The following is a 48,631-nucleotide window of genomic DNA, read 5'->3' on the forward strand; positions in this document are numbered from 1 at the left end:
GCTGTAAAATATAGCTTGGTGGGTACTGCTGTCATCTTGGCACTGTCCGGATGTAACTCAGACAGTGATACTGTTAGCACGACAACACCAGTAACGCTTTCCGTTTCTGATGCACCGATTGATGATGTTTCTGAAGTTGTTGTGACATACAGCAAAGTCGCCTTTCTTCCTGTTGGTGAAGGAGAAAGTGAACCTCAAATCTTCGAAGTTTACAAAACGGATGAAGACGGTAACTACGTGGATGAAAACGGGGATCTATTACCGGAAGGAGAAGATCCACTCCCGCTTAGCGTCAACCTGTTGGACTTCCAAGGAAGTGACGCACAAGAACTGGTTGAAGATGAAGTCATCCCAACGGGTGATTATAAACTGTGTGTTTTTGCAAACGATGGCGATCACCCTGAATACCCTTCTTACGTCATCGATGAAGCAACAGGCAATCAAATCCCGCTCACAGTAAAAGGTGAAGGTAAGTGCCCCCAAGGTGTTGGAGATGAGCCAAATGCTGGCGTGTTGTTCTTCAATGACACATTTACTGTTAACACAGATAACAATGACTACGTGGTTGAGTTTGACCTGCGTCGCGGCTTGAAAGATGCGACAGGCCAAGACGAAGGCTATACGATTCAACGAACGTCCGTCACTTTAATCAATACAGTCACCACTGGTGAGATCGAAGGGAATGTTGCTCTGACAACTTACCAAGGTTGTGAAACCGATACGACTTCTGGCAATGGCTACGCTCATGCAGTGTATCTCTATGAAGGTGATATTCCTCAATCTGAGATGGGTACTTTCGCGCCAAGTGAATCTCAAACGCCTATCGCTTCTGCGAACGTCATCACCGAAGATGAAGGCGCCACCTACCAATACGAGTTTGGTTATGTAGAGCCTGGAACGTACTCTGTTGGGTATACTTGTACAGCAAACGATGATTCAGAAGAAGGGATTGTCGATGGCGAGACATTCAGTATCTATACAGCTACTAGTGGACTGAGTGTTTCTGCAGGCAGCGACACAAACGCAGACCTTTAAGTTTAGAGACTCGTTTAAACGTTAAATCAATAACGGGGCTTCGGCCCTGTTTTTTATCCCCCTCTCGGATTATCAATCATTTCTATAAAGTGTTTCCCTCACTCTCCCAATAGTCGAACGCCAAAGAAGCCACTATGATTGTTGCATATCGAATTCAAAAGGAATCTCAATTATGCAAAAAATCATCCTGATTACCGGCTCTACAGACGGCATTGGTTTAGAAACAGCAAAAATGTTAGTGGCAGATGGTTACCACGTAATTGTTCATGGCCGTAACGAAGCAAAGGTTCAAAACGTAGAGCAAAGCTTGATTGAGATGAACGCTGGCAAAGTAGAAAGCATTGTTGCTGACCTATCTTCAATCAAAGCAGTGGAGCAGATGGTTGCGGAAGTGGCAGAGCGCTTTGGCAAACTAGATGTGATCATTAATAACGCTGGCGTATTCGCGACACCTAACTCAAGAACTCAAGAAGGTCTTGATGTGCGCTTTGCCGTTAACACCATTGCGCCATACATGCTGACAAAAGAGTTGCTTCCACTACTTGGCAACACAGGTCGTGTAGTAAACCTATCTTCTGCAGCGCAAGCGCCAGTGAGCATCGAAGCCTTGATGGGCGACAAACCACTGTCAGACGGTGAAGCTTACGCTCAAAGTAAGCTGGCACTGACTATGTGGTCACGCGTAATGGGATTGCAGTTGAAAAACGTCGGCCCGATGGTGGTTTCCGTCAATCCAAAATCATTCCTTGGCAGCAAAATGGTGAAAGACGCTTACGGTATCGCGGGTAATGACATTAGTTTGGGCGCAGACATTCTAATTCGTGCTGCACTATCGGATGAATTTGCTCAAGCGCATGGTTCGTACTTCGACAACGACATTGAAGCTTTTGCCGCTCCTCATCGTGATGCGTTGAATGACACCAAATCACAACAAGTGGTAGAGGCGATTGAAGCAGTGATTGCTAAACTCGCTTAATTCAACACGGTTGATTCCTGTTAAACACCTAGCTTCGGCTGGGTGTTGTTGTTTTTACGTACTGATTTCTGTGTATTGGTTTCTGTGTACCAGTTTCTAGCGTTTCTGTTTATCACGTTTCCGTCTCTGTGCTTTTGAAACTGCCACTATTGTTCATTTTCAATAAAATCTAAAAACTCATTCGATATAAAGGCCAATTATCAACAAAGCCTTCTCTTGTTAATCTTCAGCCATCGGGAAAAACGCCAGACTCAAACGCGCTCGTTCCCATTATCTTTCGCGAGTGATGACATCGAATCATCCCGCTTTTAACTGGAGATCCAACTATGAACTATGAGGGCAAAGTTTACCGACCATGGCCGGAATACCGCAGCATCTTAATCCAAACCACATTGGGTTGTAGCATCAACACCTGCACGTTTTGCAGCATGTTTGATGACAAACGCTTTAAGGTACGCCCTATTGAAGACGTGATTAAAGACATTGAAAAAGCGCGTCTTATCTACCCACATGTAGAGTCGATCTTTTTGATTGATGGTAACGTTATGGCCGCACGTACGGATTACTTGCTTAAGATCTTCGACAAACTGCGTTCAACGTTTCCTGAATGCAAAAAGATTTCTCTTTACAGTGGACTGAACGATTTCCGCCGTAAAACCATTGCTGAGTTGAAAGAACTGAAAGATGCAGGTTTAGATATGGCCTATTCTGGCCTTGAATCTGGCGACCGCGTTGTTCTAGAACGCATTAAAAAACGCATGTCACCAGAGCAAGCGATCGAAGGCATGGCAATGGCAAAAGAAGCTGGCATTGAAGTATTGCTGTCTTTCATCTTTGGTCTTGGTGGTCGTGAACGTTCAAAAGAACACATTATTGCGACAACAGACATCTTGAACCAAATCAACCCTGAGCAAATTGCTCCTATGGCACTTGCGATTCAACCGGGTACGGTGATGGAACAAGAAGTGAAGAATGGTGAGTTCATTATGCCAACTCAACTTCAAGTGCTTGAGGAAGAGAAATATCTACTCGAAAACTTGAATATTGATACCTTCTACTGGGGCGACCATGGTAACAACATCGTTCCACAAAAAGGTTGGTTGTTGGATTCACGCGAAGATTTTCTGAGAAACATCAATCACGCGATCGCATCTAACCCAATGGCAAAAGACAACGTCATCCAGACTTTCTCTTGGTAGTCGTTCTCTTTCTCGCTAAATGAACACAATAAAAAACGCTTTCCGATTGGAAAGCGTTTTTGTTTATTTCTGATGGGTAGCCAGTTCGGTTTCCCAGTAAGGTGGCTGCCCGTAATACTCGGCAAAGTAATCAATAAAGGCACGAACCTTAGGCGCGATCAAACGTGAGCTCGGATAAACCGCCCAAATGCTGGCGTTCATCACCAACGGATAATCTTCCAAGATTTCGACCAACTCACCAGCTTGAAGCTGTTTGTAGACACTCCAAATAGAGTTAATCGACACACCAAGCCCATCGATACAAGCATCGCGCATCGCATCGCCGTTATCGGTTCTAAAGCTTCCCGAAGCGCGCATCGCATAATGACCATCTGGGGTTTCAAACACCCAATTGTCTAGCCCCATTAGCGTCACGCATTCATGCTCAGCAAGTTCTTGCGGTGTTTTCGGCGTTCCGTGCTTTTCTAAATACTCTGGTGAAGCAACAATGATACGGCGATCCGGTGCTAGTTTACGTGCCACCAGCGTTGAGTCTTTCAACTCTGCAAGACGAATCGCGACATCGAACCCACCTTCAACCATATCAATGATGGAATCAGAAAAGCGAAAATCCACCGTTAGCTCGGGATAAGCCGCCATAAAGCCTTTGAGTGCAGGCACAAGATGCAAACGCCCAAACGACGCTGGCGCTGTAACTCGAAGGGTGCCGGTTGGAGCACTATGACCTACTCCGACCGCACCTCGCGCCGCTTCTACCGTTGCAAGCACTTCTTCAGCGTGTGGCAAAAATGCCTGACCTTCTTCCGTTAATGAGACCTTACGTGTGGTTCGGTGCACAAGGCGAACGCCTAGCCCTTCTTCCAACTTATTGATGTGGGCACTGGCAACGGCTGGCGATAATCCAAGCTCTTGTCCTGCCATGCTAATGTTGTGCGTTGATGCCAAACGAACGAAAAGCTTGAGATGTTCTATATTCATTTCATTTTCAACTTATTCTATAAAGTCCGACGTCAATGTCGGGCATTTTCATCTGATACAATAGTAAAGCATTGAACGTGAAGCAAAGCTTTTTAAAAGAAATTGTTAGAAGAAACTGATAGGCAAGTAGAAATCTAATTCAAACGCTTCTTCATGATTTAAAAAGTGGTTTTGATGATAATACACATACGCAGGAGTCGAGCGTTGTTTGAAGCCCGAGTTTGGCAACCATTTCTCCAACACCATACTGATTTGAGGCAGCAACTCACCATACACACCAGTCAACCTAAACACCGCATGTAAGCCACCCGGAATCGTCATCTGATTCACAACTCCTCGATACTTAAGAGGTTTATCAATCGCCATGCACGCTACATAACGACATTTGTCCAACTCAACCCAAGCCGGATTGGAATGATGCAAACCATATTGGGTAGAGAAGTCTCGGTTCTCTGAATTGGCCCACGCTTTAAGTACCAGCCAAGCATTACGAATAGAGCGGTTGTAGCCTTCATGACGAACATAAGCAGCAAAACGCTGTGGCACTTCAACAATCTTTGGCTCAGGTAAGGTACGCTTCGAGACTCGATGGTAACCCGCCGCTACTTCTGGATCTTTGAGATACGGTTTTTCAGCGACGTGCAAATCATGCTTGCGCCAAGCACCGGGCGACATATCAAACGTAGATTTAAAGGCACGGCTGAACGACGACACTGAACTAAAGCCACACTTGTTGGCAATCTCTAATACCGACGATTTGGTATCGAACATCAACTGATTTGCTGCGTATTCCATTCGCGTGCGACGAATGTATTGATGAATCGACTCCCCCACCACATCTTTAAAAATACGGTGGAAATGCTGCTCAGAATACGCTGCTACATCGGCTAGCTCTTTAGCGGATAATTCTCTGCTAATGTCTTGGTGAATGTAGAACAGTACGTCATTGATTCTGGAAACCTGTTGCTGACTCATAATTTAGCGTTTGATTGAAATAGCATAAATGGACATGTTTAACAGCATAAATGGACACACTTAAGTTAGCAAATCCCATGTACTATCTTCTGAATAAAACCAAAATTAAAAAATACGAGAAACACAACACATGGAAATCGCACAGTCACTACAACAAGTAAAGTCATCGTACATTCGAGAGATCCTCGCTGCCGCTAGCGATAAAAACGTCATCTCGCTTGCTGGCGGTTTGCCAGATGAGAAAACCTTCCCAATCGACTTAATGAAGCCGACTCTTGAGAACTTGGCCAACATGCCAGAGGTGTTCCAATATGGCTCAACCGCAGGCTATGGACCTCTACTTAACTTCCTAAATGGTTACTTCAAGCTTCCTGAAACACACACAGCGATGATCACCACCGGCTCTCAGCAAGGTTTGGATTTGATTGCACGCGCTTATGTGAACCCTGGTGACAAAGTGGTAATGGAGGCCCCAAGCTACCTTGGTGCGATGCAGGTATTTGGTTTGGTTCAAGCAAACATCGTCACTGTTTCTCAAACAGAGTTCGGTCCAAACCTCGAAGAGCTAGAGCAATGCTTCGCTGAGCAAAAGCCGAAGATGTTCTATGCGGTGCCAGATTTCCATAATCCAACAGGCGTATGCTGGGCACTAGAAACGCGTCAAAAGGTTGCAGAACTTTGTATTCAATACAACGTGGCTTTCATCGAAGATGCACCGTACCGCGAGCTGCGTTTCTCTGGTGAAGCTTTGCCTTTGGTTTCTGATTTCTGTCCACAGAATTCTATCGTACTGCGTTCGTTCTCTAAGATTGCTTCGCCAGGTCTTCGTATCGGCGTGGTTACGGGTAAAACTAGCTACCTAGAACCGCTGATTAAAATCAAACAAGGTGCCGATCTGCACTCAAGCGTACCGATGCAAGCCCTATTGCACGGCTTGCTTCAGCATGACAACTTCGAAACCCACATCAGCACTATTTGTGAACTGTACAAGTCTCGCTACGATGTGATGTATGCAGAGCTAGAAAAGCAGCTTCCATCAAGCTGCATCCTCAAGCCTGTTGATGGTGGTATGTTCGTATGGGTAGAGATCCCAGAGTGCGATACGTTTGAGCTGGCAAAATCACTGCTTGCTAACGGTGTGGCGGTTGTACCGAGCCCTGTTTTCTACCCAGAAGGTTCTGAAGTGAAAGCGGCACTGCGTCTTAACTTCACCAATGCAACACCAGAAGAATTGAAAGTGGCGGTAACACGCCTAGCAGACGTACTCAACGCGCTGTAATAAAAATTACACCTTAAAATCCAAATACCTGCCTTTGAGATGCGAATTAAGTCTCAAAGGCAGCGTTTCAAAAAGTTCCCAAAAAAATTTATTTTTTTCTCTCAAAATCAACTCTCTACGTTAAGTGTCTGTTTTCGCTTGATCCTCACACTGTCGCAAAAAATAGATCTCGATCACGGATTTGAAGCCTTGAAAAGTTACGTCTATCTTTCAGAAAAAAGACATCGACCTTGCAGCATCATCTGCGAATTCAAACACTTTTGATCGTGACGGCTTATCACTATCGAAAATCGAGCTGAAACCATCAGCAATGCAGTCTTGTGAAGATGAACGTGGCGAGGACGCAATTACAACCATTCTGAATGTCGCTATACCAATCCGCGATTGGACTTATACACGTCGGCTTAGCGCATCATATTACAGAGGGGTTTATCAGGATGAACAATCGACCATCGAAAGGACTCGTCGTCACTGGCTTGTCCGCCATGCTTTCTCTCGCTGCGATTCAAACCGCACATGCGAGCAACTCACCAAACTGTAGCGACGTATTAGCTGGCAACAAAACTGCTGCGTCGCAAAAAATGACCGTCTTACTGGGTGAAGACATCACCCAATCTAACCTCGTCACGACGGTTGTTCCGGCAAAAAACAATCCGTTTGTGACCGAAGAATTAGTTTCAGTTTCAAACGACGTTTCGCCCAACGGTTTACTGCCGAAAAAATCATTGGAAGAGATCAAACAAGTTCGTGACAACATTGAGAAAGCGGGCATTGAAGTCAGCAAACTCCAAGGTACGTTTGAAGTGGCTTTTGTCAGCCTAATCGACGGACACTGCCAGTTCTCAACTAACAAGCTCACCACTAACGCGAAGATCGACTTCGACCACTTAGAAGGGTTGTCTGCTTATTCTATCCCTGCACTACTCGCGATGGTTGATAAATCTTATGCGATGGCAGAAGCTCGAATTGAAGAAGAAAAAGCGCGTGTTGCGGAAGTTGAGCGCGAGAAAGAACGACAAAGAGAAATGGCAGCTGCAGCGGCGGCCGCTCGTTACCAAGACGCGAACGTACTTGTCAGAGTCGAGAAGTTTGATGGCTCTAACGTCACCTTCTCTGTGACTAACTTAGCCTCTGACGGTGAGTTACAACCGAACTTTAATACCTTCAGAGCGTATCAAACCGACAAGGGCGAGTTGATTTACAAATCTGAATCTTTGTTGAGCTTGGTCGATCAGGAAGGTAATGGCCTAACGACAATTGGTATTGCTGAGCTTGGTCCACAAGCGGGCAAAGATTTGACCATCTCTCCAGGAGAAACTCGTCAGTTCATTACCAGTATCGAATCAGAAGTCGCACCGGAAGCTAAGCTAAGCCTAGAGTTCCCGGCAAAAGTTCTGAACACGGATGACGCTTTCTCTTTGTCCTTTACCGATTCAGTTGCCATGGCGACTGCAGGGCTGAACTAAACAGCTGAGCTGAACTAAGTCGCAGGGCAGAAATAACTAGCAACCACGGCGTGTCCCTTGTCGTTCCTTGCTACGCCTTGGAGGCAAATACCAAAACGAAAAAAGCAGACATTAACGTCTGCTTTTCTTTTAGTTCTGACACTGATACGCGTTAGCGAACATGGTCACTGAGCTTGAGAAACCAAGTGGTTGATACAAGTAAAGGGTATCTGCCCCTAGCTCTGCGGCTTTGATACGCATTTGGTTTAGCGTACCCCAAACCATGTCTTTGTCTGCATGAAGCCAGTAATCGTAAAAGTGGCCTTCTGAGCCCATTACTGTGCCTAGGTGCTGGCAGTTTGCGATTGCATTTACATCATCCCAAATCACTTTCACTTGCTCGGACTCTTGCGTTGGGAAGGTCACGCAGCCAGTTAACAACGTTGCTAATGCTGCAGCAGTCATTAACTTTTTCATAATTTCATCGCCTTAGAATTAAATAGTCTGCGGATTCTATTTATCACCCAGACGATGACCAACAAATTATTTTTATGCTTTACATAACAGCCTGTTTAGGCGCTTTTGTTGGTCGTTTTAACGCTCTTGCATCTCGAATATTCAACGTCATCAAAGTCAAATTAGTGAACCCAGCAACTAACTCCACGATTTGAACCACGTAAAAAGTGGTATCAAAGCGTCCAAGTTCCGCTAAGTGATGAAGGTAAATGGCTGATGGAACAAGAATCAAGATGCCGTTCAACGCAACGAAAGGCATACGCTTTTTCTTTGCAGCTAATGGGCCTTTCTTTACATTAGGAGCCATCTTAGACCCCGTAATACCAGCTACCGCCATTAAAGGTACTACTGCCCAAATCGCATAAGAAATATAGGTTTTGACGAACAAGATAGCTTGGTGATCACCAAATAATTCAACCAACACGGTGCTAATAAAAAAGCTCATGATGAGCAGATAGGCACTGATAGAGCTGAGTCGATGAGCTAGGCTGAGTGACTTTTTCATAGCGATATTCTCTTTTTTGATTTGATGTGAGTAGCGGTACAAAATAAAGATTACACAACAATCATTGCATAAGCAACATTTGCATCAAAAACAAACCGTAAACCTAACTCGATATTTGCGCCTGAAGGTTTTAACTTAATGTTTTTAATGAACATTTACTTTCAAATAAAAACAGAGTTGTGATTGGATTTTGTGACGGAATTGGAGTAAAACTGAAGGGTAGATGAAAAGAGGAACTGAATTTGGCTTCCAAAAATAAACTGATCCGCTATCAATCCACTGAAGTTGCAGATGTTTTCAGTAAAGAAGATGAGCTGATCAAACTCGTGCAGACGGATCAACTCTCTCAAGTCTTATTGTTGTGGCAAGTGAAAAGCCCAACGCTCGTCCTTCCTGCGGGCAAGAAGTGGCCTATTTCAGACGAGCTAGAACAAGGTCTTGAGGACACTAACTGGAAACTATTCTCTAGAAAAACTGGCGGCGCACCCGTCCCCCAAGTTCCTGGAATCATTAATCTATCTCACATCTATCATTGGCCAGAAGGTCAACCATACGACATCAAAAAAGCGTATCTCGACTTATGTTCTGTCCTAGAGGTTTTCTTTGAACAACTCGGAGTGAAGGTTGATGTGCACGCAACCCCAAACTCCTATTGTGACGGGGACTACAACCTAAACATCAATGGACAAAAAGTGGTAGGAACCGCACAACGAGTCTTACTGAAGAAAGGCGGCGGGCAAGTGGTGCTCTCTCAAGCCTGCATTCTTATTGATGCGGACGTAGAAAAGATCGTTGAACCTGTACAGTTGTGTAATCGTCTATGCGGGCATAACGATGATATTCGCGGCGATGTGCACACTCCCCTATTCAATCACATAGAAGAAAGGCCAGATACTGACGCACTGTTCCAACTGCTAACACAAGCCTTTTTGGATCACGCCAAGCACTAGCCTCACTCTTAAGAGCAAGGTATACGCTCTATACCTTGCTCCAGCCTTGATTCAATAAACGCTACTGAGTGTAATCATTTCGTTCGCTGTCTTTGTCTGACAGATACTCGACAAACTCAAACTGCATCCCATGATCTTCCAAGTAATAGACGTTTTTACGAAATGGGTGTTCAGCGCCCCAGTGGTCAAGCTCATAACCCACTTCTTTTAATCGAGCAACGAGCGCATCAACATCTGGAACAACAATCCCGAGGTGCTTCATGCCAGTAAAATGGGTCGTCCAATGCCCAGCATCGCCATCTCCACCATCGGAGATCGCAATGTAAGAATGCTCATCTCCGACATGAAACCATTCGATAGGGCGTCCAAACCAGTCATCAAGCTTACCGCTACCACGGATTGTCCAATCTGGAATAGCGGTGGTTAAAAATTCAATGGTTTTGCGCGCATTTACGACAGAGATATTGGCGTGTTCAACATAGCTTTTCATAACGTTGTTCCTTGTTAATTTGGGTTATCGTTTTAGTTTTCCTTTTGCTTGTTAAACACTCTAAAACCTCAAGCAAACTTGAGGTAAATACTGCATTTTGACGCTGTCGTGAGAAATGAGATCTGCTTCAAAAAATTATCCATGACAGAAATAGTTGAAGCTAACGCCTAAAAGCCTCAGAATGTCGCACTTTTCGCGTCGTACATAAATTCGACGCCTTGTTATCTAACTCGACAATTGAGAATCATACATATGGGTTTTACCTCGTTAGGTCTATCTGCTCCAATCCTTAAAGCTATTCAGGAAAAAGGCTACGACACCCCTTCGCCAATTCAGGCACAAGCAATTCCAGCTGTTTTGGAAGGGAAAGACGTGATGGCAGCAGCGCAGACTGGTACAGGTAAAACGGCAGGCTTTACGCTTCCGATTCTTGAACGTCTGTCGAACGGTCCACGTGTACGCAGCAACCAAGTCCGCGCATTGGTGCTAACGCCAACTCGTGAGCTTGCGGCTCAGGTGCAAGAAAACGTATTCATGTACAGCCGCCACCTACCTCTAACGAGTGCAGTGGTATTTGGTGGTGTGAAGATCAACCCGCAAATGCTTCGCCTACGTAAAGGTGCGGACGTATTGGTTGCAACACCAGGTCGTCTATTGGACCTATACAACCAAAATGCAGTGAAGTTTGACCAACTTGAAATGCTGGTTCTGGACGAAGCAGACCGCATGCTAGACATGGGCTTCATTCGCGATATTCGCAAGATTCTTGATTTACTGCCTAAGCAACGTCAGAACCTGCTATTCTCTGCTACTTTCTCTGATGAAATCCGCGACCTTGCAAAAGGTTTGGTAAACAACCCTGTTGAGATTTCAGTAAACCCTGCCAACTCGACAGCACGCACTGTAGAACAATGCATCTACCCAGCAGACGTGAAGAAGAAAGCGCCAATGCTGGTCAAACTGATCAAAGACGGTGATTGGAAACAAGTATTGGTATTTACCAAAACCAAGCATGGCGCAAACCGCTTAGCGAAGTTCCTAATCGACCAAAAGATTACAGCTGCAGCAATTCACGGTAACAAGAGCCAAGGCGCACGTACTAAAGCACTGGCTGACTTTAAATCTGGCGAAGTTCGAGTGCTGGTTGCAACAGACATCGCTGCGCGTGGTATCGATATTCCTCAGCTTCCGCAAGTGGTTAACTTCGAACTACCTAAAGTGGCAGAAGACTACGTTCACCGTATCGGTCGTACCGGTCGTGCTGGTGAAGTGGGTAAAGCGATTTCTCTAGTGTGCGCACTTGAAGCATCAGAACTGTTTGCGATTGAACGTTTGATTCAACAGCTGCTTCCTCGTAAAGAACTGGAAGGCTACGCACCAACGAACGTATTGCCTGAGTCGAAGCTAGATACTCGCCCTATCAAGCCAAAGAAACCGAAAAAACCTAAGAAGCCAAAGGCAGAAGGTGAAAACGGTCAAACTGCTGAGAAGAAAAACAGCGGCGGTAACAACAAACCAAAGCGTCGTTTCAACAGCGACAACAAAAACGGTAAAGGCGAAAACAAATCTGGCAAAGGCGGCGCTGGCAAGCCAAAAGGCAACCGTGACGGCCAAGCTCGCTCAAACGGCAAGCCAAGCGGTAACAAACCGAATAACAACCAGTCTGGTGCAAACAAACCGGGCGCAAATAAAAACGGTAACAGTGGTAAACCATCAGGTAACCGCAAACCTAACAGCGGTAAACCGTCAGGCAACAAGCCATCAGGACAACGTCGTAAGCCACGTCCGCAAGTAGCTAAATAATAAAAAAACAGCCCCTCACAATGAGGGGCTGTTTTTTTGTGTAGTATGGCGAATAGCAGGCTTAGATTAATGCCACTCCATTTCACCACTTAGCACTTTCGCGCCCAGTTCTAAATCGCCTTCTGTAGCAGCAAATTGTGGGTACTTAGCCTTCATCGCTGCCGAAATCTCGCTTGATGATGGCTTATTTAATTTTTCTAACGTATGCTCAATGTCTGCAATGTAGTTCATGGTGAATTGAATACCTTCCACACCTTTCGGCATATCACCAAGGTAGTGTCCCGGGATCACGGTTTTTGGTTTCAGTGCTTTCATACGCTCCAACGATTGAGACCATTGAGCACGCTCTTGTTTTGACTGAGTGTCCGCCATCCAAACATGAACGCCACTGTAAACCGATACTCCACCAAATACCGTTTTCTCTGAAGGCACCCATAGGTAAGCATCATGAGTATTGATTTCTTTTACTTCAATGCGCTTACCTTCAAGCGTCAGAGTGGTGTCATTGAGTACAGTAGGCACAACAATTTTTGATGGTGCCCCCTCTTTCAAAATCGGTCCCCAGTACGCCAGTTTCGCGTCTTTTGTTCGCTCGATATGTTTAACAACCGCTTCACTCGCAACCACTTTCACATCAGGGAATTCCGCAACAATAGGCTCTAGGCCAAAATAATAGTCTGGGTCACCGCTGCTGATGTAAATCATCGACAGCTCTTTGCCACTCTTTTTAATCTGTTCCACCAACTTTTTTCCGTCTTTGACACTAAATTGTGCGTCAAACAACATCAGCTCTTTTTCACCAGAAACAAGCACAGAGCTTGCAGGAAAGATCGCATTTTCACCGGGGTTGTAGTGGGTAATCGTTAAGTCCGCAGCCGACACATAGTTCGATGCCGCTAGTGCTGTGATCAGTAGAGTAATTGAACGCTTATTCATCATCTTATTCCGTGTTAGAGAACCAACTCATGCGGCTCGTTTAATGTGAGGTCATCTTATTTGATTGGTTTTAGATGAAATAGACAGCAAATTAACTTTCACTGTTGCGAAATCCGGACATATACTGTGACGGCGATTTTCTTAAGGTGAAGCAAAAGAATGGACAGACTTGAGGCAATGAATGTCTTTGTCACGATCGTAGAGCGAGGCAGTTTGAGTGCAGCAGCAGAGCACCTCGACATGTCCCGAACCAAAGTGACACGTTATTTAGGTGAGCTCGAAAAATGGATGGATACTCGTTTACTCCACCGCACAACTCGAAGCCTCAGTTTAACCAGTGCAGGTAAAGAGACGCTTGAGATTGCACGAGAGCTACTTGCACTTGAAGAATCCCTAAGCGGAATCCGAAACCAAAATCGAGTGAATTTAAAAGGTCAATTGCGTATTACCGCAAGCTATTCCATTGTGAGTAGCTTCCTCATTGATGCAATCACAAGCTTTGTTGAACAATGGCCTGATGTGGCGATTGATGTTGTGTCGACAGATGAAACCGTAAACCTCGTGGAATCACGCATTGATCTTGCCATACGCATCACCAATGAGTTGCCTGCTAATGTCGTAGCAAAGCAATTAGGTGAATGCCGCTCGGTGATATGTGCGTCCCCCAAATATATCGAACAAAAAGGGGCACCGTTAAACGCCCAAGACCTAGGACACCACAATTGTCTTTCCTTTAGCTATTTTGGTCGTTCCGAGTGGATATTCTCTGGACCAAACGGTGATGAATCAGTCTCCATCAAAGGCAATATCAGCGCGAATACCCCAGAAGTACTGCTTGCTGCCGCTTTAAATGGTAACGGAATCAGCTTACAGCCTTTCCCAACCGTGAAGGATTTGCTCACTGAGGGTAAGTTGATTCAGCTGTTACCAGAATGGCACCCAAAAACGTTAGGCGTTCATGCCATCTATGGCACACGTAAACAAGTCACACCGTTATTAAGAGCCTTTATCGACCACCTCTCCACTAGCATGTCGGAATCCAAACGCTGGTGAGCACTTTTCTGAGCATTCATGTTACAACGAACCTCCAGTGGTTACTTAAATAGAAAGCCGCTGGATAAACCAGCGGCTTTTTCTTAGAACTTCAATTCACGTTATTGAAGCGGTGTGATGCGGATATCAGCAATCTGCGCTTCATTCATCTCGCCATCTACGCCACCTGAGTAGATGTAGGTTTCATTAGATTTCAAGTAACTCATATTGAAATGGTCTTTGAGAACCAGTCGGTATGATTTGCCTTGTTCCAAGGAAACTTCAATCGGTGTTGAGTAACGCATACCTTTGTTCTCACCAATATGGCCCATTTGAATGTAACCTTTACCAACTGACTGACCAGATTCGTCGAGAACTTCGAGCTCTTTCACTGCGTTAGTAATACCGGTGTTTAGTTGACCTAGGTTATTATTATACCACGCCGCCAACTGGTATCGCCCGCTAGTAGGGACGGTGAAAGCACTCAGACCATTTACATCACCACTATCTTTGCTGACAGTGACTACCGATACATCGTCTTTTAGCGATTGGTAATCACCCTCGAGTTTGACGCGAATATCTTCGCCAACACAAACCGGTTCACTTGGGTTAGAACGGAAGCCTTGTTCATTAATACTCTCTGCCAAATAACACGCATAACCGCTTAAGGTATCGCTGTACTCTTTTCCGTTAACATTGCTTTGGATCAGTTGACCATTGCGGTACAAGTTAATGTTGTAGTCACTAGTTACACCAATCGTCACATTATTGTTAGCGCGAGTGACATCGAGCTTAGGCTCTTTTGGAGAAAAGACTTTTTCACTTTCCGTTGCGTAAGGTTTGACTCCATCAACCACTTTTATACTGCTGTCATCAGCAACAAGACTACCCAAGGTGACTTGGTAGTGACCATTACCATCAACCGTCACCTCTTCCACTGGATAGTAACCGTTTGACTCATCTTGTGCTTCTGGCAGGTGAACCGTCACAGAGTAGTTTTTCCCCTTGAAGTTAAAGTTCTCCAATGTAATCTGATCTGATTGAGCAAAAAGTTGATTGCGAACCCATCCTGTAATGAACGGTTTAACTTCCAATTGCCCTGTTTCAGTGTGAATACCAAAGATAGTTTCGACCACCATATTGAGGTAACCACCTACCGACCATAGCTGGCGCTGAGAGTTAATTACTGGGCCATCAAGAGAAGCATCTGCACCATGATCGCTATGAATAATGAACGATTTGCCAGACAACCACTCCAAGTTTTCCATATTTGATAGGTTCGTTGCGGTACCGCGAACTAGGGATTGAATCGCATTGTTAGCCGCTGTCACGTTTTGGGTATGATGTGCAGCGCGCAAGCTATATGCGGTGACAAATGGCCAAATCGCACGGTTGTGATAAACCGGAACACCTAGCTGTTGAGGGAAGTAAACTGGAACACCAAACTCACTATGAGGGTAGTTTTCCATAATTTGCTTCGCCTGAGCATCACTTGCAATGCCACTTATAATTGCAAGCGCTTCACCTAGCATGTCATATTTGTCGACAGCAATATCTTGCCCGTTATCGAACAAGTAACTCACGTACATACCACGCTCTTCATTCCAAAACTCAGTATTGATTGCCGTTTTTAACTGCTCAGCCCAATCTGCGTATTTCACCGCGTTTTTTGAGTCAAATTGTTCTGCCAACTTCGCCGCTAAGCGCATTGCTCGATAGTGAACCACGTTAGTAGACAACGCTTTGCTACTACCAATCGCATTAACATCATCTGGCGTCCACGTAGAGTATGTCTGCTCGCGCCAGTCCAAGAACGACTGTTCACCAGTGTATAAACCTGAGTCTTGATCAAACGCCGCTAAACGGTCGGCTTCTAGCGTGTTGCTAACTGCGTTGTAAGCGCGCTCTGCGAATTGGTTGTAAGCTTCGCCATCCAATGCCGACAGTAAACGTTCTGCCCCTAACGCCCAAGTTGTTCTATCGGTACTGATCGGCCAACTGCCACCAGTGCCTGTATCTTGGACGATTTGCTCGCCATCGTATTGTTGATCTGTTGAGTCTCGGAAGGCTGATAACTTGAATTCCAAACCGTTTTCAACACGCGTAGGATTCATCAATGCAAGGGAAAGGTCGGCCGCATATGCCAAATCACGCGTCCAAACGTAATGCCACTTGGCACCTGTCTCAAACACTTCTGCCTTTATTGGTTTGTTGTAGTTGTAATTGCCGTCTTTGATTTCAGACACCGCAAGTTGATCAAGCTCTTTCATCGTCAAAGCGAACAGTGCATCAAACGCGAGATCGCCAGATACAACACGCGGCCCTTCTTTCTCCGTAATCACCATGCCTTGATCCAGCGCATCTCGCAGTTCCGTCGTAGTTGAGATGCCAAATTCACGCAGTTCTGCTTTAGGATCCTTGACTGAAAATGTCACTGTTTCATTGCTGTCATCATAGTTTCGGAACAGTTTTAGTTCTTTATTTTGATGCCCCTCATGCACCATTTCAGGATCCAAAATAGCATCTGAGTAATACTTCTCTGCCTCTTCCTGCGTGGCTTTTGTTACGGTCATCGTCGCGCTGCTTTCATCCGCAAAACTCACAGAGAACTTATAGTAACCTTTGTCTTCAAACGTGATTTCCGAATTGCAGTCGTCATTCATACACGCTTCATTCGTTTCTGGTTTTGGTAAGTAGTCCTGAGCCTCATCAAACATCGCAGGCTGTTCAAAATGAGTGTATTGGATTTGCCAGCCAGGATCGGCAATCTTGAATTGGTTACTGCCTCGCGCTACACGCAACACCGTTTCATATTCATTGTTCCCTAAATACTTCAGCTTCGCGTGTTCTGCAGTCCCCCAATCGCCATTCAATCCGCGTAAGTAAAGGTCTTCCGAAATAATCGGTTTATCGACCACCTCTGTGGTATCAGAATCTGAACCACATCCAACTAACCCCATCGTTGCAGCAACAGCAAGCGCGATAAAACTTGGTTTCATGTTCATCCCTTAGATTGTTATTTTGGCGACAGTCTAAGGAAGACGCTCTTCAGAGAAAAATAGGTAAAATCGCAAGCTTTATAGACAATATCTATATGTTGCTCACCAATAGTGATTTAGATCTATGAAACACTAATAAATTCAATTATGTCAGATAGCAGATTTGTGATTTATAAAAGAAATTGTGCACAATACCCCCAAGAAACCTTGCTTCAAAAAGGGGAATAACAATGGACAAATCTCTACAGCAATTTTTACTGATTGCTCGTTGTCAAAGCATAAGTGCCGCCGCAAGGATGGCCGGACTAAGCCAACCGACAATGACGAGTAATTTAAAAAAGCTGGAAGAGTCTCTTGGCGTCACACTCTTTGAACGCCACCAAAGCGGTATGGTTCTGACCGAGTTTGGTCGTATTCTCTATCGTCATAGCGACGCGATGCAGCACGAATACAATCAAATGATGCAAGGCATTGAAGAGAGGAAGCAGTATCAAGTCGGCAAAATAAAAATAGGAACCGGAGACGCGTGGTGGCCTTTGTTCGTAAAGCAAGCCTTAGATGAACATTTGTCTCATCAACCATCCGCATCTACACACGTCGAATTTGGCAATCATTTGGGCTTAATGGATTCTTTGATTAATGAGCAAATTGAATTCTTCATTGGTCATGAAATTGTAGGGTTGTCGTCAAAGTGTGATGTTACTTTTATTCCTTTATTTCAAACTGTTGACGCTTACTTTGTTTCTCCCAATCATCCACTTTTGGGTAAAGTGGTGACGAAACAAATGCTCCATGAATACCCCGCCCTATCCGTCACCTATGATGCAAAAAAGTTTAACCATGTTTTAGACAACCCTATTCCCAAGCAAAACGAAAGGGAACGTCAGCAACTTGATAACCGCCCAACTTACGAAGTCGATTCGTTACTTGCGAGTATTGATGTACTAAAAAGTGGCATAGCCGTGATGTCTTATACCAGCCACCTGAGCGACTACTTACAATCGTTAGGGTTGAAAATCTTAACCGTGGACACACAGCCCAAGCCGGGGACTGTCGGCATCTATCGCCATAGAAGGGAAACCTCGGAATCTCATTTGGCTTTGATTGCACACATCACTAAGTTAGCCCAAAATTTAAGCTAATCACTATTGAGGTAACCCAATGACATACGAAGAATTTAATCAATTTTGTGGCTCATTCGCTGCCACTTCCCATGTTGTTCAATGGGGCGACGCGCACGTTTGGAAAGTCGGTGGAAAGGTATTTGCTATTGGTGGCTGGAGTAAAGACAAGCAGCCTGCCTTTACGTTTAAGACTTCTCCTTTAAACTTCGATTTTTTAAGTGATTATGAGGGTTATATTCCTGCCCCTTATTTCGCAAACCGTGGTATGAAGTGGATTCAGCAAACGGAAACCTCCGGACGCCTAGACGAAGAGCTAAAGTACTATTTATCAGAATCTTATCGATTAGTTGCACTTGGCTTGAGTAAGCGAAAACGCGATGAATTGGGCATTGAACTGCCACCAGCGAAGTAATACCGATGCTTGAAGAAAAACTTGCCCAGTTGTTGGCAGAAGAGCCACTTCGCATTCAAGCCTTGGAGTGTGTTCGAACACTGGCTTTACCGGATTGCTACATTGCTGCAGGCTTTGTGCGAAACCTAGTTTGGGATCACCTTCATCTAAAGCAAAATCCAACACCATTAAACGATCTTGATGTTGTTTATTTCGATCCGAATGAGTTGGACGAACAAACCTACCTCAAATACGAAGCCCAACTAAACGCCTTAATGCCAGAGCTAAATTGGCAAGTTCGCAATCAAGCAAACATGCACCTAAGGAATGGTGATACACCTTACCAAAGTACCTTAGATGCGATGAGTTACTGGCCAGAAAAAGAGACAGCGGTCGCGGTCAGATTGAACGAAAAGAACCACATAGAGTGCATTTCCGCGTTCGGATTTGAGTCTTTGTTTGAAGGCCAGGTTACTTACAATCCCAAGCGAACATTAGTTCTGTTTCAATCTCGGGTAGAATCCAAAAACTGGCTAATCACATGGCCTCAATTGCAGGTTGCTGTCTAAGCCTTGCTTATTCCGGAAACTGGCTATGAAAACGTTCAATCAAGAAGTCCAAAAACAAACGAAGTCGCTTGGGTTGATACTGACGGCTAAGGTAAATCACGTTCAAATCTGCGCCTGCAGAAGAGGTCGATGCGTTGAAGTTCTTCATATAGCCATTTAACACCGTCACTAAACGTTGCTGTTTGATGTCCTCTTGCACATCGAGAATCGATTTCAACGCAATACCTGCCCCATCTAACGCCCATTGACGAATCACTTCGCCATCATCAGAAAACCGCTTCGGTACGACAGTAACTACATTGTGCTGCTCTTCATCTTGAAAGTGCCATGTTTTCAACTCTTCATTGCTGCGAACCATGGCTAAACAATCATGCTGTGCTAAATCTTGTGGCGTGATCGGCGTGCCTTTCTTTGCCAAATACTGAGGAGAAGCGCAAAGCACTCGGCGACTGGACGCCAGTTTGCGAGAGATAAGGTTGCTGTCGGCTAGCTCCCCATATCGGATAACGATGTCCAAACCGGACTCCGCCAAGTTGGATAAGTTATCGTTCAAATACAGATAAGGGATCACATCGGGATAAAGCTGACTAAATTCCGACAGTATTGGCGAAATGTATTGCTTACCAATATCACGAGGAGCCGAGATTTTAAGTGTGCCGCGCACTTCTTTGGTGCCAGTTTGGAGTAAGTTCTCCGTCTCTTTGACGCTGTCGATGATTTCCAAGCATGCCTGATGGTACATAGCGCCAGAGTCCGTCAGTGAGATATGCCTTGTACTGCGATTAAGTAATTTCACCCCATAGCGATCTTCCAGCGACTGCAATCTTGCCGTTACTGTTGCTGGCGATAAGCCGAGCTCTCGGCCAGCCGCCGCCAACCCTTGGTTCTTCACTATGCTGACAAACAGCGTCATATCCGAAAACTTGTCCACATTCCCTCCTTAAACTTCATTATTCATCTGAGCTGAATAATCAATTCAAATATTACTCAATTATCAAATTTATTCCAATCAATATACTGACTCCATCGAAACGAGATTGGAGAAACAAATCATGACAACAGAAAAAACCATTTATGTCGTACTGGGTGGCACATCAGGTATTGGCGCTGAACTTAGCCAACAACTTGCGAGCGACAATGCGGTTGTCCACGTAGCAAGCCGCAAAACAGGGTTAGACATCAGCGATGAACAGTCGGTTTACCACTACTTCGAAACTATTGGTGCTTTTGACCACCTGATCGTCACAGCAGGTTCTTATGCTCCAGCAGGCAAAGTGGTGGATGTAGAAGTTTCCCAAGCAAAATACGCGTTCGATACCAAATTTTGGGGCGCCATCAACGCAGCGAAACATGGAGCACGCTACATCAAGAAAGGCGGATCAATCACGCTAACTTCCGGCATGTTATCGCGCAAAGTTGTTGCTAACACCTACGTAAAAACCGCGATTAACGCTGCCATTGAAGCAACCACAAAAGTACTGGCGAAAGAACTGGCTCCGATCAGAGTGAATGCAGTCAGCCCAGGTTTGACCAAAACTGAGGCGTATCAAGGCATGAACGAAGACGACAGAAATGCCATGTACAAACGCACACAAAATAGCTTACCAGTGGGCAAAGTTGGCGAAGCCAGTGACGTTGCAAAAGCTTACCTGCTTCTGATTGAAAACACCTATATGACCGGTGCCGTGATTGATGTCGATGGTGGCGCACTGCTTGGCTAACAACACACGTTTGGATAACAACAAATAAAAACAAGGTGCCAGAGCAAGAAAAAAGCATGGCACCAATGGGTTAAAACTAATTAAAAAAAGAGACTCCCCCATGAATAAAGAAAAAATGCCGCTGCAGGTATGGATTTTAACGCTTGCAGCTTTTGCTATCGGTACCGCGGAATTTGTTATTGCAGGAATCCTACCTCAAGTCGCCAACTCTTTGTCCATCACGGAAGGGCAAGCGGGTTACCTAATCAGTGCCTACGCACTTGCCATTGTGTTCGGCGGTCCACTGCTTACGATTTACTTAGCACGCTTTAACAAGAAAGCCGTACTGGCTGGGCTAATGGTGCTGTTTATTCTCGGCAACGTATTGTCCGCTTTCGCACCTAACTACTTTGTGTTGATGGTCAGCCGAGTGATCACGGGCTTGGTTCAAGGCCCTTTCTACGGCATCGGAGCCGTGGTCGCGACCAATTTGGTTTCAGAAAAAATGGCAGGTCGTGCGGTCGGACAGATGTTCGCAGGCCTAACACTGGCTAACGTTTTAGGTGTGCCTGGCGGTACTTGGATTGGCTTGCAATTCGGCTGGCACACCACTTTCTTAACCGTTGCTGCTTTTGGTTTAGTGGCTCTGTTCTTCATCACTTCAGTGATCAAATCGACTGGTCATGGCGAAGCAAAAGACGTCAAAGCGCAATTGGCTGCGTTCAAAAACCCAATGCTACTTATCAGCCTTGCGATCACCGTATTTGCTTGGTCGGGGTTTATGACTTTGTATGGCTACATCGCCCCTATCGCCATGCACATCACTGGCTTTGGTGAAAGTGCCGTGACTTGGATTTTGGTTATCGTTGGTGTCGGTCTGATTGTTGGTAACACTATGGGTGGTCGCTCATCGGATAAAAACCTACAAAAAGCGTCCATGTTCTGGGCTATCGCAATGATTGTGTCACTGGTATTGGTCGGCCTAACTGTCGACAGCAAAGTTCTGTTCATTGCCACCGCCTTTGTATTTGGTATTGCGTCATTCGCTAACGTGCCAGCAATGCAGCTTCGAGTAATGAACCATGGTGGTGAAGGTCAAGAGTTAGCAGCGACGGCAAACATCTCAGCGTTCAACTTAGCCAATGCCTTTGGCGGTTTCTTAGGCGGCATGGTGCTCGATAGCCAAATGGGCGCAGGCATGATCCCTTACGCAGCCATCATTGTTCCACTGATTGGTTTGTTATTCATCGCCAAGGCGAACCGCAAAGAAAGCAAACAAACTGAGCTAACACCAAGCTTCAACAACTAATTTCATCCCTACTGGTAGCCCTGACTTAACGCCTCCCGGACAAGCGGGGCTACCCAATACGAATCACCAGGAAAATACTATGAAACTCTACATTTACGAACATTGCCCATTCAGTGCTCGCGTCCGCTATGTTGCTGGCATGCTGAATATCCAACTCGATGTCATCAATATTGCTTATGACGACGACAAAACCACAACAGACCTGATTGGAACCAAACAAGTACCACTTCTTATCAAAGACAACGGTGAAGCGATGGCAGAAAGTCTCGATATCATCGCTTACTTCCTTGAACTGGCTATATCAAGTGAAACAAGCCAACCATCTCAACAAGCGCTAGATTGGCAAAAAATCGCGTTTCTTCCATTGCAGAAAGTGGGTTACCCACGTTGGTCAAACATGGATTTACCAGAGTTTGCCACTCAGTCTGCACAGCTCGCTTGGCGCGCGAAAAAAGAAACTGAAGCATTCAATTTTGACGCACTTCTGCAAGACACACCAAACATTGCCAAAGAGGTAGAAGCGCTCATCGAACGTGCGAAAAGTGTGTTGAATCTCGATTCCTACCAGCATGTGACGTTGGTAGACGAAGCGATCTTATTTTCTATTTTGCGCGGGTTCTTCAGCGCCGCAGAAATCCAATGGGAAAACACCGTGAAAGATTGGATGGAATCGGTAAGCAACAAAACCCAAGTGCCACTACTTAAGTAAGGAATCGATCATGAGCAAACTATTTGAACCAACACAGCTGAAACAACTAACTCTGCAAAACCGCGTAGCCATGGCTCCAATGACCCGAGCGCGCACTAGCCAACCTGGAAACATTCCAAACCAAATGATGGCGACTTACTACAAGCAGCGCGCAACCGCAGGCTTAATCATCTCTGAAGCGACCCAGATTTCAGGCGATTCGCAAGGTTACTCGTTCACACCAGGCGTCTACACTGATGAACAAGTGGCAGGCTGGAAAACCGTCACTCAAGCAGCAAAAGAGCAAGGTGCAGCGATGTTTTGTCAGTTATGGCATGTTGGCCGTGTATCACACCCGACATTTCAAAAAGGCGAACAGCCTATTGCCCCATCAGCACTAAAACCCGTAGAGACCCAAGTGTGGATTGCCGACGAACAAGGCAATGGCAACATGGTCGATTGTGTAGAGCCACGAGCCATGACTCAAGCCGATATTGACCGTGTAGTGAGTGATTTCGCCCATGCCGCGAAACGTGCGATTGAAGCAGGCTTCGATGGCGTCGAAATCCACGGCGGTAATGGTTACCTGATTGACCAGTTCCTACGTACTAATTCAAACCACAGAACCGACAACTACGGCGGTACTCGCGAAAACCGACTTCGCTTTTTATTAGAAGTGGTCGATGCGGTGAGCGAAGCCATCGGTGCCAACAAAGTGGGAGTACGACTCGCACCTTTCATCACTTTCAAGGACATGAACTGCCCAGACATTGTGCCAACCATCCTTGATGCATCGAAACAACTTCAAGCTCGTGATATTGCGTACTTGCACCTGTCTGAAGCGGATTGGGACGACGCACCAGTGATTCCAGAAAGCTTCCGCATCGAACTGCGCGAATACTTCACCAACACGATTATCGTCGCGGGCAGTTACACCCAAGAGCGTGCTGACGAGGTACTTGAGAAAGGCTATGCGGATTTAGTGGCATTTGGACGCCCGTTTGTTTCTAACCCAGACTTGGTGGCACGCTTACAGCACCAACAACCTCTTGCAGAACTGGATGGCTCCACACTCTTTGGTGGTAATGAACACGGCTATACAGACTATCCGGCGCTTGGTTGAGAGGCTTTACCCGCTTCTGATAGCGATTCATAGCGTGCCGTATTTCTCAGATTAATCAGTTGCTATCCCATAAAGGGAAAAGCACAAAGTAGTTCAACGTTTTCTTGTGTTCAGATGTAATAAACTGGCTGCATATTCAGAATGCAAATTTAGGAGAACGCTCGTGTCTGATGAAACTACAAAACAAGAAGTGACGGTTGTTGATATTAAGATGCCATTTATGTCGATGGTGATCTTTATGGTCAAGTTCGCTATCGCTTCAATTCCTGCGATGATCATCCTAGGTATTATTTTCAGTATCTTAGGAGCGCTTTTCGGTGGGATGTTCCACGGTATGGGTCACATGTAACCGACTAATCCACAAAAAACACTCTCCATGTTTTACTTATGGAGAGTGTTTCTCTTTAATCCACCAGCACTAAAGAATCTAAGATGCCTTTACCGCTATGGATACCACCTTCGTTCTCACTGGCTGGTTTACTGCGAATCAAATAACCCGCGTAGCCATCCAATTGCGTTACAGGTTCACCTTGATAGTGCGCCGTGAATAAACCGATTTCACTCACAAGATCCGTCACCACGCTCTGCTTTGCATCACGCACCGCAATCGTCGGTGTTTCTCTTTCATGCGGATACAAACGCTGCATCAAAGCCCAAGCGCTGTATTGCTCTTGCGGCAGTAGACTCAGCTGTTTCGCAATATCGTCACCAAAGATACAGTGACCACCGCCCTCGCCTTGGTTTTTCAATACCCATTCGTCTTTGTTACCAGAAGCAGCAAACCATTTAATCGTGTCAGTGTTAATTGGCTTCATCTCTGCCAATACGCTTTTGACCAACTCGGCTTCTTCAACATTGAGTCCCCAGCGCTGATACTCACATGCCGGCATCATAGTTAACAACATTTGCATTGATTTACTGGTAGCCAACTGTTGACTAATGGTCGCATTCATCGCTACGTAGTGCTTTTCCATGAACAAACGAGTCTGGCTCAAGGTATGGCAACAGATTGGTTCATTCAGTTCTGGCGAGAAGTAATCCATATATTGATAGCCCGCACGCAAGTACACAACGTCAAGACCGCCGATGTTTTCTAGCAAGAGGCGTTGCTTGTCACCGCTCAATAGCTGTGAACTTAACTGCTCAAAGGTACGTCTTACTGTGCGAACGCCAAGCTTCTGCAATTCCACTTCGAGTAAGTGTTGGTCATACACATTGTCTTCGTTTTTCTGCACCACCATCAAAAACGTCGGTGCGCCTTCTTCATTAAAATGCGCTTTGACTTTTCTCGCGGCAGTGGCAATGCCAAGCGCAAGTTGCTGCATGCCTTGGTTATCGGCTGGCGTTGCCGTTTTATCCTCTAACCATTGTTGGTAAACACTGCCCCACTGGGAGCTTAGGAATTGATGCAGCTCTGTTGCACGCTGACCAAAAGGCGCCATCCCAGCCGCAATGCCATTAAATTCGATCACTTTCGCGCCGTGTTGACGATCATCCATAAAGTCGGTTCGCATTAACAACAGGGGTTGGCGTGCTGCTTCATGGTGAACCTCTTTATGCAGTTCCAATAAACGCTCAAAGAAAGTATCCGCTTTGCCTAGCTCGGCTAAAGAGGTTTGCAGGAATTCATAATCCTCAGACACATGACTAATCAGCTTGGCGATCAACGGCGTCACTTTCTTCAAATGTGCGAACACATCACGCTCTATCGTCATTGGCGCAAAGCTAAAAGGACAGTGTCTTGCGGTGTTATCTGCTTGACGAAATGCCACGCCGTGCATGATTGCCCACTCACAAGCTTCTTCAATCACTTGTTGTGGGATAGTTTGTTTGTCTGAGGTACTCATGGTTTTGCTTCAAAATTTTTCGCCTAATGTACTTAAGACGCTGGAAGTTGCAATAAGACGCACACTTTCTCGATTTATTTTTCGTTTTTTTGCTCAACAAAGCGCCGAGTCATATCCCGCCGTATGCTTATACTCAAGTAACCTCGAGGTGCTTGGTTCAGCGAGAATGACTTGGTTTGAAGGCGAGGCAACAATTTGAAGATCTAGTGATTCTAAATCAATAATTGTTAACGAAGCATACGAACCAAGACAACTCGCCCTTCGGGAGCGTGTCACTGAAGCAATTTCTTCGTCAAACAACTTGGAAAGAGCTAACTATTCCGCTTCGTTGTTTTCCTTGAACTTGAATCAGTGACAACGCTCTGAATCCTGCACCTTGAAGTCACTTGAGTATATCCCTCTTTCTTTGCGGCGGATGACTGGTTAAAATGCACAAAATGGCGCACTAACTGGATAGATCATGGCAAAACTTACCCTTCAAGAGCAGATGCTAAAAGCAGGCTTGGTTAACGAGAAAAAACTGAAGAAAGCGAAAAAAGGCTCTAAAAAATCACGCGTTCAAGCTCGCGAAGTAAAAGCGGCGGTTGAAGAGAACAAACGTCAGCAGTTAGAGCGTGACAAGCAATTGAGCGAGCAACAAAACGCAGAGCGCTTGAACAAAGAAATCAAAGCGCAAATCAACCAACTGATTGAAATGAACAAGGTTGATTTGAAAGATGGCGACATCAAATACAACTTCACACACGGCACGCTTGTGAAATCTCTGTACGTTGAGTCAGAGATCCGCGAACAGCTGATCAAAGGCATCTTGGCAATCGCAATTGTTGGTGAAAGCTACGTTGTCATCCCACGTGGTGTAGCAAACAAGATTGCTCAACGCGATGAATCTGTCATCATCGAACAGAAAGAACCAGAAGCGGATATCCCTGCAGAAGATGACCCGTACGCAGATTTCGTCGTACCAGACGATCTGATGTGGTAATGCACCACTTCGTGGAACCCAAAATGAAAAAGCCGCGGTCATCGCGGCTTTTTTGCGTTTGTTTGGAGGGCGTAAATCTTAAACTAACTAAATTATAAGTCTCCCAACCGGATGACGGTTCTGCCAAGCAACAACTCCAGATCTTTTTCTGCTTCAGGCCCTAGTTTGGTAGTTAATACCTGTTCAAGTTTCTTTAACCCATTTAATGAGTCTTTGTGGGTTGACTCTTGGATAAGGCTCGTAATGAACATGTTGAGAACTCTAAGAAACTCCGGCTGAGACAGAGCTTTTGTCCATGAAACTACAAGTTGTTCTCTTGAGTCCAAATTCAGATACGCAAAGAACTTAGGAAAGACTTTTCCTTGAAGGGCTTTTGAGAAGTCCAATCGACTTGGATAGTAATTCTGTAGTGTAGATTTAGTGATAGACAGCTCTTTTGCTAGTCTGTCGTAAGTCACGGCGTTCCAGCCCTCATTCCAGAATAGATTCAAGATGGTTGCGTCATAAACTTCTTTACGTTTGGCTCTTTCTTCTGATGATATTCTTGCCATTTTTTGATCCAAAGAAGGCGGAGCATTCGCACCGCCCTTAATTAGTGCCTAGAGATTGGGTTAATTATAAGCCCCATTTTGTAATTGCAAATTCTAGATCGGTATTAGGTCCATTGCCTTCTTCATTTGCCGGATTCATTCGTAAATAGAAGTTACCCATTGGCAATTCAGAACATAGTTTAACGATTTCACCGCCATTTTCACTTACAAATGCATTCCAATCTGAATATGCTAAGGTTTGCGTTGATTGCTTGTAAACTTCGCCTGTATCAATCATGTAAGTGTACGTTTTAGGGTCAGTGTGCGAACAGGAGTCACCCAGATAGATGTTCACGTACATACCGAGGCCTATTTCCATCTCAATAGGTGCATGAAAGGTGGATCCACGAAGACCTTCTTTTTTAATAGAAAAATCAGCAAGTGTTTTTGTACTGTTTGGTTTAATCGGCATTGTTGCTTTAGCGCCTACAGCGTTAATTCGCAAGTTAGTAATTCCGTCATAACCAAAACTAACGACTTCTGCGCCTACAATGTCAGAGCTGTTGATAACAGGATCTACAATTGGCATTTCAACTGGGACACCAAAGCCGTCACGGATAATCACTGTACCTGTCTCATCAAAATGTACTGAGTATTTTGTTTGTTGAGCAACAACGAAATACACAGTGTCAGTAACAGGTCCAACTCGAGTTTCAAGTGCTAGTTGTGCATTCTTCTTGATATAACCGTACGTATAGCCGTTGCCTTCATACAAGTTCTTTTCATCCAACGTTGCAGAGTAGATATCAAGCGAATCGTCTAGCGTTACATAAGCAAACGTCGTGTTCGACATAGTTACCGTAACTGAACTATCGTGCTTGCCAATATCTGCAGAACCATCAAGATGGTATTCTTTGTAAATTGGGCCAAGTTCTGATTCTGGGTAGTCTATTACTACTCCGCCAGCACCAGCAACATCAACTGTAGCTGTGTAGTTCTCTTGCAGACAAATATTTTCCTTAGTGTGCTCACCACGCTCATCAGAGACGGTCAAATTATATCCACACATGATGGCATCACGATCATAGTCAATTTGCTCCTGTGTTGCGATGCCCATATCAACTAAGTCTTTTTTCAGTACATTAATCGAAACTTCGCGAATTTGTGGATTGATTGGCTGTGAGTCAGATCCGTTGCTCGAGTCATCGCAACCAGTGATTACGATTGTTGATACTAATGCTGTTGCGGTGATGATGTTTGTTTTCATTCCGGTTCTCACAATTAATAGGTACGCAGTACTTGTTAAGGGTATATTTTAGGGTTATTGATGAATTCGGATTACATTATACATACCAAGTACGCATTATAAAGAGAGAACACAAAAAATAATCATAAAGTGGTAGTAGAGCTTTATTCACAAACAAAGCTCTCTAGATATGAATGTACTTACAACTATTTGATGCTGGGTATTCTAATCAATAACTCGATAGCGTTGTCGAATGTAATCGACGATGTGCTTTATCTGGCTCTGCGCGTGTCTTCGTCCTAAATAGTACGCATACATAACACGCTTACGAGGCTCTAAGTTTTCAATTTGTAACGTCACGATGTTTGCATCCTTTACCATCGACGCTGGCAACATACCCATGTATTTGCCTGACTGAATCGCGTGATACGCCAAACCAAGATCATCCACCGTCAAACCTTGCTGTGGCGATACAGCGACTTCTTCAAATTGCTTGTTTACAAACATCCAGTTCATTGCTGGACGAGTTATCACTCCGGGCAGTGATTCCAACTGTTCGATGGAAAGAGTGAGTTCACTCAATTGATGGTTTTCAACGTAATCACGGTGGGCACAAACGACGTATGGAATATCCCATAAATGCAATGCGATTGCAGATGAATCGACAAGTGGACCGACTCGGAATGCTAAATCGATGTCATCTTTAATCAGATGCTTGTTGTCGTTCGACAGAGAAACATCTAGCTGAAGATCGGGGTGCGCTGCTGCAAAATCGATAAGCCACGCCCCAAGAAAATCAATGCCAGCACGAACGGGCATCGACACACTCAACTTCCCCTTGAAGGCAACTTCAGAATCCACCGCGAAATCTATCGACTGTCGAATTGTCCCAAGCAGAGCCGAGCAATTTTGATAAAGCTCTTCACCTCGAGTAGACACTTTGACTTCACGGGTGGTGCGATGAAGCAGCACTAAACCCAAGTTGTTTTCTAGCGCTTCAATACGTCGACTTACCGTACTGTGAGGAATTTCTAACCGCTCAGAAGCGCGCTTTAAGCTGCCCTCTTCTACCACGGTGCAAAATACCTGCAAATCATCCAACACTCGTTTCACGCAGAGCTCCTTTTAGCGAGTATGAATTTCTATTATCCCATTTTTGGAATAGTGATACTCAATATCGCCAATTTTTTCTCTCAGCGCAAGCGTCTAGTATTTGATTCACAGACACGGCAAACGCCCATTAATCGAATCACGAGGATGACATCATGAAAGCAGTATTACTGACTCAAACAGGCGGCAGCGACAAACTGGTATACCAAGAGGTAGCACAACCAACATTGAAAAAAGGACAAGTTTTGGTTCGCATTCACGCCGCACCAGTGAACTTCATTGATACCATCATTCGTGAAGGCAATATGCCTCCGGGTATGATGCCTGAGTTGCCATACATCTCTGGTGTAGAAGGCAGTGGCGTGATTGCCGATTCAAACAACACAAGCTTAAAAGAAGGTACGAAAGTCGCGTTTCTTGGCCCAATTGGCGCATCAACTTACGCAGAGTTTACTGCTGTCGATGCAGATAAGTTAGTCGTGCTACCAGAATCGGTCGACCTTCAAGAAGCCGCTGTTCTACCTGTTAACTACTTTACGGCTTACCACATGCTACATAACGTTGCTCGCGTTGAAGAAGGCAAAACAGCGCTGGTTTACGCAGCGTCCGGTGGCGTGGGTACGGCATTGATTCAATTGGCTAAGCTAGCAGGTCTAAACGTTATTGCTTTAGAGCGACAAGCCCACAAAGCAGAAAACGCATTGAAGATGGGTGCGGACCACGCATTTACCTCTGATAGCGATTGGGTAGAGTCAGTTAAAGAAGTCACCGAAGGTCGCGGAGTGAACTACATCTTTAACCCAGTAGCTGGTGATACCATAGTGCAAGACTTGGAAGTATTAGCGCCACTTGGTCACGTTGTTGTGTTTGGTTTCTTGGCGGGTATGGGTGAGACAAACTTGCAAGCCGAGGCGATTAAGCACTTTAGCAAAGCGCCAACTATTACTTACTCAGAAATCTACGCGACTTACTTCAACGACTACCCATTGGTGAAATCATCCATGGAAGCGCTTTACGAACTCCTAGAGCAAGGCAAAATTAAACCTGTGTTTACCACTCTTCCGTTGTCCGAAGCTGCGCAAGCACACGATAGAATCGAAAGTGGTTCGGTGATGGGCAAAATGTTGTTGCTACCGTAAATCTAAAGATTCCCCCACAATCAAAAAAGGTCGCTGTAATAGCGACCTTTTATCTTATCGGACTTCGCTATTCTGCAAGTAACTTCGGCCAGTTTTTATCCCCGCTCGCGATGTTACCCGGAATGTCTTGTTGCCAAGAGGCTTGAACGGATTTGCTGTAGTTTAGGTAGAGCTTTCCATCGTGAATATTCCACGCATTAGGATCTATCTTGGCGGTATAGCCTTTGCTCACAGCCCAAGCACAATAGCCGCCATATTGCGGTGCAAATTTCTCCGGATTTTTCACGAATACATCTCGATTTTCAGCCGATGAAAAGTACCATTTGGCATCATTCCAACGATAAGTGAAATCGCTGTCACCTTTGACTGGTTTTGATTGAGTGAAGTAGGCGACAGGGTCATAACCACGAATCGCTTTACCGAGAAAGTCGCTATAAACAGGATCAAGAGCGAAAGCAGGAAGCGTCAAACTCCCCCAAATGAAGAATACACTCAACAGTTTCAATATCAGCTTCATAACCTTCCCTCTCTACGTTATCCGATGTTTGATAATCAATCGCTTACCAGTATAGACAGGGAATAAGAGAAGAAACTTTCAGGCTTACAACATCTCAGCGTCGAAACGTGCCGTTCGAGCTTGGGCGATCGTACAGTTGGTTTCCGACATTAGCTCTGCCAAGGTAATGTTTGGCTTCTCCAAGACCAATCGAATCAGCTTGGCCTCTAAAGGTTCAAGCTTATCGCTGTGCTTAGCCAGACCAACTTCCATTTTGTTGATCACAAATCGCATCGGCTCAGATTCTTCTGCCTTGATATGATCGAGAAACGCTTTCAAATCCAAAGCCTCTCCAGCGATTTGCCAATTACGGGAGCGTCGAATGCGCTTCATTTCGCACTTCTTTTCAGCCGCAATTGCTTTAGCTCGCTTAGCATGATCACCACCAATTCGGTGGATCAAAGATGGTAGAGGGATGGATAGATTGCGACTATTCATTTTATGGAGTTCAACGCTGCGAAAACAACGTTAATAGTACTTTCAATATTAAATTAGTCCAACGTTAGAAGTGTTAATTACATTAGCAAGTGATTCGAGCCGAGAATCTCTCAAGCGTTGTTGAAAAATACGCTAGCAAAAACAAATATGGTGATTATTTTCTAATAAAGCGTGGCGTATGCGTAACCACCTACTGTTGCTAGTTTTTTTCACATTTCAAGGAATAGCGAAACCCATGGAGTTTACTTTAAGTCCTATTATTCAAGGCTCTATAAATCAAAACGGAACACCTATCGGAGGATTGAAAGTAGAGAGGACTATAGTTCATAACGGAGTCAAAACAGATGCTGTCGTTACGGATGAAAACGGAGATTTCTCGTTTAGCCCAGTTCTTCTACCACCTGATCACAAACAGCATTCTCTGCAAGATATAAGAGTAAAATTGGATGTTAGTACGATATTTGATGGTAATGAAGTAACCATATGGCAATCCAAACTTCACACGTATCAAGTTTCAGAACCGATCATTAAGTCGTTGCAAAACCTAAATTGTAATCTAGTCGAGCCGCTTAAAGTATTCTCATATCCAGAGTCAAAAAATGAGCCTGTTACAAATGAGGTTTATAGTATTTGTTCTCAAAGTGAGCTCAAGTTTGAGGAGTTATACTAAGTGAAAACACTCTCCCCTAAAGAAGCGCTTACATTTGCAGAGCAAGCTTACGAAATCGAGTTTGATACTAAAACATTCAAACCACACCGCAGATTAGCTAAAAAGTTTTCTTTTGATGTAGACAAAACGACCATCCAAGCACGAACAGGCTCAACTCTAGGGTTAGTTTCAAAAAGAATCTCTAATTTCGTACTTTGTGCAAAGGGGACTGGAGATCAAAATGGGCAATTTGTACTTGCATTCCGAGGTACCAACTTTGACTACACTGCAGATATACTAACCGACCTGAATATTGGAATAAAAGGAAGTAGCAACGGGTCTAGTGCTCATGCAGGGTTTGTTAACACATTTCATAGTTTGAAAGGCCACCTCTCTACCTATATACAAAGCAATGCTAACAGCATAAAAACAATACATTGTGTTGGTCATAGTTTAGGGGGCGCTATAGCCTCATTGTGTGCAGACTGGATTAGAGTTAATTTTAAAATCAATGTGGTACTTTATACCTTTGGAGCACCTCGTGTAGGCTTGCAACCTTACGCTCAAAAATCAACCAACTCAAACTTTGCAATTTTCCGTTGCACAAATGGTGCTGACCCCATACCAATGGTACCTTTGTGGCCATTTGTACATGCACCTATTGATAAACCAGAGTTCAGACTCGACTCATCCGTAGGTATTTTGGGAGATGCTCACAAGTTAGCATCTTCTATCGGGTATCAAAAAACACTTACTTCAGACTCTTGGCAACACATCGGAAGATCTTCGAAAATACATCTCCATAGATCTGTTAGATTAAAGTTTCAGAACAGTCATCAAGTCATGTTCAATGGTCATTGGGCTGACAAAATAGCAGCAGCATTGAGGACTCTATTAAAGGAAGCTGGATACGTTGGTTTAATTGCGATACAGGGAGCATTTGTAGGCAGTTTCACGTTCTATGATCTGGTAGCAAGATCCATAGAAAAAATCGTCCGAATTTCTGATAGGTTTAGGGAGCAAACAGAAGGGTTGTTGGGGCACATGCTCCGATTTGCTGGGAAAGTCGTTCATAAAATTACTGATCTATCATTTAAGTTCATAAAGTATGTATTTAACTTATTGTTGAAGAAGTTAAATAGTTCAGTCTTCAAAGCACTACAGTAACTATTGCCTACCCCACTACAGACACATTCTCAGCTACCCATTTAAGAAGCTGTTTCGCGGCTTTGGACAGCACTTGGTTTTGGCGAACGATGTAGCCAAAATCGGTGTTGGGGAAGCTGGGTAACGGCGTTACTTTTCTTGATAGTTTCAATCTTGGATCGAGTGAGAAGTCCGGCACAATTGCGGTTCCGAATCCGGCTTCTGCCCAATCAATTTGTGCCTCTACACTGCCTACTTCCATGACTCTATGTTTTGGCAGGTTTAGCTCTGGCAAAGACGCGTCAATCAGTTCACGCGTTCGGGTATCGTGACCGAGCAAGATCAGTGTTTGGTTCTCTTCGCTGTTATCTCGCCAATCGAAGATGTTATCGCCGAAAGCACACCAATGAATCTGGGTCAGCGACGTAAAGTGCAGTGGTTGGCTCTCTTTCTGGGCAATAACAAAACCGATGTCAGCACGAGCACTTTTTACCAAATCCACCGCTTGCGATGAGGTGGTGTTGAACAGTGCTAAGTCGATACCAGGGTATTCGTTTTTGAATTGTTGGAATGGCTTGATAAGTAACAGGCGCGAGACAATATCACTCGCCGCAATCGAGAGCGTTCCTTGCGTTAAGTCATTAATGGCATTGAGATCGGATTGGCAGATTTGCAGCTCATTCAACATGTGCTCGGCAGTGTCTAATAATCGCTTACCAGCCTGAGTCAGTTGTACTGGGTTGCGTTCAATCAACTTGGTACGAGTAGCTTGTTCTAGTTGCTTGATGTGAAGGCTGACATTTGGCTGCGTCATGTGCAGTTCAATCGCTGTTTTTCCGAAATGTTTTACTTCTGCCAAGGTGACAAACGTACGTAACCAGTTCAAATCCAACATAGAAAATTACCCGATATGACTTTCTTATCAAGTTAATGAGTATAATTAATTTCTCTTATTCATGCGAGCATCCTAAGATTTTCCGGTCTGTTTTTGGAGAATGAATTATGTCGTCTATCGTTGTTGTGGGTGCAAACTGGGGTGATGAAGGCAAAGGCCGCATCGTTGACTTTTTGGCAGAGCAAGCTTCTGCAAGCATTCGTTTCCAAGGTGGTAACAACGCGGGTCACACCGTAGTTAACGACCTGGGTACGTTCAAGCTACATCAGCTACCAAGTGGCGTTTTCAACCCTGACTGTTTGGCAGTTTTAGGTCCGGGTATGGTTATCAGCCCTGCGTCGCTGTCTGAGGAGATTGCGGAAGTCGCGGAAGCGGGCGTTAAAGTGAACATGTGCATTTCTGATCGCGCAACACTGTGTCTACCTCTACACGCACTAGAAGATACGCTAGAAGAACAACGCTTAGGCGACAAAGCATACGGTTCAACTCGTCAAGGTATTGCACCTGCATACGGTGACCGTGTGATGAAAAAAGGCATCCTAGTTGGTTGGCTGAAACAACCAGAAGTTCTAGTAGAACGCATCAAGTTCTGGATGGACTGGAAACTTCCTCAACTACGTGCACTTTACCCAACATTCGAGTTCGAGCAAACCGCTGAAGAAATGGCGAACTGGTTGCTGGAAGTGTCTGCCCCTTGGCGTGATGCTATTTGCAACGTAACGCTGCCGCTAAAAGAGCTACAAGCAAAAGACCAAACTCTACTGTTCGAAGCACAACTAGGTGCGGGCCGTGACCTTGTTTACGGTGAGTACCCATGGACAACCTCTTCAAACGTTGTGTCTATGTACGCTGGCATCGGTAGTGGTCTTCCTGCTCTGCGTCCAGAGCGTGTTATTGCAGTCGCAAAAGCGTTCAGCTCATCAGTAGGTACTGGTACGTTAATCACTGCAATGGAAGAGCAAGATGCATTCCGTGAACTAGCGGGTGAGTTCGGCGCAACAACAGGTCGCCCACGTGACATGGGTTACTTTGATGCAGTAGCGACTAAGAACGGCGTTGAGCTTCAGGCAGCGACTGAAATCGCACTGACAAAAGTAGACTGTCTGACAGGTCTTAAAGATCTAAAAATCTGTGTTGGTTACGAAGGCGAGCACAGTGAGAACCCAATTTGGCCTCAAACGGCTGCACTAGCACCAATCTACGAGAAGATGGAAAGCTGGAGTGAAGACATTACCGGTTGCCGTAAATTCGAAGAGCTACCAGTTGCGGCACAAAAATACGTTCTACGTATTGAAGAACTAATGGGTGTACCAGTGAAAATGGTATCGGTTGGTCCTGGTCGTGAACAAATGATTATGCGCTAAGACGTAAACAATACGTCTATTGGCAAGCGGCTTTTATCTTTTCCGGGGTAAAGCCGCTTTTTTTATGCACTTTATACTTTGTTAAAACAAGTACTGTTCTATGTTTTAACGAGCGTCAGAACGCTAATTCTTCCATCGGTCTCACCACAGAGCCATGTTGCTGAGACAGCAAGGAGAACTCAACTTCTTGCCCACATCCGCAGTAAAAGTCGTAACCTTCACCGGTTAAAAACGGCGTACTTTTATCGATAAACCAATCTCTAGATTTTTTAGTATGAAGCTCACCACAACTTGGGCAAGTCACTTCAATCGAGAAAGCTTTCGCAATCATATCCCTAACCTCTTGTTTATTGCATCACGTACAACGAAATCGTTTGCTGCAAATAAATTAAACGAAGTCTTGAAACACTTCGTTAAGATATTGTCAGAGGAAAGAGTGGAAAATGCGTGTTTCAACGACACTTTGAACAAGTTTTTGCAGAATTAGATAACCGACAAACTTTGCTCTACACACCCCTTTAGGGTGAATAAATTTTGAACGCTTATTTATCACAATTATGTGATAGTAAGACTCATTTTTTATTTTAAAATAGTAACTTATCGTTATTTTATAAGATCATCTTCACAGTTTGCGCTGAACATTTCCTAAATATGAGACGCTTAATATAGTTTTATGTCATTACTTGCTTGCGCTACTGATATCTGTGACCAATAAATTCTTCAAAAACGCCTCCAAAAGATGGACAAACAACATCAAATTGGGTGTGGTCGGTGTTCTTTCTTTCACGTTCACCATGTTGGCTTTCATCCCTCTTGCGAACCAACATCATAAAAAGCTCACCGAACAAGCGGTGGTGTCTATCGAAAATGAGTTTCGAGACAATGTGAATGATCTCACCTACTTGCTTGATGACGCGTTTTTTCTAAAAGCCTGCAATGATTTGATACATGACCTGAGAGCGAGCATCTTCAGCTTGGGAATGGCTAAAGATATCGCGACGTTCGACAGCGATGGTCAAGTGTTGTGTACCAGTAGCGAGCGCAGCCCATCTTTTTTTATTTACAAAACCATCTTAAAACGTCTTGGCGATAGCGATGTACACGCCACACTCTCCTACACTAAAAGCGCATTAACTCCGGACCAAGCACTGATTCTGTTTTTCACGAAACAAGAAGGCAGAGGCATTAGTGTGGTTTTTCCTAAGGAGTCATTAGAGACCCTCGTTGCTGATATATTTCGCTTTGGGGACATGGACTATCGGATTGATGTCATTGGGAGAACAGTAAGAAGCCCTAGCGATAAACAACCTCTGCGCATGGAAGAAGTCGCCTCAGATGTGCTGCCTTTTACGGTTTACTCTTGCATTGGCTTTGCGTTCTATCTGCAGTTTCTGGTGAGCAAGCTTTGGTTAGGATTGCTAGTGATGGCGTTTGCGCTTGTGGTTCGCCTATTCTTCACTTCGAAGAAGTTTGCTAAGAACAGTTTGGAATTCTCTCTTACACAAGCGATCAAAAGTCGAAATTTGAGTGTGCATTATCAGCCAATTGTGGATCAGCGAGATGGGTCAGTGATTGGTGGAGAATCCCTAGTGCGCTGGAACGATCCGGTTCAAGGCTTTATTTCCCCGGGTATCTTTATCCCTCTTGCAGAGAAAGTCGGCTTGATCGACCAGATCACTTATCTCGTTTTAGATAAAGCGATCAATATGATCGCCTCGAACAAGGTAACGTTCCATGGTCGTTACATCAGCGTGAATGTCAGTCGCTCTTTGATCTTGCAAGAGGATTTCATTAAAGAGGTAGAGTCTCGTTTGAAGTATCGTTACTTCATCAGCGAACGTTTGGTGTTTGAGATCACCGAAGAGGCTATCTTCAGTGGCGGCGAGCTCGCGGTGCTTCGTAAACATCTCGACCGCTTAGCCGTTCTGGGCATTCGTATTGCGGTCGATGACTTCGGCACGGGTTATTCGGGGCTGGACTTCATAAGCCAGTATCCGTTTGACATCATCAAAATCGACCGTGTATTCGTCACCAACTTAGGTAACGGACAAACCATCCAACCTTTGTTAGAAGCCATCCACACGCTTTCCCAAACGCTGAACATGTCCGTAATTGTGGAAGGCGTAGAAGAGCAAGCACAATTACGTGTTTTGCATGATCTCGGTTTCTACAACATACAAGGCTTTTACTTCTCGAAGCCGATACCGAAGCCTGACTTCCTCGAATATTTGGAATCGAAACAGGCAACGACACTACAAACTCTCACGCCCGCTCTAAACTGAGTTTAAAGTTCTCTGGCTCTTGGCTGAGCGATGGATGCTCAGCCAAGTCTTACCTTAAAATCCTCATCATACGTCGTCTTACTTACAAATCAGTAATTTACAATTAACCAATTGTTAAACACACTGCCGAAAGATCTCACTTGTTAATGAAGCAAGCCAATTAGGTTAAACACTTGATTTAATGTTCTTTAAGTGATTAGTTGATCACGATTTTCATCTGTAAATTGGTGAACTTGTGCTCAAAAAATCTACCGCACTGTTTTTAGGATAGATATCGCTTCCCCCAACATCTAACCCAAAAACAGGTGAATCCTATGACTAAAAAGTTTCTCCGCCTAAGTACGATCACGTTCGGTTTGTGCATGAGTTCTTTGGCCTTCGCCAATGCCGACCTACCAAACATTAAGATCTTAGCAACCGGCGGTACTATCGCTGGCGCTGGTCAATCAGCAACGGAATCCAATTACACCGCAGGTAAAGTCGGAGTAGATTCGCTGATCAATGCCGTTCCTAGCATGACCAAGATTGCCGACATTTCTGGCGAGCAAGTGGTCAGCATCGGCTCTCAAGACATGAACGATGAAGTCTGGTTGACGTTAGCCAAACGCGTAAACGAATTACTCGCTCAAGATGATGTTGACGGCATTGTGATTACTCACGGTACCGACACGCTCGAAGAGACCGCCTACTTTCTTGACTTAACGGTGAAGAGTGACAAGCCTGTTGTCATCGTCGGTGCAATGCGCCCTTCTACTGCAATGAGTGCAGACGGCCCAGTTAACCTCTACAACGCCGTGGTGACGGCAACGGATGAGGACTCTCAAGGTCGAGGGGTTTTGGTTGCGATGAATGACACCATCTTCGATGCACGTGACGTAACGAAAACTAACACAACCTCAGTAAGCACCTTCCAATCACCGAACTTTGGCCCGCTCGGTTACATTCACAACAGCGATGCAAAGTACCAACGCAGCCCAGAGCGTAAGCACACCACAGAAACAACCTTCGATGTTTCCAAGCTCGATAAGTTGCCACAAGTTGGTATCGTTTATAACTACGCCAATGCGTCGAGCTTACCTGTGAAAGCATTCGTCGATGCGAAATTTGATGGCATCGTCAGCGCAGGTGTGGGCAATGGTAACTTGTACCACACGGTATTTGATGAGTTAGAAAAGGCGAGTAAAGATGGCATCATGGTTGTTCGCAGCTCTCGCACACCAACCGGCTCTACTACCCTAGATGCTGAAATTGACGACGATAAATACGGTTTCGTGGCATCTGGTACGTTGAACCCACAGAAAGCTCGTATTTTGTTGATGCTATCGCTAACACAGACCAAAAATTACCAAGACATTCAGAAGATGTTCCAACATTACTAATCGAACAGTTCACGAACTTTTCGATGAGTTAAAGCTAACCGCTAATTAAAAAGAGGAGGCTCAGATGCCTCCTCTTTTGTTACTTTTCACTAGCAACTTAGCCAAACAAGCGACGCTTCATCCCTGCTCTTTCAAGAATGCGCGTAGTAATTTCTTCCACCGACAGCGATGACGTGTTGATGTAAGGAATGGCTTCTCTTCTAAACAGCGCTTCTACCGTATCAAGCTCCAACTTACATTGCTCTGTGCTGGCGTATTCGCTGCCTGACAAGCGGTTCTCGCGGATTTCATTTAACCGTTCTGGGTTGATGGTTAAACCAAACAGTTTATGGCGATGGATTTCAAACTCCGGCAATAAACGCATCATCTTGACGTCTTCGGCGATAAACGGGTAGTTCACCACACGTAAACCAAATTGCATCGCCATGTACAGACTGGTTGGGGTTTTGCCACTGCGAGAAACACCAAGAAGGATAATATCGGCCTCATCCAAGCCTTTAAGTGTGATGCCGTCATCATGAGCAAGCGTGTATTCAATCGCTGCGATACGGTCGAAATAGGTGTCCGAATCTTTGCTTACGCTACGTGAGCGCTGCATCTTCGGTTGTGGCTCCATCTGAATGTCGTCCTGCACCTTCTGCACAATGCTTTCTAGCACGTCATAGCTATGAGCTGGGGCTTTTAGCAGCATTTCACGAATTTCTGGCACAACAATCGAGAAGAAAACCAAAGGTTTAATCCCATCACGCTGGTAGGAAATCTCGATTTCTTTGATGACATCGGCGACTTTGTCTTCACTTTCGACAAAAGGAAAGGTTTTTTCATTAGGAATGAAGGAAAACTGACCCAGAACAACATGCCCTAACGTCTCACATGTTATGGCCGTTCCGTCAGAAACATAGAATACATCACGACTTTGGCTATTTATTTGCATTTTAGTTTAATTTTTAAAATTCATTTGAGTAGGATGGTTTACATAATATTAATAAATGAGTTTGGCTTGCAATTGCGTGCCCCACAGCTTTGAAAATTCTTCGGAGTTTTTTTAAGCCAAGACGTAATCGTTTGCCTTTCATATCAACCACGAAAAGTGTTGAACCATGTTTGCGTCGGAAAATTCGTTTAAGCCCCAGTTGGGAAGTTGTAGTTAACGCCACTTATCTACAATGGCTGCTTGTCAGCTCGATACTGCGTCTTCAATGACATTGACCTGCAAGGATGCTCAACCGCTGTTCGAGGTTGGTATAAATCCCTACAAAGCTGCAATGTTTCTGGAGAAAGACATGCAAAAGAACACCCTCTGGTTCAATGGACTATCCATGGATGATGTCGACAAAGTCGGCGGTAAAAATGCTTCACTTGGCGAAATGGTTTCCAACCTAGCCAATGTTGGTGTATCAGTACCAAACGGTTTTGCGACAACCTCGTATGCGTTTAACCAATTCCTTGACCACGAAGGTTTGGATGAGCGTATTCACCAACTACTTGATGAACTGGACGTTGAGGATGTAGAAGCCCTGCGCAAGACAGGTGCCACTATTCGTCAATGGGTATTAGAAGCCCCGTTCCCTGCGGATCTTGAACAAGACATCCGCGATAACTACAAAGAACTGACAGACAATCATCCTGAGATTTCTGTTGCCGTTCGCTCTTCTGCAACTGCAGAGGATCTACCGGATGCGTCATTTGCAGGTCAGCAAGAGACGTTCCTAAACGTAAAAGGCATTGATGCAGTATTAGAAGCGACCAAGCACGTTTACGCTTCTTTGTTCAATGACCGTGCTATTTCATACCGTGTACACCAAGGCTTTAACCACCGTGGCATTTCGCTATCGGCAGGTATTCAACGCATGGTGCGCTCGGACAAAGCCTCTTCTGGCGTTATGTTCACTCTAGATACGGAATCTGGCTTCGACCAAGTCGTATTCATCACCTCTTCTTGGGGCTTGGGTGAAATGGTGGTTCAGGGTGCAGTTAACCCTGATGAATTCTACGTTCACAAGCCAATGCTAGAAGCGGGTCAGCACCCAATTGTTAAGAAGACCTTTGGCTCTAAGCAGATCAAAATGATCTACTCAGACCGCCAAGAGATCGGCAAGCAAGTTGAGATCATCGACACGTCAGTAGAAGAGCGCAACGCCTTCTCTTTGAATGATGAAGAGATCAAAGAGCTAGCAAAACAGGCGATGATCATCGAGAAGCACTACAAACGTCCTATGGATATTGAGTGGGCAAAAGATGGCATCGACGGCAAACTTTACATCGTACAGGCACGCCCAGAGACCGTATGTTCTCAAAGCGAACAAAACGTGATTGAGCGTTACGAGCTAAGCAACAAAGCAGATGTGTTGGTTGAAGGTCGTGCGATTGGTCAACGTATCGGTAAAGGCCCAGTGCGCTTAGTCGATTCTCTAGAGCAAATGTCATTGGTCCAAGACGGTGATGTGCTGGTGACAGACATGACTGACCCAGATTGGGAACCAGTAATGAAGAAGGCGTCCGCGATTGTCACGAACCGTGGCGGCCGTACTTGCCACGCAGCGATCATCGCACGTGAGCTTGGTATTCCGGCTATCGTTGGTTGTGGTGATGCCACCAGCAAACTGACGGACGGCGAGACCGTGACTGTGTCTTGTGCAGAAGGTGAAACGGGTTACGTTTACCAAGGCGAGCTGGATTTTGAAATCAAGCGCTCTGCAGTCGATGAGCTTCCGCTGCTTCCAACCAAAGTGATGATGAACGTGGGTAACCCAGACCGTGCATTCGACTTCGCTCAAATTCCAAACGAAGGTGTCGGTCTTGCGCGTCTTGAATTCATCATCAACAAGATGATTGGTATTCACCCGAAAGCCTTGCTGAACTTTGATGCGCAAAGCGATGAGCTAAAAGCTGAAATCACTGAGCGTATTCGTGGCTACAAAGACCCAATCGATTTCTACGTTAGTAAGCTAACCGAAGGCATTGCGACTATCGCATCTGCATTCTGGCCAAAACGCGTGATCGTTCGTATGTCTGATTTCAAATCGAACGAGTACAGCAACTTGGTCGGCGGTAAAGGTTACGAACCACATGAAGAGAACCCAATGCTGGGCTTCCGTGGTGCGTCTCGCTACATTTCTCCAGTGTTTGAAGACTGTTTCGAGCTAGAAACTCAAGCAATCAAACGCGTTCGTAACGAGATGGGTCTGAAGAACGTTGAAATCATGATCCCATTCGTACGTACACCGAGCGAAGCGGCATCGGTTATCGACCTACTGGCTAAGTTCGACCTACGCCGCGGCGACCAAGGTTTGAAAGCCATCATGATGTGTGAGCTACCGTCAAACGCAGTACTTGCTGAAGAGTTCTTGAAGTACTTCGATGGTTTCTCTATCGGCTCAAACGACATGACTCAGCTTACGCTTGGTCTTGACCGTGACTCTGGCGACGTTGCTCACCTATTCGATGAGCGCAACCCAGCAGTGAAAGCCATGCTGCAAATGGCCATCGATGCGGCAACCAAAGCAGGCAAATACGTCGGTATCTGTGGCCAAGGCCCATCAGACCACGATGACCTAGCGGAATGGTTGATGGAACAAGGCATCAGCTCAGTGTCATTGAACCCAGATACGGTTATCGATACTTGGTTGAAGCTAGGTAACGTGAGCAAGTAATACGCTCCTTCCCAACTCGCAATGCAAAGCCCTCAAGCCTCGGTTTGAGGGCTTTTTCTTTGTCTATCATGTCAAAGCTCTGTGAGTTCGTGACGACAATCCCAACCTAAATGACGTGCTAATTTTCCCTCTGAGATTTTTCACCTAGAATGAAAGAATCTGATTTCATAAAAGAATGGACCTATGAAAAAGTCACTTGCACTTGTTACCGCTTTAACGCTACTCGCCTCTCCGGCTTACGCAGATTGGGACGACATTTCTAACAGTCTCTCAGACCTTGGTGATGCCGTCTCTGATACCGCAAAAGACACTTGGGATGACACCAAGGCGTTCTCTAAACAAGCTTGGCAAGATTTCACTAACTGGTCTGAAGATGCGATCAACACCGCGGGTGAATGGACCGATGCCAGCATTGAGACCAGTAAAAAGTGGATCGACGATGCCGATAAGAAAATCGATGAATTGATGGAAGGTGATACGCCAGAAGAAGCGCGCCAAGCGATCGATTTGATGGCGGATAGCACCCTGCTAAAACTCTTCAATGAGAAGCCAGAAGCGAAAGATCTTTACGACAAAGCTTACGGCTATGCAGTGTTTGATTCACGCAAACTGTCGTTGATGTTCCATACCAACTCCGGCTCAGGTGTTGCAGTCAACAAGTCAACGGATAAGCGCACTTACATGAACATGTTTGGTGCGGGTGTTGCCCTTGGTGTTGGTGGTAAGTTCTACCAACAAGTCGTGCTGTTTGAGGAAGAAAAAGACTTCAACACCTTTGTCGAGGAAGGTTGGGAAGCATCGAGTGAAGCTTCTTTAGTTGCTGGTGAGGATGGCGAAGAAATGACAGCGCAATTCAACAGCGGCGTGGCGGTATATCAGCTAAACACCACAGGCTTGTTGGTTGATGCTAACGTTTCTGGCTCGAAATACTGGGTCAACAAAGAGCTGACCGATTCGCAGTAATCGCTTGGTTACAATGATTTATTGATGGGGAGGACAACGCTCCCCTTTTTGATCACTTTGGGATCATTGTCTGTTGCGTTATGCTTATCTCAACCTTTATCGCACACTCGAATTCCCATGCCTAACGACGCATTCAACACTCAACTTGCAGAGACAATTTCTGCCCTAAATTCACCAAGTTTTACGCCCAAACTGATGCGCGTTATTGCTTCGTTATTGAGTTTTGATTGCGCGGTGATCCTCGGTTACCGTGAAGGCAAACACCCTATCTATCTGTATGATTCGATTGAGAATGAGCGCGAGCTTTTGTTCCAGCGTTATCTCACCACCTCTTTTCAAAACGACCCGTTTTACCAGAAGCTTAACGCCAACAAAGAGCAAGGCATTTTTACGCTCAAAGATGTCGTAGGCAAAGATGTCGCGCGTAACGATCTCGATTACCAAGCCTACTGTGAGCAGTTTTACCATCAAACAGGCTGGAAGGATGAGCTCAGTATGCTGATTGAAATCGAGCCGACACGTTGGGTGATGCTCTACTTTGGATTTATGCAAGACGATAAACGCTTCACCAAGGCTCAAGTCACCAAGCTCAAATCTTACTTCTCGATTATTCAGTCTTTGTGCCAACAACATTGGAAACAAACAGAGTTTACACTCGCCGAGCCAGTATTCAGCCCTAACGTTTATTCAGGACAAATGCGTGCCGCGATTGAATCCGCACTGGCATCTTTTGGCCAAACCGTCCTCACTAATCGAGAACAAGAAATCGCGGCATTGATCGCGCAAGGCTATGACAGCAAAGAGATAGCAACGCAGCTAGATGTGGTAGAAGGCACAGTTAAGAATCACCGTAAACGCATCTACGCACAACTGAATGTGGCGTCTTTAAGCGAGTTCTTTCAGTTGTTTCTCAACCACCTGATCACTCAATCAAGATAACAAACTGTCCCTTTAGGGATATATCTCGATTCCGCATCGCCTTTTAATCTGAATACAACCAAACCAGATAAAGATAAGACGATGACACTGATTGAAGATTTACAAGCTCGCGGTTTGATTGCCCAAGCGAGCGATTTAGACCAAGTTCAACAACTGCTTTCTACGCCACAAACCTTGTACTGCGGTTTCGATCCAACCGCAGGTAGCTTGCACATTGGCCACCTTGTGCCACTGATTATGCTCAAGCGCTTTCAAGATGCAGGACACCAAGCCATCGCCCTGATCGGTGGAGCTACGGGTATGATCGGCGACCCGAGCTTTAAAGCCACAGAGCGAAGCTTAAACTCAGAAGAAACCGTAACGGGTTGGGTACAAGATCTGTCGAATCAAATTCAACAGTTGATGAATAACCAAGTCAGCAAGCCAATGATCATGGTAAACAATGCGGATTGGGTGAAGCAGATTAACGTGATCGACTTCTTCCGCGACGTAGGTAAGCATTTCTCCGTAAATACCATGATCAGCCGAGAGTCTGTTAAACAACGTTTACAACGTCCAGACCAAGGCATTTCATTCACCGAGTTTAGTTACGCACTGCTGCAATCTTACGACTTCGCAGAATTAAACCGTCAGTACGGCTGCCGCCTACAAATCGGTGGCAATGACCAATGGGGCAACATTGTTAGCGGCATTGACCTTACTCGCCGCCAAAATGGTGAGCAGGTCTTCGGTCTAACCTTACCTTTGATCACCAAATCTGACGGCACTAAATTTGGTAAAACCGAAGGTGGCGCAGTGTGGTTAGATCCAAGTAAGACCTCGCCTTACGCTTTCTACCAATTCTGGTTATCCGCGGAAGATACCGATGTTTACCACTTCCTGCGCTACTACACCTTCTTGAGTTGCGATGAGATTGCTGCAATTGAAGCACAAGACAAAGAGAGCAAAGGCAAACCACAAGCACAGCGTATCCTAGCAGAGCAAATGACGAGTTTTGTCCACGGTGAAGAAGGCTTAGCAAGTGCAGAGCGAATCACTCAAGCGCTATTTAGCGGCAATGTGCAGCAGCTAAGTTTGAGCGAGCTAAAACAGTTGGAACTCGATGGCTTACCGAGCATGCAAAGTGCTGAGCAAGATTTGGTCGAGCTTCTGGTTGAATCAGGCTTAGCCAACTCAAAGCGTATTGCTCGTGAACTGATTGGCAACAACGCCATCAGTGTGAACGGCGAGAAAGTTGACGCAGAAAACCCAAGTTTGAACTTCCCGTTGTTCGATCAGTACTGGTTACTTCAACGCGGTAAAAAGCATTTCTACTTGGTGAAACGCATCGAGGGTTAACGGTTCCCATCTAACGACCTAGCTAGACCAACTAAAACGCGAGCCAAAGTGCTCGCGTTTTTGTTTCCCTATTTTGTGAAGCCAAAAGCTAACTTTAGAGTGGATGCCCGTTATAGTGTTGTTCTTCAAACACAATAAAATATAACACCACAAAACCATGATCAGACACATTCTACTCATCAAATTTAAAGCATCTGCCACCAGCGACAAAATCCAACAACTTCGAGAGCTATTCGAAGCCATGCCAACGAAAGTGGAAGGCGTAACCGACGTTGAATGGGGCTTAAACAACAGCCCAGAAGGAAAGAATAAAGACTACACACACGCCGTGATGATGACGTTTGCCGATGAAGCGGGTCGTCAGAACTACCTACCTCATCCAGAACACGATGCATTGAAAGAGGTATTTAGACCACTACTTGAAGACATCATCGTGTTTGATTACGAAATCTAATTGATGTGTTCAGCCAATCGATTCAAGCCATCAACTCGCGAGTCAAAGGTCCAACCTTTTGTTGCAGCTTTGACTCTCAGTACTAAATTAAGGATATTGAAGTAAGCGACATCAACGACAAAAGGGCGTGAATATTGAAAGATTTATACTCCAACTTAGACTTAAATCTTCTGAGAACTTTTTTGGTCATCTATCAGGAGCAAAATCTTCAAAAAGCGTCTAATCGATTGTTCGTCACCGCGCCCGCACTCAGTAAATCCTTAACTAAGTTGAGAAACCATTTCGATGATCCGTTGTTTGTCAAAGTGCCAACGGGGCTATCACCAACTCACTTTGCTACGGAACTTTACGGTGTCATTGAGCCAACGTTCGATAAGCTCTCGAAAAAGCTGAACTCCCTCAACCAATTCGACCCTGCCGAGCTTGAAGGTAAAATCACCGTCGCGATTTCCCCGATATTATTGCAAGCTTTAGGCAAAGACCTATTTAGTGAAATTAGCCGACAAGCGCCCAACGTGGAACTTCACTTGCCTTGCTGGAACAATAACTCACTCGATGATCTTGCCAATGGAACCTGTAAAGTCGGCATTAACTACGAGTTACCTTTCTCGCGCAAAGACATTCTTAGCGAAGTGGTGGGGCAAGACTTGTTTGGCATCTACGTTCGTAAAGACCACCCTCTGGCAGCAAAAACCATTTCGTTGGCCGACACCATTTCTTACCCTCTGGCGCTTTTGCTCGTCACGGATTGGAACATCGATGAACCATACGCGATCAAAGTACTTCGAGAATACTATCCCGATGTTCCACCAAAGATTGCGTTTCGCTCCGAGTTACCATCCCCTATTCTGGAAATATTGGCAGAGACCGACCTGCTGTTTCCCTATACCGCCTTTTTCCACATTGAGCGTTATCCCAACCTCACCGCTTTGAATATCAAGAAAGATCAGTTGGACAAACTGCTTAAGCGGATTCATGTCTATTACCCCAACAAGGATCGATTCGACCCTGTTCAGCAATGGCTAATGGCAATTATTTCTAACTTACTGAATCAATTACCTCAGGCACACAACCCTATTAACTCTTAGTTAATACCCATTTTCCTTCTGCTCAATATTCATCCAGATGTATTAAAAGTAAGATTTTCTCATCGGTCGGGCATGCATCGCTCTGCCTTTCTTCCAAGCGATTATGAGAAATCACCAATGAGAAAATCACTTCTAGCTACCATCGTTTTTAGTTCTCTTTCTGTTAATGCTTACGCTGTGCAAGTCGACACTCGTGAAGCTAATCGTCAAACCTCAATCTTAATTGATCAACAACTTTCCGCTTCACAGGCGATGTATGTCGCAAGCTTGAATGCACGTAATCAACAAATGGAATTGAGTGAGTTTGCAACGGAAGACGCTACCGATGAAAGCAGTTGGGATAGCGCAGGCGCAATTGCTGGCGGCCTTCTTGTTGGTGCGGTAGGCAGTATCAGTACGGGTGGTTCAAGTTCCGATCCTGCTTCACCAATGAAGCCAATCTCAGTGACACCAAATAACCCAATCGAGACCGAGATTGGTAACCCGAACATGGAATACAACTACGCATGGCACGACCAAACGCTGATCATCACTGAGAAAGGCACTGATGTTTGGGTAGCGACAGGTACGCTTGAGAAGACCAACTCTGGAGTAGAACTGGTTATCAAGCA

General features: G+C 45.1%; 47 protein-coding genes (1 of these 47 only partly in view). 30 read left to right on the plus strand and 17 right to left on the minus strand.

Annotated features, from left to right (window positions below):
* The 3 genes from VCHENC03_RS11600 to VCHENC03_RS11590 all read left to right on the plus strand — a co-directional run.
* Positions 1-1,035: the 3' portion of a DUF4382 domain-containing protein gene (locus tag VCHENC03_RS11600; RefSeq protein WP_009706288.1), read on the plus strand. 6 nt of this gene lie to the left of the window's left edge; only the last 1,035 of its 1,041 coding nucleotides appear in the window; the start codon falls outside the window, past its left edge; the stop codon is at positions 1,033-1,035.
* Positions 1,036-1,207: 172 nt separating this feature from the next.
* Positions 1,208-2,011, plus strand: a complete 804-nt coding sequence (locus tag VCHENC03_RS11595; protein WP_009706289.1) for an SDR family NAD(P)-dependent oxidoreductase — start codon at positions 1,208-1,210, stop codon at positions 2,009-2,011.
* A 326-nt stretch (positions 2,012-2,337) separates the two neighbouring features.
* Positions 2,338-3,210 (plus strand): B12-binding domain-containing radical SAM protein, encoded by an 873-nt coding sequence (locus tag VCHENC03_RS11590; protein ID WP_009706290.1) that lies wholly within the window; start codon positions 2,338-2,340, stop codon positions 3,208-3,210.
* A gap of 63 nt (positions 3,211-3,273) precedes the next feature.
* Here the strand turns inward: VCHENC03_RS11590 and VCHENC03_RS11585 are convergent, their stop codons facing one another.
* Both VCHENC03_RS11585 and VCHENC03_RS11580 read right to left on the minus strand, forming a co-directional pair.
* Positions 3,274-4,188, minus strand: coding sequence for a LysR family transcriptional regulator (locus tag VCHENC03_RS11585; RefSeq protein ID WP_005439159.1), 915 nt, complete (start codon positions 4,186-4,188; stop codon positions 3,274-3,276).
* 105 nt (positions 4,189-4,293) lie between these two features.
* A complete protein-coding gene (locus tag VCHENC03_RS11580) occupies positions 4,294-5,163 on the minus strand; it encodes an AraC family transcriptional regulator (protein ID WP_009706291.1) in 870 nt (289 codons plus the stop codon).
* A gap of 130 nt (positions 5,164-5,293) precedes the next feature.
* Here VCHENC03_RS11580 and VCHENC03_RS11575 point away from each other — a divergent pair, with 130 nt between their 5' ends.
* Complete coding sequence (locus VCHENC03_RS11575; protein WP_009706292.1) at positions 5,294-6,442, plus strand: aminotransferase-like domain-containing protein; 1,149 nt, start codon at positions 5,294-5,296, stop codon at positions 6,440-6,442.
* Between the two features lie 437 nt (positions 6,443-6,879).
* Positions 6,880-7,908 (plus strand): hypothetical protein, encoded by a 1,029-nt coding sequence (locus tag VCHENC03_RS11570; RefSeq protein ID WP_009706293.1) that lies wholly within the window; start codon positions 6,880-6,882, stop codon positions 7,906-7,908.
* 129 nt (positions 7,909-8,037) lie between these two features.
* On the opposite strand, the gene VCHENC03_RS11565 is transcribed toward VCHENC03_RS11570, so the two are convergent.
* Together VCHENC03_RS11565 and VCHENC03_RS11560 are read right to left on the minus strand one after the other, a co-directional pair.
* A complete protein-coding gene (locus VCHENC03_RS11565; protein WP_009706294.1) occupies positions 8,038-8,364 on the minus strand; it encodes a DUF4156 domain-containing protein in 327 nt (108 codons plus the stop codon).
* Between the two features lie 79 nt (positions 8,365-8,443).
* Entirely contained in the window at positions 8,444-8,908 is a 465-nt protein-coding gene (locus VCHENC03_RS11560; protein WP_009706295.1) for a hypothetical protein, read from the minus strand.
* Positions 8,909-9,150: 242 nt separating this feature from the next.
* Here VCHENC03_RS11560 and VCHENC03_RS11555 point away from each other — a divergent pair, with 242 nt between their 5' ends.
* Complete coding sequence (locus tag VCHENC03_RS11555) at positions 9,151-9,858, plus strand: lipoate--protein ligase family protein (protein WP_009706296.1); 708 nt, start codon at positions 9,151-9,153, stop codon at positions 9,856-9,858.
* A gap of 61 nt (positions 9,859-9,919) precedes the next feature.
* Here the strand turns inward: VCHENC03_RS11555 and VCHENC03_RS11550 are convergent, their stop codons facing one another.
* Positions 9,920-10,348 carry a VOC family protein gene (locus VCHENC03_RS11550; protein WP_009706297.1) on the minus strand — a complete coding sequence of 143 codons (429 nt, stop codon included), beginning with the start codon at positions 10,346-10,348 and terminating at the stop codon, positions 9,920-9,922.
* A 252-nt stretch (positions 10,349-10,600) separates the two neighbouring features.
* On the opposite strand from VCHENC03_RS11550, the gene VCHENC03_RS11545 reads away from it, so the two are divergent.
* Entirely contained in the window at positions 10,601-12,151 is a 1,551-nt protein-coding gene (locus VCHENC03_RS11545; protein WP_009706298.1) for a DEAD/DEAH box helicase, read from the plus strand.
* Positions 12,152-12,217: 66 nt separating this feature from the next.
* Here the strand turns inward: VCHENC03_RS11545 and VCHENC03_RS11540 are convergent, their stop codons facing one another.
* Positions 12,218-13,087, minus strand: coding sequence for a Vmh family MBL fold metallo-hydrolase (locus VCHENC03_RS11540; protein ID WP_032802785.1), 870 nt, complete (start codon positions 13,085-13,087; stop codon positions 12,218-12,220).
* A 159-nt stretch (positions 13,088-13,246) separates the two neighbouring features.
* On the opposite strand from VCHENC03_RS11540, the gene VCHENC03_RS11535 reads away from it, so the two are divergent.
* Entirely contained in the window at positions 13,247-14,140 is an 894-nt protein-coding gene (locus tag VCHENC03_RS11535; protein WP_009706300.1) for a LysR family transcriptional regulator, read from the plus strand.
* Positions 14,141-14,241: 101 nt separating this feature from the next.
* Here VCHENC03_RS11535 and VCHENC03_RS11530 read toward each other — a convergent pair whose 3' ends face one another.
* Positions 14,242-17,118: an alpha-L-rhamnosidase-related protein gene (locus VCHENC03_RS11530; protein WP_009706301.1), complete on the minus strand. Its 2,877-nt coding sequence runs from the start codon at positions 17,116-17,118 to the stop codon at positions 14,242-14,244.
* 230 nt (positions 17,119-17,348) lie between these two features.
* Here VCHENC03_RS11530 and VCHENC03_RS11525 point away from each other — a divergent pair, with 230 nt between their 5' ends.
* The 3 genes from VCHENC03_RS11525 to VCHENC03_RS11515 are packed head-to-tail and all read left to right on the plus strand — an operon-like array spanning position 17,349 to position 19,202.
* A complete protein-coding gene (locus VCHENC03_RS11525) occupies positions 17,349-18,260 on the plus strand; it encodes a LysR family transcriptional regulator (RefSeq protein WP_009706302.1) in 912 nt (303 codons plus the stop codon).
* Positions 18,261-18,279: 19 nt separating this feature from the next.
* Complete coding sequence (locus VCHENC03_RS11520; protein WP_009706303.1) at positions 18,280-18,654, plus strand: MmcQ/YjbR family DNA-binding protein; 375 nt, start codon at positions 18,280-18,282, stop codon at positions 18,652-18,654.
* A gap of 5 nt (positions 18,655-18,659) precedes the next feature.
* Positions 18,660-19,202 (plus strand): nucleotidyltransferase family protein, encoded by a 543-nt coding sequence (locus tag VCHENC03_RS11515; protein ID WP_009706304.1) that lies wholly within the window; start codon positions 18,660-18,662, stop codon positions 19,200-19,202.
* A 7-nt stretch (positions 19,203-19,209) separates the two neighbouring features.
* Here the strand turns inward: VCHENC03_RS11515 and VCHENC03_RS11510 are convergent, their stop codons facing one another.
* Positions 19,210-20,133, minus strand: a complete 924-nt coding sequence (locus VCHENC03_RS11510) for a LysR family transcriptional regulator (RefSeq protein WP_009706305.1) — start codon at positions 20,131-20,133, stop codon at positions 19,210-19,212.
* 121 nt (positions 20,134-20,254) lie between these two features.
* On the opposite strand from VCHENC03_RS11510, the gene VCHENC03_RS11505 reads away from it, so the two are divergent.
* From VCHENC03_RS11505 to VCHENC03_RS11485, 5 genes are all read left to right on the plus strand, one after another.
* Complete coding sequence (locus tag VCHENC03_RS11505; protein WP_005451320.1) at positions 20,255-20,923, plus strand: SDR family oxidoreductase; 669 nt, start codon at positions 20,255-20,257, stop codon at positions 20,921-20,923.
* Between the two features lie 100 nt (positions 20,924-21,023).
* A complete protein-coding gene (locus tag VCHENC03_RS11500) occupies positions 21,024-22,211 on the plus strand; it encodes an MFS transporter (protein WP_009706306.1) in 1,188 nt (395 codons plus the stop codon).
* 79 nt (positions 22,212-22,290) lie between these two features.
* The gene (locus VCHENC03_RS11495; RefSeq protein WP_009706307.1) at positions 22,291-22,920 is read left to right on the plus strand and encodes a GrxB family glutaredoxin; all 630 of its coding nucleotides are present in this window, start codon (positions 22,291-22,293) and stop codon (positions 22,918-22,920) included.
* A 10-nt stretch (positions 22,921-22,930) separates the two neighbouring features.
* A complete protein-coding gene (locus VCHENC03_RS11490; RefSeq protein ID WP_009706308.1) occupies positions 22,931-24,022 on the plus strand; it encodes an alkene reductase in 1,092 nt (363 codons plus the stop codon).
* Positions 24,023-24,185: 163 nt separating this feature from the next.
* Positions 24,186-24,371: a hypothetical protein gene (locus tag VCHENC03_RS11485; RefSeq protein WP_009706309.1), complete on the plus strand. Its 186-nt coding sequence runs from the start codon at positions 24,186-24,188 to the stop codon at positions 24,369-24,371.
* 55 nt (positions 24,372-24,426) lie between these two features.
* On the opposite strand, the gene VCHENC03_RS11480 is transcribed toward VCHENC03_RS11485, so the two are convergent.
* Entirely contained in the window at positions 24,427-25,869 is a 1,443-nt protein-coding gene (locus VCHENC03_RS11480) for a glutathione synthase (protein ID WP_009706310.1), read from the minus strand.
* A 460-nt stretch (positions 25,870-26,329) separates the two neighbouring features.
* Between VCHENC03_RS11480 and VCHENC03_RS11475 the strand changes: the two genes are divergently transcribed.
* Positions 26,330-26,851, plus strand: a complete 522-nt coding sequence (locus VCHENC03_RS11475; RefSeq protein WP_005439241.1) for a DUF2058 domain-containing protein — start codon at positions 26,330-26,332, stop codon at positions 26,849-26,851.
* Positions 26,852-26,943: 92 nt separating this feature from the next.
* Here VCHENC03_RS11475 and VCHENC03_RS11470 read toward each other — a convergent pair whose 3' ends face one another.
* From VCHENC03_RS11470 to VCHENC03_RS11460, 3 genes are all read right to left on the minus strand, one after another.
* Positions 26,944-27,402, minus strand: a complete 459-nt coding sequence (locus VCHENC03_RS11470) for a TetR family transcriptional regulator (RefSeq protein WP_009706311.1) — start codon at positions 27,400-27,402, stop codon at positions 26,944-26,946.
* 64 nt (positions 27,403-27,466) lie between these two features.
* Complete coding sequence (locus VCHENC03_RS11465) at positions 27,467-28,648, minus strand: hypothetical protein (protein ID WP_009706312.1); 1,182 nt, start codon at positions 28,646-28,648, stop codon at positions 27,467-27,469.
* 204 nt (positions 28,649-28,852) lie between these two features.
* Positions 28,853-29,740, minus strand: a complete 888-nt coding sequence (locus tag VCHENC03_RS11460; protein WP_009706313.1) for a LysR family transcriptional regulator — start codon at positions 29,738-29,740, stop codon at positions 28,853-28,855.
* Between the two features lie 152 nt (positions 29,741-29,892).
* On the opposite strand from VCHENC03_RS11460, the gene VCHENC03_RS11455 reads away from it, so the two are divergent.
* Positions 29,893-30,876, plus strand: a complete 984-nt coding sequence (locus VCHENC03_RS11455) for a quinone oxidoreductase family protein (RefSeq protein WP_009706314.1) — start codon at positions 29,893-29,895, stop codon at positions 30,874-30,876.
* 67 nt (positions 30,877-30,943) lie between these two features.
* Here VCHENC03_RS11455 and VCHENC03_RS11450 read toward each other — a convergent pair whose 3' ends face one another.
* Both VCHENC03_RS11450 and VCHENC03_RS0125945 read right to left on the minus strand, forming a co-directional pair.
* A complete protein-coding gene (locus VCHENC03_RS11450; RefSeq protein ID WP_009706315.1) occupies positions 30,944-31,393 on the minus strand; it encodes a YHS domain-containing (seleno)protein in 450 nt (149 codons plus the stop codon).
* 84 nt (positions 31,394-31,477) lie between these two features.
* The gene (locus tag VCHENC03_RS0125945) at positions 31,478-31,870 is read right to left on the minus strand and encodes a ribosome recycling factor family protein (RefSeq protein WP_032802786.1); all 393 of its coding nucleotides are present in this window, start codon (positions 31,868-31,870) and stop codon (positions 31,478-31,480) included.
* 178 nt (positions 31,871-32,048) lie between these two features.
* Here VCHENC03_RS0125945 and VCHENC03_RS0125950 point away from each other — a divergent pair, with 178 nt between their 5' ends.
* Complete coding sequence (locus VCHENC03_RS0125950; RefSeq protein WP_232310343.1) at positions 32,049-32,540, plus strand: DUF1416 domain-containing protein; 492 nt, start codon at positions 32,049-32,051, stop codon at positions 32,538-32,540.
* Entirely contained in the window at positions 32,541-33,686 is a 1,146-nt protein-coding gene (locus VCHENC03_RS11445; RefSeq protein ID WP_009706317.1) for a lipase family protein, read from the plus strand.
* A 7-nt stretch (positions 33,687-33,693) separates the two neighbouring features.
* Here VCHENC03_RS11445 and VCHENC03_RS11440 read toward each other — a convergent pair whose 3' ends face one another.
* Entirely contained in the window at positions 33,694-34,560 is an 867-nt protein-coding gene (locus tag VCHENC03_RS11440; protein ID WP_009706318.1) for a LysR family transcriptional regulator, read from the minus strand.
* Positions 34,561-34,667: 107 nt separating this feature from the next.
* Between VCHENC03_RS11440 and VCHENC03_RS11435 the strand changes: the two genes are divergently transcribed.
* Positions 34,668-35,924 (plus strand): adenylosuccinate synthase, encoded by a 1,257-nt coding sequence (locus VCHENC03_RS11435; RefSeq protein WP_005439252.1) that lies wholly within the window; start codon positions 34,668-34,670, stop codon positions 35,922-35,924.
* A gap of 115 nt (positions 35,925-36,039) precedes the next feature.
* On the opposite strand, the gene VCHENC03_RS11430 is transcribed toward VCHENC03_RS11435, so the two are convergent.
* Entirely contained in the window at positions 36,040-36,255 is a 216-nt protein-coding gene (locus VCHENC03_RS11430; RefSeq protein WP_009706319.1) for a hypothetical protein, read from the minus strand.
* 463 nt (positions 36,256-36,718) lie between these two features.
* Here VCHENC03_RS11430 and VCHENC03_RS11425 point away from each other — a divergent pair, with 463 nt between their 5' ends.
* The gene (locus tag VCHENC03_RS11425) at positions 36,719-38,206 is read left to right on the plus strand and encodes an EAL domain-containing protein (protein WP_032802855.1); all 1,488 of its coding nucleotides are present in this window, start codon (positions 36,719-36,721) and stop codon (positions 38,204-38,206) included.
* Positions 38,207-38,520: 314 nt separating this feature from the next.
* Entirely contained in the window at positions 38,521-39,585 is a 1,065-nt protein-coding gene (gene ansB, locus VCHENC03_RS11420) for an L-asparaginase 2 (RefSeq protein ID WP_009706321.1), read from the plus strand.
* A gap of 97 nt (positions 39,586-39,682) precedes the next feature.
* Here the strand turns inward: ansB and ppsR are convergent, their stop codons facing one another.
* Complete coding sequence (gene ppsR, locus VCHENC03_RS11415) at positions 39,683-40,519, minus strand: posphoenolpyruvate synthetase regulatory kinase/phosphorylase PpsR (protein WP_005439262.1); 837 nt, start codon at positions 40,517-40,519, stop codon at positions 39,683-39,685.
* 349 nt (positions 40,520-40,868) lie between these two features.
* Here ppsR and ppsA point away from each other — a divergent pair, with 349 nt between their 5' ends.
* From ppsA to VCHENC03_RS11380, 7 genes are all read left to right on the plus strand, one after another.
* Positions 40,869-43,238 (plus strand): phosphoenolpyruvate synthase, encoded by a 2,370-nt coding sequence (gene ppsA / locus VCHENC03_RS11410; RefSeq protein WP_032802856.1) that lies wholly within the window; start codon positions 40,869-40,871, stop codon positions 43,236-43,238.
* Positions 43,239-43,421: 183 nt separating this feature from the next.
* On the plus strand, positions 43,422-44,201 hold the full coding sequence (locus VCHENC03_RS11405) for a hypothetical protein (RefSeq protein WP_009706323.1): 780 nt from the start codon (positions 43,422-43,424) through the stop codon (positions 44,199-44,201).
* Between the two features lie 117 nt (positions 44,202-44,318).
* Positions 44,319-45,140 (plus strand): LuxR family transcriptional regulator, encoded by an 822-nt coding sequence (locus VCHENC03_RS11400; protein WP_009706324.1) that lies wholly within the window; start codon positions 44,319-44,321, stop codon positions 45,138-45,140.
* 81 nt (positions 45,141-45,221) lie between these two features.
* Positions 45,222-46,478 carry a tyrosine--tRNA ligase gene (gene tyrS, locus VCHENC03_RS11395; protein ID WP_009706325.1) on the plus strand — a complete coding sequence of 419 codons (1,257 nt, stop codon included), beginning with the start codon at positions 45,222-45,224 and terminating at the stop codon, positions 46,476-46,478.
* A 157-nt stretch (positions 46,479-46,635) separates the two neighbouring features.
* The gene (locus VCHENC03_RS11390; protein WP_009706326.1) at positions 46,636-46,932 is read left to right on the plus strand and encodes a Dabb family protein; all 297 of its coding nucleotides are present in this window, start codon (positions 46,636-46,638) and stop codon (positions 46,930-46,932) included.
* A gap of 134 nt (positions 46,933-47,066) precedes the next feature.
* Entirely contained in the window at positions 47,067-48,020 is a 954-nt protein-coding gene (locus tag VCHENC03_RS11385; RefSeq protein ID WP_083481843.1) for a LysR family transcriptional regulator, read from the plus strand.
* Between the two features lie 117 nt (positions 48,021-48,137).
* Positions 48,138-48,631, plus strand: a 494-nt coding sequence (locus VCHENC03_RS11380) for a hypothetical protein (protein WP_009706328.1), incomplete at its 3' end; no start/stop codon positions are given.

The sequence above is a fragment of the Vibrio sp. HENC-03 genome, from assembly GCF_000305755.2.
Taxonomy (GTDB): Bacteria; Pseudomonadota; Gammaproteobacteria; order Enterobacterales; family Vibrionaceae; genus Vibrio; species Vibrio owensii.

Excerpts from the sequence above, each read along its gene's own strand:
- VCHENC03_RS11430 (WP_009706319.1), bottom strand. The coding sequence starts at position 36,255 with ATGATTGCGAAAGCTTTCTCGATTGAAGTGACTTGCCCAAGTTGTGGT.
- VCHENC03_RS11435 (WP_005439252.1), top strand. The coding sequence starts at position 34,668 with ATGTCGTCTATCGTTGTTGTGGGTGCAAACTGGGGTGATGAAGGCAAA.
- VCHENC03_RS11525 (WP_009706302.1), top strand. The coding sequence starts at position 17,349 with ATGGACAAATCTCTACAGCAATTTTTACTGATTGCTCGTTGTCAAAGC.
- VCHENC03_RS11450 (WP_009706315.1), bottom strand. The coding sequence starts at position 31,393 with ATGAAGCTGATATTGAAACTGTTGAGTGTATTCTTCATTTGGGGGAGT.
- VCHENC03_RS11475 (WP_005439241.1), top strand. The coding sequence starts at position 26,330 with ATGGCAAAACTTACCCTTCAAGAGCAGATGCTAAAAGCAGGCTTGGTT.
- VCHENC03_RS11560 (WP_009706295.1), bottom strand. The coding sequence starts at position 8,908 with ATGAAAAAGTCACTCAGCCTAGCTCATCGACTCAGCTCTATCAGTGCC.
- VCHENC03_RS11585 (WP_005439159.1), bottom strand. The coding sequence starts at position 4,188 with ATGAATATAGAACATCTCAAGCTTTTCGTTCGTTTGGCATCAACGCAC.
- VCHENC03_RS0125950 (WP_232310343.1), top strand. The coding sequence starts at position 32,049 with ATGCGTAACCACCTACTGTTGCTAGTTTTTTTCACATTTCAAGGAATA.
- VCHENC03_RS11520 (WP_009706303.1), top strand. The coding sequence starts at position 18,280 with ATGACATACGAAGAATTTAATCAATTTTGTGGCTCATTCGCTGCCACT.
- VCHENC03_RS11400 (WP_009706324.1), top strand. The coding sequence starts at position 44,319 with ATGCCTAACGACGCATTCAACACTCAACTTGCAGAGACAATTTCTGCC.
- tyrS (WP_009706325.1), top strand. The coding sequence starts at position 45,222 with ATGACACTGATTGAAGATTTACAAGCTCGCGGTTTGATTGCCCAAGCG.
- VCHENC03_RS11490 (WP_009706308.1), top strand. The coding sequence starts at position 22,931 with ATGAGCAAACTATTTGAACCAACACAGCTGAAACAACTAACTCTGCAA.
- VCHENC03_RS11470 (WP_009706311.1), bottom strand. The coding sequence starts at position 27,402 with ATGGCAAGAATATCATCAGAAGAAAGAGCCAAACGTAAAGAAGTTTAT.
- VCHENC03_RS11570 (WP_009706293.1), top strand. The coding sequence starts at position 6,880 with ATGAACAATCGACCATCGAAAGGACTCGTCGTCACTGGCTTGTCCGCC.
- VCHENC03_RS11500 (WP_009706306.1), top strand. The coding sequence starts at position 21,024 with ATGAATAAAGAAAAAATGCCGCTGCAGGTATGGATTTTAACGCTTGCA.
- VCHENC03_RS11545 (WP_009706298.1), top strand. The coding sequence starts at position 10,601 with ATGGGTTTTACCTCGTTAGGTCTATCTGCTCCAATCCTTAAAGCTATT.
- VCHENC03_RS11595 (WP_009706289.1), top strand. The coding sequence starts at position 1,208 with ATGCAAAAAATCATCCTGATTACCGGCTCTACAGACGGCATTGGTTTA.
- ppsR (WP_005439262.1), bottom strand. The coding sequence starts at position 40,519 with ATGCAAATAAATAGCCAAAGTCGTGATGTATTCTATGTTTCTGACGGA.
- VCHENC03_RS11575 (WP_009706292.1), top strand. The coding sequence starts at position 5,294 with ATGGAAATCGCACAGTCACTACAACAAGTAAAGTCATCGTACATTCGA.
- VCHENC03_RS11565 (WP_009706294.1), bottom strand. The coding sequence starts at position 8,364 with ATGAAAAAGTTAATGACTGCTGCAGCATTAGCAACGTTGTTAACTGGC.
- VCHENC03_RS11540 (WP_032802785.1), bottom strand. The coding sequence starts at position 13,087 with ATGAATAAGCGTTCAATTACTCTACTGATCACAGCACTAGCGGCATCG.
- VCHENC03_RS11580 (WP_009706291.1), bottom strand. The coding sequence starts at position 5,163 with ATGAGTCAGCAACAGGTTTCCAGAATCAATGACGTACTGTTCTACATT.
- VCHENC03_RS0125945 (WP_032802786.1), bottom strand. The coding sequence starts at position 31,870 with ATGAATAGTCGCAATCTATCCATCCCTCTACCATCTTTGATCCACCGA.
- VCHENC03_RS11425 (WP_032802855.1), top strand. The coding sequence starts at position 36,719 with ATGTTGGCTTTCATCCCTCTTGCGAACCAACATCATAAAAAGCTCACC.
- ppsA (WP_032802856.1), top strand. The coding sequence starts at position 40,869 with ATGCAAAAGAACACCCTCTGGTTCAATGGACTATCCATGGATGATGTC.
- VCHENC03_RS11390 (WP_009706326.1), top strand. The coding sequence starts at position 46,636 with ATGATCAGACACATTCTACTCATCAAATTTAAAGCATCTGCCACCAGC.
- VCHENC03_RS11505 (WP_005451320.1), top strand. The coding sequence starts at position 20,255 with ATGACAACAGAAAAAACCATTTATGTCGTACTGGGTGGCACATCAGGT.
- VCHENC03_RS11440 (WP_009706318.1), bottom strand. The coding sequence starts at position 34,560 with ATGTTGGATTTGAACTGGTTACGTACGTTTGTCACCTTGGCAGAAGTA.
- VCHENC03_RS11465 (WP_009706312.1), bottom strand. The coding sequence starts at position 28,648 with ATGAAAACAAACATCATCACCGCAACAGCATTAGTATCAACAATCGTA.
- VCHENC03_RS11550 (WP_009706297.1), bottom strand. The coding sequence starts at position 10,348 with ATGAAAAGCTATGTTGAACACGCCAATATCTCTGTCGTAAATGCGCGC.
- ansB (WP_009706321.1), top strand. The coding sequence starts at position 38,521 with ATGACTAAAAAGTTTCTCCGCCTAAGTACGATCACGTTCGGTTTGTGC.
- VCHENC03_RS11455 (WP_009706314.1), top strand. The coding sequence starts at position 29,893 with ATGAAAGCAGTATTACTGACTCAAACAGGCGGCAGCGACAAACTGGTA.
- VCHENC03_RS11535 (WP_009706300.1), top strand. The coding sequence starts at position 13,247 with ATGGACAGACTTGAGGCAATGAATGTCTTTGTCACGATCGTAGAGCGA.
- VCHENC03_RS11495 (WP_009706307.1), top strand. The coding sequence starts at position 22,291 with ATGAAACTCTACATTTACGAACATTGCCCATTCAGTGCTCGCGTCCGC.
- VCHENC03_RS11590 (WP_009706290.1), top strand. The coding sequence starts at position 2,338 with ATGAACTATGAGGGCAAAGTTTACCGACCATGGCCGGAATACCGCAGC.
- VCHENC03_RS11530 (WP_009706301.1), bottom strand. The coding sequence starts at position 17,118 with ATGAAACCAAGTTTTATCGCGCTTGCTGTTGCTGCAACGATGGGGTTA.
- VCHENC03_RS11405 (WP_009706323.1), top strand. The coding sequence starts at position 43,422 with ATGAAAAAGTCACTTGCACTTGTTACCGCTTTAACGCTACTCGCCTCT.
- VCHENC03_RS11480 (WP_009706310.1), bottom strand. The coding sequence starts at position 25,869 with ATGAGTACCTCAGACAAACAAACTATCCCACAACAAGTGATTGAAGAA.
- VCHENC03_RS11515 (WP_009706304.1), top strand. The coding sequence starts at position 18,660 with ATGCTTGAAGAAAAACTTGCCCAGTTGTTGGCAGAAGAGCCACTTCGC.